Annotated in this window: 60 protein-coding genes, 1 other RNA gene, 1 pseudogene and 2 other annotated features (1 of these 64 cut by a window edge); of the genes and pseudogenes, 4 read left to right on the forward strand and 58 right to left on the reverse strand. The window is 36.8% G+C overall.

Annotated features, from left to right (window positions below; genetic code table 11):
- Window positions 1-133, reverse strand: the 5' portion of a protein-coding gene (locus MHB75_RS06810) for a hypothetical protein (RefSeq protein ID WP_340996689.1). The gene continues 182 nt to the left of window position 1, outside the view; only the first 133 of its 315 coding nucleotides appear in the window; it begins with the start codon at window positions 131-133; the stop codon falls past the left edge of the window.
- A 74-nt stretch (window positions 134-207) separates the two neighbouring features.
- Entirely contained in the window at window positions 208-2,043 is a 1,836-nt protein-coding gene (lepA, locus tag MHB75_RS06815) for a translation elongation factor 4 (protein WP_068452550.1), read from the reverse strand.
- Window positions 2,044-2,348: 305 nt separating this feature from the next.
- On the opposite strand from lepA, the gene rpsT reads away from it, so the two are divergent.
- Window positions 2,349-2,597, forward strand: a complete 249-nt coding sequence (rpsT, locus tag MHB75_RS06820; RefSeq protein WP_068452547.1) for a 30S ribosomal protein S20 — start codon at window positions 2,349-2,351, stop codon at window positions 2,595-2,597.
- Between the two features lie 57 nt (window positions 2,598-2,654).
- Here rpsT and MHB75_RS06825 read toward each other — a convergent pair whose 3' ends face one another.
- The 15 genes from MHB75_RS06825 to MHB75_RS06895 all read right to left on the reverse strand — a co-directional run bounded on the left by MHB75_RS06825 (window position 2,655) and on the right by MHB75_RS06895 (window position 13,975).
- Window positions 2,655-3,011, reverse strand: coding sequence for a hypothetical protein (locus MHB75_RS06825; protein WP_340996693.1), 357 nt, complete (start codon window positions 3,009-3,011; stop codon window positions 2,655-2,657).
- A gap of 39 nt (window positions 3,012-3,050) precedes the next feature.
- Complete coding sequence (locus MHB75_RS06830; protein ID WP_340998589.1) at window positions 3,051-3,362, reverse strand: YfjL-like protein; 312 nt, start codon at window positions 3,360-3,362, stop codon at window positions 3,051-3,053.
- Between the two features lie 12 nt (window positions 3,363-3,374).
- The gene (gene holA, locus MHB75_RS06835; protein ID WP_340996696.1) at window positions 3,375-4,391 is read right to left on the reverse strand and encodes a DNA polymerase III subunit delta; all 1,017 of its coding nucleotides are present in this window, start codon (window positions 4,389-4,391) and stop codon (window positions 3,375-3,377) included.
- Window positions 4,392-4,457: 66 nt separating this feature from the next.
- Window positions 4,458-6,560 (reverse strand): DNA internalization-related competence protein ComEC/Rec2, encoded by a 2,103-nt coding sequence (locus tag MHB75_RS06840; protein WP_340996698.1) that lies wholly within the window; start codon window positions 6,558-6,560, stop codon window positions 4,458-4,460.
- Window positions 6,561-6,715: 155 nt separating this feature from the next.
- Window positions 6,716-7,297: a ComE operon protein 2 gene (locus MHB75_RS06845; protein ID WP_340996700.1), complete on the reverse strand. Its 582-nt coding sequence runs from the start codon at window positions 7,295-7,297 to the stop codon at window positions 6,716-6,718.
- Between the two features lie 85 nt (window positions 7,298-7,382).
- Window positions 7,383-8,051 carry a helix-hairpin-helix domain-containing protein gene (locus tag MHB75_RS06850; RefSeq protein ID WP_340996702.1) on the reverse strand — a complete coding sequence of 223 codons (669 nt, stop codon included), beginning with the start codon at window positions 8,049-8,051 and terminating at the stop codon, window positions 7,383-7,385.
- Window positions 8,052-8,129: 78 nt separating this feature from the next.
- Window positions 8,130-8,867: a class I SAM-dependent DNA methyltransferase gene (locus MHB75_RS06855; protein ID WP_141273717.1), complete on the reverse strand. Its 738-nt coding sequence runs from the start codon at window positions 8,865-8,867 to the stop codon at window positions 8,130-8,132.
- Complete coding sequence (gene rsfS, locus MHB75_RS06860; protein ID WP_141273715.1) at window positions 8,860-9,213, reverse strand: ribosome silencing factor; 354 nt, start codon at window positions 9,211-9,213, stop codon at window positions 8,860-8,862. Before rsfS ends, MHB75_RS06855 begins: the two co-directional genes overlap by 8 nt.
- An 18-nt stretch (window positions 9,214-9,231) precedes the next feature.
- Window positions 9,232-9,789, reverse strand: a complete 558-nt coding sequence (gene yqeK, locus MHB75_RS06865) for a bis(5'-nucleosyl)-tetraphosphatase (symmetrical) YqeK (protein ID WP_141273713.1) — start codon at window positions 9,787-9,789, stop codon at window positions 9,232-9,234.
- Complete coding sequence (locus tag MHB75_RS06870) at window positions 9,758-10,348, reverse strand: nicotinate-nucleotide adenylyltransferase (RefSeq protein WP_340998591.1); 591 nt, start codon at window positions 10,346-10,348, stop codon at window positions 9,758-9,760. The genes yqeK and MHB75_RS06870 overlap by 32 nt, the downstream gene beginning before the upstream one ends.
- A 10-nt stretch (window positions 10,349-10,358) precedes the next feature.
- Window positions 10,359-10,664 (reverse strand): ribosome assembly RNA-binding protein YhbY, encoded by a 306-nt coding sequence (yhbY, locus tag MHB75_RS06875; RefSeq protein ID WP_068452524.1) that lies wholly within the window; start codon window positions 10,662-10,664, stop codon window positions 10,359-10,361.
- Between the two features lie 5 nt (window positions 10,665-10,669).
- Entirely contained in the window at window positions 10,670-11,503 is an 834-nt protein-coding gene (aroE, locus tag MHB75_RS06880) for a shikimate dehydrogenase (protein ID WP_340996707.1), read from the reverse strand.
- Between the two features lie 13 nt (window positions 11,504-11,516).
- Window positions 11,517-12,620 (reverse strand): ribosome biogenesis GTPase YqeH, encoded by a 1,104-nt coding sequence (gene yqeH, locus MHB75_RS06885; RefSeq protein WP_068452519.1) that lies wholly within the window; start codon window positions 12,618-12,620, stop codon window positions 11,517-11,519.
- Window positions 12,620-13,141: a YqeG family HAD IIIA-type phosphatase gene (locus MHB75_RS06890; RefSeq protein ID WP_141273708.1), complete on the reverse strand. Its 522-nt coding sequence runs from the start codon at window positions 13,139-13,141 to the stop codon at window positions 12,620-12,622. Before MHB75_RS06890 ends, yqeH begins: the two co-directional genes overlap by 1 nt.
- A 48-nt stretch (window positions 13,142-13,189) precedes the next feature.
- Window positions 13,190-13,975: a phosphatidylserine decarboxylase gene (locus MHB75_RS06895; RefSeq protein WP_141273706.1), complete on the reverse strand. Its 786-nt coding sequence runs from the start codon at window positions 13,973-13,975 to the stop codon at window positions 13,190-13,192.
- A 98-nt stretch (window positions 13,976-14,073) separates the two neighbouring features.
- Between MHB75_RS06895 and pssA the strand changes: the two genes are divergently transcribed.
- On the forward strand, window positions 14,074-14,598 hold the full coding sequence (gene pssA / locus MHB75_RS06900; RefSeq protein WP_255314737.1) for a CDP-diacylglycerol--serine O-phosphatidyltransferase: 525 nt from the start codon (window positions 14,074-14,076) through the stop codon (window positions 14,596-14,598).
- A 163-nt stretch (window positions 14,599-14,761) separates the two neighbouring features.
- Here the strand turns inward: pssA and mtnN are convergent, their stop codons facing one another.
- The 20 genes from mtnN to cymR all read right to left on the reverse strand — a co-directional run bounded on the left by mtnN (window position 14,762) and on the right by cymR (window position 33,612).
- A complete protein-coding gene (gene mtnN, locus MHB75_RS06905) occupies window positions 14,762-15,454 on the reverse strand; it encodes a 5'-methylthioadenosine/S-adenosylhomocysteine nucleosidase (protein WP_141273704.1) in 693 nt (230 codons plus the stop codon).
- Between the two features lie 75 nt (window positions 15,455-15,529).
- Window positions 15,530-16,174 carry a YrrS family protein gene (locus MHB75_RS06910; protein ID WP_141273702.1) on the reverse strand — a complete coding sequence of 215 codons (645 nt, stop codon included), beginning with the start codon at window positions 16,172-16,174 and terminating at the stop codon, window positions 15,530-15,532.
- A 213-nt stretch (window positions 16,175-16,387) separates the two neighbouring features.
- Complete coding sequence (greA, locus tag MHB75_RS06915; protein ID WP_068452507.1) at window positions 16,388-16,864, reverse strand: transcription elongation factor GreA; 477 nt, start codon at window positions 16,862-16,864, stop codon at window positions 16,388-16,390.
- A gap of 103 nt (window positions 16,865-16,967) precedes the next feature.
- Complete coding sequence (gene udk / locus MHB75_RS06920) at window positions 16,968-17,606, reverse strand: uridine kinase (protein WP_340996714.1); 639 nt, start codon at window positions 17,604-17,606, stop codon at window positions 16,968-16,970.
- A 1-nt stretch (window position 17,607) separates the two neighbouring features.
- Complete coding sequence (locus MHB75_RS06925) at window positions 17,608-18,882, reverse strand: peptidase U32 family protein (protein ID WP_141273701.1); 1,275 nt, start codon at window positions 18,880-18,882, stop codon at window positions 17,608-17,610.
- A gap of 13 nt (window positions 18,883-18,895) precedes the next feature.
- Window positions 18,896-19,825, reverse strand: a complete 930-nt coding sequence (locus MHB75_RS06930; protein WP_141273699.1) for a peptidase U32 family protein — start codon at window positions 19,823-19,825, stop codon at window positions 18,896-18,898.
- A 5-nt stretch (window positions 19,826-19,830) separates the two neighbouring features.
- Window positions 19,831-20,463: an O-methyltransferase gene (locus tag MHB75_RS06935; protein ID WP_068452494.1), complete on the reverse strand. Its 633-nt coding sequence runs from the start codon at window positions 20,461-20,463 to the stop codon at window positions 19,831-19,833.
- Window positions 20,464-20,670: 207 nt separating this feature from the next.
- The gene (gene mltG, locus MHB75_RS06940; RefSeq protein ID WP_340996717.1) at window positions 20,671-21,795 is read right to left on the reverse strand and encodes an endolytic transglycosylase MltG; all 1,125 of its coding nucleotides are present in this window, start codon (window positions 21,793-21,795) and stop codon (window positions 20,671-20,673) included.
- A gap of 170 nt (window positions 21,796-21,965) precedes the next feature.
- Window positions 21,966-22,235 (reverse strand): DUF1292 domain-containing protein, encoded by a 270-nt coding sequence (locus MHB75_RS06945; protein WP_068452485.1) that lies wholly within the window; start codon window positions 22,233-22,235, stop codon window positions 21,966-21,968.
- 25 nt (window positions 22,236-22,260) lie between these two features.
- A complete protein-coding gene (locus MHB75_RS06950; RefSeq protein ID WP_087680306.1) occupies window positions 22,261-22,542 on the reverse strand; it encodes a DUF1292 domain-containing protein in 282 nt (93 codons plus the stop codon).
- A gap of 36 nt (window positions 22,543-22,578) precedes the next feature.
- Window positions 22,579-22,857: a DUF1292 domain-containing protein gene (locus MHB75_RS06955; RefSeq protein WP_068452478.1), complete on the reverse strand. Its 279-nt coding sequence runs from the start codon at window positions 22,855-22,857 to the stop codon at window positions 22,579-22,581.
- Window positions 22,858-22,871: 14 nt separating this feature from the next.
- Window positions 22,872-23,291 (reverse strand): Holliday junction resolvase RuvX, encoded by a 420-nt coding sequence (ruvX, locus tag MHB75_RS06960; protein ID WP_068452475.1) that lies wholly within the window; start codon window positions 23,289-23,291, stop codon window positions 22,872-22,874.
- Window positions 23,291-23,560 (reverse strand): IreB family regulatory phosphoprotein, encoded by a 270-nt coding sequence (locus MHB75_RS06965; RefSeq protein WP_068452472.1) that lies wholly within the window; start codon window positions 23,558-23,560, stop codon window positions 23,291-23,293. The genes ruvX and MHB75_RS06965 overlap by 1 nt, the downstream gene beginning before the upstream one ends.
- Before the next feature lie 264 nt (window positions 23,561-23,824).
- Window positions 23,825-26,482, reverse strand: coding sequence for an alanine--tRNA ligase (gene alaS, locus MHB75_RS06970; RefSeq protein WP_340996727.1), 2,658 nt, complete (start codon window positions 26,480-26,482; stop codon window positions 23,825-23,827).
- Window positions 26,483-26,553: 71 nt separating this feature from the next.
- Window positions 26,554-26,775: a binding site (T-box leader), on the reverse strand.
- A 57-nt stretch (window positions 26,776-26,832) separates the two neighbouring features.
- Window positions 26,833-27,618 carry a GNAT family N-acetyltransferase gene (locus tag MHB75_RS06975; protein ID WP_340996729.1) on the reverse strand — a complete coding sequence of 262 codons (786 nt, stop codon included), beginning with the start codon at window positions 27,616-27,618 and terminating at the stop codon, window positions 26,833-26,835.
- 109 nt (window positions 27,619-27,727) lie between these two features.
- Complete coding sequence (recD2, locus tag MHB75_RS06980) at window positions 27,728-30,193, reverse strand: SF1B family DNA helicase RecD2 (RefSeq protein ID WP_340996731.1); 2,466 nt, start codon at window positions 30,191-30,193, stop codon at window positions 27,728-27,730.
- 17 nt (window positions 30,194-30,210) lie between these two features.
- Entirely contained in the window at window positions 30,211-30,876 is a 666-nt protein-coding gene (locus tag MHB75_RS06985) for a tetratricopeptide repeat protein (RefSeq protein ID WP_068452460.1), read from the reverse strand.
- A 16-nt stretch (window positions 30,877-30,892) separates the two neighbouring features.
- Entirely contained in the window at window positions 30,893-32,014 is a 1,122-nt protein-coding gene (gene mnmA / locus MHB75_RS06990) for a tRNA 2-thiouridine(34) synthase MnmA (RefSeq protein WP_141273691.1), read from the reverse strand.
- 18 nt (window positions 32,015-32,032) lie between these two features.
- Window positions 32,033-33,178, reverse strand: a complete 1,146-nt coding sequence (locus MHB75_RS06995) for a cysteine desulfurase family protein (RefSeq protein WP_340996733.1) — start codon at window positions 33,176-33,178, stop codon at window positions 32,033-32,035.
- Between the two features lie 14 nt (window positions 33,179-33,192).
- Window positions 33,193-33,612: a cysteine metabolism transcriptional regulator CymR gene (cymR, locus tag MHB75_RS07000; protein WP_068452451.1), complete on the reverse strand. Its 420-nt coding sequence runs from the start codon at window positions 33,610-33,612 to the stop codon at window positions 33,193-33,195.
- Between the two features lie 132 nt (window positions 33,613-33,744).
- On the opposite strand from cymR, the gene MHB75_RS07005 reads away from it, so the two are divergent.
- Complete coding sequence (locus MHB75_RS07005) at window positions 33,745-35,031, forward strand: replication-associated recombination protein A (protein ID WP_340996736.1); 1,287 nt, start codon at window positions 33,745-33,747, stop codon at window positions 35,029-35,031.
- Between the two features lie 30 nt (window positions 35,032-35,061).
- On the opposite strand, the gene MHB75_RS07010 is transcribed toward MHB75_RS07005, so the two are convergent.
- The 7 genes from MHB75_RS07010 to MHB75_RS07040 form a co-directional block, all read right to left on the reverse strand.
- Complete coding sequence (locus tag MHB75_RS07010) at window positions 35,062-36,300, reverse strand: ABC transporter permease (protein ID WP_340996738.1); 1,239 nt, start codon at window positions 36,298-36,300, stop codon at window positions 35,062-35,064.
- Entirely contained in the window at window positions 36,293-37,192 is a 900-nt protein-coding gene (locus MHB75_RS07015; RefSeq protein ID WP_340996740.1) for an ABC transporter ATP-binding protein, read from the reverse strand. Before MHB75_RS07015 ends, MHB75_RS07010 begins: the two co-directional genes overlap by 8 nt.
- A gap of 130 nt (window positions 37,193-37,322) precedes the next feature.
- Window positions 37,323-38,732 carry a phytoene desaturase family protein gene (locus MHB75_RS07020; protein WP_340996742.1) on the reverse strand — a complete coding sequence of 470 codons (1,410 nt, stop codon included), beginning with the start codon at window positions 38,730-38,732 and terminating at the stop codon, window positions 37,323-37,325.
- Window positions 38,729-39,814, reverse strand: a complete 1,086-nt coding sequence (locus tag MHB75_RS07025) for a glycosyltransferase (RefSeq protein WP_340996743.1) — start codon at window positions 39,812-39,814, stop codon at window positions 38,729-38,731. Before MHB75_RS07025 ends, MHB75_RS07020 begins: the two co-directional genes overlap by 4 nt.
- On the reverse strand, window positions 39,808-40,416 hold the full coding sequence (locus MHB75_RS07030) for a 1-acyl-sn-glycerol-3-phosphate acyltransferase (protein WP_340996745.1): 609 nt from the start codon (window positions 40,414-40,416) through the stop codon (window positions 39,808-39,810). Before MHB75_RS07030 ends, MHB75_RS07025 begins: the two co-directional genes overlap by 7 nt.
- Entirely contained in the window at window positions 40,397-41,128 is a 732-nt protein-coding gene (locus MHB75_RS07035; RefSeq protein ID WP_340996747.1) for a carotenoid biosynthesis protein, read from the reverse strand. Before MHB75_RS07035 ends, MHB75_RS07030 begins: the two co-directional genes overlap by 20 nt.
- Entirely contained in the window at window positions 41,115-42,665 is a 1,551-nt protein-coding gene (locus MHB75_RS07040; RefSeq protein ID WP_141273672.1) for a phytoene desaturase family protein, read from the reverse strand. The genes MHB75_RS07035 and MHB75_RS07040 overlap by 14 nt, the downstream gene beginning before the upstream one ends.
- Before the next feature lie 206 nt (window positions 42,666-42,871).
- On the opposite strand from MHB75_RS07040, the gene MHB75_RS07045 reads away from it, so the two are divergent.
- A complete protein-coding gene (locus MHB75_RS07045; protein WP_170214728.1) occupies window positions 42,872-43,762 on the forward strand; it encodes a MerR family transcriptional regulator in 891 nt (296 codons plus the stop codon).
- Window positions 43,763-44,245: 483 nt separating this feature from the next.
- Here MHB75_RS07045 and MHB75_RS07050 read toward each other — a convergent pair whose 3' ends face one another.
- From MHB75_RS07050 to hisS, 14 genes and pseudogenes are all read right to left on the reverse strand, one after another.
- Entirely contained in the window at window positions 44,246-45,010 is a 765-nt protein-coding gene (locus tag MHB75_RS07050; protein ID WP_141273668.1) for a tRNA threonylcarbamoyladenosine dehydratase, read from the reverse strand.
- Between the two features lie 133 nt (window positions 45,011-45,143).
- Window positions 45,144-45,839, reverse strand: a complete 696-nt coding sequence (locus MHB75_RS07055) for a glucosamine-6-phosphate deaminase (RefSeq protein WP_218026239.1) — start codon at window positions 45,837-45,839, stop codon at window positions 45,144-45,146.
- A 12-nt stretch (window positions 45,840-45,851) separates the two neighbouring features.
- Window positions 45,852-46,073: a hypothetical protein gene (locus tag MHB75_RS07060; RefSeq protein WP_141273666.1), complete on the reverse strand. Its 222-nt coding sequence runs from the start codon at window positions 46,071-46,073 to the stop codon at window positions 45,852-45,854.
- Window positions 46,074-46,708: 635 nt separating this feature from the next.
- Window positions 46,709-47,034, reverse strand: a pseudogene (locus MHB75_RS07065) (PTS sugar transporter subunit IIB).
- Window positions 47,035-47,200: 166 nt separating this feature from the next.
- Window positions 47,201-47,341 carry a hypothetical protein gene (locus MHB75_RS07070; protein ID WP_445666999.1) on the reverse strand — a complete coding sequence of 47 codons (141 nt, stop codon included), beginning with the start codon at window positions 47,339-47,341 and terminating at the stop codon, window positions 47,201-47,203.
- 447 nt (window positions 47,342-47,788) lie between these two features.
- On the reverse strand, window positions 47,789-49,498 hold the full coding sequence (gene ptsP / locus MHB75_RS07075) for a phosphoenolpyruvate--protein phosphotransferase (RefSeq protein WP_340996753.1): 1,710 nt from the start codon (window positions 49,496-49,498) through the stop codon (window positions 47,789-47,791).
- A gap of 1 nt (window position 49,499) precedes the next feature.
- Window positions 49,500-49,769, reverse strand: coding sequence for an HPr family phosphocarrier protein (locus MHB75_RS07080; protein WP_068452408.1), 270 nt, complete (start codon window positions 49,767-49,769; stop codon window positions 49,500-49,502).
- Window positions 49,770-49,922: 153 nt separating this feature from the next.
- The gene (locus tag MHB75_RS07085; protein ID WP_340998594.1) at window positions 49,923-50,273 is read right to left on the reverse strand and encodes an SIS domain-containing protein; all 351 of its coding nucleotides are present in this window, start codon (window positions 50,271-50,273) and stop codon (window positions 49,923-49,925) included.
- 88 nt (window positions 50,274-50,361) lie between these two features.
- Window positions 50,362-51,084: a GntR family transcriptional regulator gene (locus MHB75_RS07090; protein WP_340996756.1), complete on the reverse strand. Its 723-nt coding sequence runs from the start codon at window positions 51,082-51,084 to the stop codon at window positions 50,362-50,364.
- Between the two features lie 13 nt (window positions 51,085-51,097).
- Window positions 51,098-51,502 (reverse strand): amidohydrolase family protein, encoded by a 405-nt coding sequence (locus MHB75_RS07095; protein WP_340996758.1) that lies wholly within the window; start codon window positions 51,500-51,502, stop codon window positions 51,098-51,100.
- 221 nt (window positions 51,503-51,723) lie between these two features.
- Window positions 51,724-53,523 carry a hypothetical protein gene (locus MHB75_RS07100; protein WP_340996759.1) on the reverse strand — a complete coding sequence of 600 codons (1,800 nt, stop codon included), beginning with the start codon at window positions 53,521-53,523 and terminating at the stop codon, window positions 51,724-51,726.
- 89 nt (window positions 53,524-53,612) lie between these two features.
- Window positions 53,613-53,795, reverse strand: a non-coding RNA gene (gene ssrS / locus MHB75_RS07105) — 6S RNA.
- Window positions 53,796-54,073: 278 nt separating this feature from the next.
- The gene (aspS, locus tag MHB75_RS07110; protein WP_068452392.1) at window positions 54,074-55,861 is read right to left on the reverse strand and encodes an aspartate--tRNA ligase; all 1,788 of its coding nucleotides are present in this window, start codon (window positions 55,859-55,861) and stop codon (window positions 54,074-54,076) included.
- 15 nt (window positions 55,862-55,876) lie between these two features.
- Complete coding sequence (gene hisS, locus MHB75_RS07115; RefSeq protein WP_141273652.1) at window positions 55,877-57,148, reverse strand: histidine--tRNA ligase; 1,272 nt, start codon at window positions 57,146-57,148, stop codon at window positions 55,877-55,879.
- A 74-nt stretch (window positions 57,149-57,222) separates the two neighbouring features.
- Window positions 57,223-57,466, reverse strand: a binding site (T-box leader).
- Window positions 57,467-57,671 lie beyond the last annotated feature (205 nt).

The raw sequence follows: 57,671 nt of genomic DNA on the forward strand, positions 1-57,671 counted from the left end.
TCCCCTTCTCTAATGTTAGCGTAAGTGCATCTCTCAACTTTTCTAATCCTTGTCGGTTCCCTATAATATACGCTTCATCACGCCAACTATTTTGGGAATAAATATGGCATTTCGGATACTTATTTTTATTCATTAGCTCTTCACCTTCCTTCTTTTTTAAAAAATAGCGAACATCATTTCATATAAAATGATGTTCGCTATTTTAGTTTATTTCTTCGGTTGGTCGTCGTCCATTTTCAAGACAGCCATGAATGCTTCTTGTGGAACTTCTACCGATCCAACTTGTTTCATACGTTTTTTACCTTCTTTTTGTTTTTCAAGAAGTTTACGTTTACGTGAGATATCTCCACCGTAACATTTTGCTAATACGTTTTTACGCATTGCTTTAATTGTTGAACGTGCCACAATTTTTTGTCCTACTGCCGCTTGAACAGGTACTTCAAATTGTTGACGTGGAATTAATTCTTTTAATTTTTCTACGATGACTTTACCGCGATCGTAAGCAAAGTCTTTATGCACGATGAAACTTAGTGCATCGACTTGTTCTGAATTTAGTAAGATATCCATCTTCACTAGTTTTGATGGGTTGTAACCAATCAATTCATAGTCGAATGACGCATAACCTTTTGTTGATGACTTCAATTGATCGAAGAAGTCATAAACAATTTCAGATAATGGTAGTTCATACAGAATATTTACACGCGTTGTATCAATATAATCCATTGTTAAGAAGTTCCCACGTTTACGTTGGCAAATCTCCATTACTGCACCTACATAGTCATTCGGAACCATAATACTTGCTTTTACATACGGCTCTTCAATTGACATGATTTTTTGTGGATCTGGCATTTCAGATGGATTCGCTACTTGTACTTCGGTACCATCTGTCATCTTTACATGATAAATTACAGATGGTGCTGTTGTAATTAAGTCGATATTGAATTCACGTTCAATACGTTCTTGGATAATCTCCATGTGTAGTAATCCTAAGAAACCACAACGGAAACCAAAGCCAAGTGCTTGCGATGTTTCAGGCTCGTATTGTAGTGCTGAGTCATTTAGCTCTAATTTTTCAAGTGCTTCACGTAAATCAACATATTTCGCTGTATCAATTGGGTATAGACCACAATATACCATCGGGTTCAATTTACGATAACCTTCTAATGGTGCTGACGCAGGGTTTTTAACTGATGTAACCGTATCACCGACACGTGTATCTCCTACATTTTTAATAGAAGCTGTTAAATAGCCTACATCACCAACTGTTAAGAAATCACGCGGCGTCATATGTGGTGTATGAACACCTACTTCGATTACTTCGAATTCAGCATTTGTTGCCATCATACGAATTTTATCACCAGGTTTTACAGTACCTTCTGAAATACGAATCGAGATAATAACACCACGATACGAATCATATACAGAGTCAAAAATTAGCGCTTGTAGTGGTGCTTCTGGATCACCTTGTGGCGCTGGTACTTTCTCAACGATTTGTTCTAAAATTTCTTCAATTCCGATACCTGCTTTTGCAGAAGCTAAAACAGCCTCTGAAGCATCTAATCCAATTACATCTTCAATTTCACCACGTACACGTTCTGGATCGGCAGAAGGTAAATCAATCTTATTAATAACAGGTAAAATTTCTAAATCATTATCTAGCGCTAAATAAACATTAGCTAATGTTTGCGCCTCGATTCCCTGTGCTGCGTCCACGACTAAGATGGCGCCTTCACAAGCTGCTAGACTACGTGATACTTCGTATGTGAAGTCGACGTGTCCAGGTGTATCAATTAGATGGAATGTGTACTGTTCGCCATCTTTTGCTACATAATTTAATTGTACTGCATTCAATTTAATCGTAATACCGCGCTCACGTTCTAAATCCATTGAGTCCAATAACTGATTTTTCATTTCACGCGCAGTTAATGCTTGCGTCTGTTCTAAAATTCGGTCAGCTAATGTAGATTTACCGTGGTCAATATGCGCAATAATAGAGAAATTTCGAATATGTTCTTGTCTTTTTAATAATTCTTCTCGATTCATGCATTCCACTCCTATTTAAACTATTTGAATTATATCAGTCAAAAGGCTATATTGGCAATGGAAGTTCGTGAACTACTATGAAAATAAAGTTTTTTACTTCTAAGTTATTTCAAAATAATAGTTAGTTCGTCTTCTTTTTCTAAATTTATGTAGAAAATTCGTAAAAAAAAGCTTGTCAAGTAAATATTCTTTCCATTTCTCTCTTGATTTCAGGAGTATTTGTTTGCTATAATGATGCTTGTTGTATTAGATACAGACACAGTTGAGAATTTACTCATCTCGAATCTTTATAGGAGGTGAATTTCATGCCAAATATTAAATCTGCAATCAAACGTGTTAAAACGACTGAAAAAGCTAAAGCTCGTAACATCGCAATCAAATCTGCAATGCGTACAGCTGTGAGAAAAGCTGATGCTGCTTTAATCGCTAAAGAAGAAAACGCTGCTGAATTATTATCAGCTGCAGTTAAATCTCTAGACAAAGCTGCTTCTAAAGGCTTAATCCACAAAAACGCTGCTTCTCGTACGAAAGCTCGTTTAATGAAAAAAGCTTAATTCTACCTTGTGTAGAATTTAAAGGGCTGATGCTTATCGCATCAGCCCTTTTTTAATTTAAATTGTACGCGTAATTTCATTTTTTACAGGTGCTCGATTTTCAGAGAATTGAATACGATAAACATATTGCCATTGTTTTTGATTCGCTTCACCTTTCAATTCATATCCTACTACAGTAGCTTTTTGATAATGAACTTTCTCACGTGCTAGTTCATCATATACTTCACGTGCAATCTGATATAAATCTTCCCGAGACATCCCTGTCATATCAACATCAATTGCAATAATAACTGGTTCTTCTATGTCTTCTTTCGAACTCAATTGAATCGTTTCTTGTTTTGTACGAATAGTAGCTAAAACATGTTTGACATTCGGAAAATTGCTCGTAAGTACTTGTTGCAATTGATTACTCATTTGAACAGACACTTCTTTACTTTGTTGCGGATTATAACTCTATTCTTTTAATGTATCATTCAATACTTCATATCCACGTCCGTTTTGATTTTGAAATGTATAACTTTGTTCCATATCATCACGATTTTTTACAGTAAACGCATATACATCACGTTTTTGTTCATACTTTCCATTCTTTACATCGAATGTTTGGTTCGGATAATTTTCATTTAAGTATGTTTCTAACTCGATTGCTGCACGATGCTTTGCAAGCGGATTACTCATATAATAATTCGTAATCCATAAACCGACCACCACTACAACTAAAACAATCCATTTTATACAAAAAAAGAAATCACTAAGAATAGTAATTTCTCTTTTTGACTAATGAGATAATGGTTTCATTAAAAACAGTTCTAAGTAACGTTCGCGTCTACCACTCATTGATTTTAATTGAAGATCTACCTCACTTAGCCCATATAACGCTTTTAACAGATGTGTATCTTTCACACCACGACGATCTTCTATAATACGTTTTACGCGGTATGGATTCACTTTTAAGGTTTTTGCAATTTGCTGTGCATGGTAGCCTTTAGAAAGTAAATAATATACATTTGACATTATGCGTACTTGTGAAGCAAGTAATGCAACGAGCGCAATCGGCTCTTGTTTTTGGCGAATTAAATCATGATAAATAGAGACTGCAGTAGAAACATCACCTGCAATATAAGCATTTAACAATTTAAAAGCATCTTGTTCTAATGTTTTCGCAACGAGTTCCTCTACATCTTCTAATTGAATCATTCCTTCTTCGCCAATGTAGTGACATAATTTATCCACTTCCATTTGCAAATGCAACATATCTAGCCCTACGAGTTCAATTAGCTTCTGTATTGCTCGTTCGTCGATTTGTTTTTGACGTGAGGATACTTCATTTTGAATCCAAACAGCTAAATCGCGTTCTCTTGGTGCTTCCGCATGAACAACATGTGCTAATTCCTTCATCTGCTTTGTCACTTTTTTACGCTCATCTAACTTTTCATATGGCGCAATAAAGAGTGTAATAGAGAAATCAGATGGGTGACGTAGCCATAACTCCAGTGCTTTTAAATCATGTGCCATTTTTTCTTTTGAATTGTCTGTTGCTTTTAAAAAGGATGCATTTTTTGCGATAATTAACTTCTTTTCTGAGAAAAAAGGAATTGTATCGGCTTCCTCCATAACATGTTGGACAGGTACTTCTTCTAAATCAAAAATCGTCGTTTCGATTTCACCTGCTTGTTCAAGTGCCTGTTTCATACGACGAATCGTTTCATCAATAAAATATGTTTCGGTTCCTGAAAGTACATAAACAGGATCGATTTTCCCTTGATTCATTTCTTTCCATAGTTGTTGGAACATATATCCCGCCTACCTTTCACATCTTTCTCAGTATAGCATTTTTTCGTGAAAGGTTGTATGGCGTTTTCATGGTTGTACATCAATTGTTGTCTTCGTCATACGTACTTCAATCGTTCCTATCTCTGCTGTATTAAGCGCTTCAATATGTGCTTGTTGTACACGCTCCACCACTTCTTTTGCAGGATGGTTATAACGATTATTCCGTCCACTTGAATAGATGACGAGCTGCGGCTTCACAGCTTGCAAAAATAAATCAGATGTGGATGTTTTTGAACCATGATGACCTGCTTTTAAAATCGTCGTACCTTTCAAAACTTCTGGATTCTTCTCAACTAACTCTGCTTCTCCTTCTGCCTCTAAATCACCTGGGATGATAATCTTTTTACCTTCATACGTAAGTACGATGACAATCGAGTCATTATTTCCTTCATAAACTGTATCGTAGGGCATAACATAATCTATGCGAAAAGCACCTTGTTGCCACGCTGCTCCTGCCATTTGTTCCTGAATGGGAATATGTTGTTTTTCTGCTTCATGTAAGACATCTTGCATAATAGCTTTTTGAGCTGAATTCGGTGTGATATGAATTTCTTTCACCTTTACTTCTTGCATAACTTCCTCTGCGCCTTCCACATGATCCGCATCTGCATGTGTCAAAATAAGGCGGTCAATCTTCTGAATCCCCCGTCCTTTTAAATAAGGGACGATAATTTGCCTTCCAATTTCATATACTTTATCGGACTGTTTCCATGTTGTACCGCCAAATCGCAGCAATCCACCACTATCAATCATATAAACACCACGCCGATTTGGTAACTCAATAATGGTACAATCACCTTGATCTACACTTAAAAATGTAACACGTACATCTTCATGATGTTTTGGTTGTTCTGTTATATAAAAAGTAAATGAAAAAAAGATACCTATACTCACAAGAAGATAACGCTTTTGTTCCATCGTGTAAAAAAAGAAAAGAATTATAATCAATAATACACAAAGCATCCAAACTGCCGGTTTTCCGGGATTCCACATTTGATATGGAATATTCTGACAGAGGTAAATAAAATCTTGAACAAATACGCGAAATGGTTCATAGAGACTAAATAAAAGTTGTGAGACGAAAGGTGGTAAAAAACTACTACATAATAGCACCAAATTCGCTGGTAGAATAACAAATGAAAAAAGAGGTACGAAGATTAAATTCATAACAATACTAGCAGTCGATACTTCATAAAAGTGATAGAGAAGTAATGGTAGAACGAGTAACTGACAACTAATCGTAATCCACAGTGACTGTGTCAGCCAATTTTTGCAACGGGCTAAACATTCGGAAGATAAGACAATGGCGCTCGTCGCTAAAAAGGAAAGTTGAAAGCCTACTTGATAGATGATATTTGGTTCAATTAGAACGAAAAGAAGAAAACAAAGTCCGAGCGCACTTTCTACTTTTAGACGGTGATTAAAGAGAAGCGCGCCATATAAGATGAGTACCATGATGACTGAACGCCAAACAGAAGGTGCCCCACCTGCTAAAATAGCGTAGGCTGGGAGTGCAATCCATAATGTATAAAAGACCTGCTCTTTTCGCACCCCAGCTCTCAGTAATACTTGTTGAAATAATAGACTCATCAATGCGACATGCAAACCAGATATAGCGAAAAGATGCGTAATGCCAAGCTTCTGATAAGCTCTTGTATCGACAGCTTCCACATCATCTTGTTGCCCAATTAATAAGGCCTTTGCTTCTGCTTGAAGCGCTTGTGGGAAAGTTTTATCAATATGTTGTTCGAGTTTTGCACGTTGTTGCCATAAAAAAGCAGTGAATGATACATTTACTTTTAATGGTTGCCACTTCGTAACTTCATAAATACCGATAGCATGATGACTTTTTAAATAATCTTGAAAATCAAATGCATATGCGTGATGCGGCTTTGTTACAGGCTTTAATTCACCTTCTACACGAAACGTTTGTTTCGCTAATGTTTGCTGTTCGAGCATTTTCTTTTCTTCTTCATGTTGAATGGTATAAACAACATAAATTTTTTGTCCATTCACATCTTCCATTAATCCTCTCACGCGACCACCATTCACTTTCACAGTTGATGTCCATGTTAAAATCATCTGCTGTGGTAGTTCTTTCGGAACGTCTAGCTTTTCTGTTGTGTACACGAAGAAGAACAGACTCGCGATGATTGCAAGTACGATAGTCGACCAGGCTGTCTTTCTAAAAATTAACCATATAAAAAACGGAATATATAAAAATAAAAGCCCTGTCGTCTCATTTGCAGAAAGAATGGCAAGGAGGACTGACAAGGCAATATAGATTACTTCATTGAGGCTACGCTTAATCCAAATAATTGTTCCACCCTTTGTTCAAATGGAGCCAACTGTTCTAGTTCAACGCCACGAGCACGAAGCTCTGCTAACATCTCTAAATTGAGTTTTAATTTTTCATCACGTAAAAAATCAATTTTTTGTTCTTCAAACGGTACGTGGACAATATTAACGCCCGCCTGTTCAAAAAGTTCAATCGCATATGGATTATTTTTATAATCTGTTGCATAGTATAAATTTTTAATGCCCGCTTGAATAATTGACTTTGTACATGGTAAACATGGGAAATGCGTTACATATAAATCCGCATCTTTTGTTGGTGTACCATATTTCGCACATTGTAATAATGCATTCGTTTCAGCGTGTACTGTACGGACACAATGATTGTCAATAACATAACAACCTTTATCAATACAATGATCATCTCCTGAGATCGAGCCATTATAACCACCTGCGATAATTCGTTTATCACGAACAATTGTCGCACCTACAGATAGACGGGTACATGTACTTCTTAATGCTAGTAAATGGCTTTGTGCCATGAAAAATTGATTCCAAGTTATTCGCTCCATGTGAAATCCCTCGATTCTTTACTTTTACGCACAGCGTGTTTACTTTTATTCTACATGATGTATCAGTTGTTGCCCATAGTAAATATTATTGTACAGTAATCGATGATTTTAACTTTTCGAATGTTTTTTCACCAAAACCCGTTACTTTTTTTAAGTCATCAATGGTTTGAAATAGACCGCTTTCTGTGCGGTATGCAATAATGGCTTTTGCTTTCGCTGGACCAATACCTGTTAAAGTTTGTAGTTGTGTTTCATCTGCTGTATTTAAATTTACAAGTGCTGTTTGTTCTGTCGAGCTACTCGTATTTCCTTGTGCAGTTGATGTAGAGGACGGTGTGCTCACAGAATTATGGTCCGTCTTTTCACCTTTTTTCGGTACATAGACAACCATTTCGTCTTTCAACTTCTCTGCAAGATTAATTGCTTTCGGATTTGCAGACTGATTATAGCCTCCTGCTTCACGAATCGCGTCCATAACGCGTGCTTCCGCATCTAACTGATAAATACCTGGTTTTTTAACAGCACCTTTTACATCGACAATAATCGCTGTTGACGTAAGTTGTGTACTATTTGTTTGCTTGTTGGGGGTTTCAGTAGAAGTTGGGGGTGCTTCCACAGGTTGAATAAGTGAGGTTGGCTCTTGTGTCGCTTGTAGTGATGGTTCTTTTTTCGTCCAAAGATAAAGACTGATTGCACCAATCACCAGAAGGAGTATGCCAAGATGTTTTTTATATTGTATAAAAAAAGATGGCATTACTTGACTTCCTTTCATTCGAGGAAGTTCACATGAGCTAATGCCATCTTATCTTATTTATCCCAAAATAGGAAGTCTTTATTTTACTGCATGGAAAAAAATACGTTCTGATTCTGCTGTTGGCGCTTGTTCATTAAAATCAGCAGTTACATGAATGTTTGTAAAACCAATCTCTCGCAACAGTTGAACATAATCATCTACCGCAAACGAACGTTGAATATGTTGTTCATCAAAGCGCTCAAAAAGATCTTCTTCTACTTCAACAAAGAATGTCATATCATGTTCGACAGTGTGCGGTGTATCAAGAGCTTCCGTATGCCAAATATATGTGACTTCTCCATCATCATATGTAAAAGGTCCATCCATAAAAATCGTATCCATTTTATAAAGTGAATGCACATCGAAAAAGAGTTGACCACCCTTACGAAGTGATTCGTAAATGCGTTTTAGCGTCTCTTTTACTTGCGACCATTGTTGTAAATAGTTGATGGAATCAATCGGAATACAGACAACATCTAAATCCACAAAGCCATCTAACTCGTCCATCGATTGGCAGACGAGTAATGCTTGTTGACCTTGTGTTTGTAGACGTGTATTAGCCATCATTAACATCTCTTCTGATAAATCAAGACCAGCTGCCTCATATCCTGATTTTAAAAGCATGGATAACATGACACCCGTTCCACATCCTACATCTAATAATTTAGAATGCGTTGTTGCAGGTGCATGTTTTGTAATCCATTCAACATATTGATCGTATGGAATATCTTCCATTAATTGATCATAAACTTCTGCAAAACGTCCGTAACTATTCATGTGTGTCATCTTCTACATATAGCTCTGGTGCATCACCCCATAGACGTTCTAAGTTATAATAACTACGCTCATCGCGGTGGAATACGTGTGCAACTACATCGCCTAGGTCAATTAATATCCAACGTGCTGCGTCAAAGCCCTCTACACGTTTTACTGTGTAGTTTGCCTCATGGGCTTTTTCTTGAATTTCACGTGCGATTGCTTGTACTTGACGGTCTGAATTTGCATGGCAAATTACAAAATAATCTGCTAGTAATGAGATTCCTTGCATATTTAATACGACCAAATCTTCTGCTCGTTTATCATCTGCTGCTTTAAAAACAAGATTTAATAATTCATGTTCCATTAACTCGTAACCTCTTTCCTATAACAATAAGTCATTATAAAATTTAAAAGAATCTGGGAATACTGCTTGTTGTTGCTTCATTAAAAAGGCGATAGAGTGGCGAACAGAGCGCAGTGATAAATCATGTAGATTCTCTACTTCTGCTGCTTCACGCAGTTCATCAACTCCAGGGAATTTACGATTCGGCTCAATTAAATCCGCAATATAAATAATGCGCTCCAAGTTACTTGAACCTGCTCGTCCTGTCGTATGATAGCGAATCGCATGCAACACATCTTCATCTTCAATATGAAATTCTGTTTTTGCCACGTAGGCTCCAACAGGTCCATGCCATAATTCATGATGATACGCTAACAATGTAGGATCCATTTGCTGTTCTTCAATCACCTGTTTCATCCAATCGCGATCGGCATACTTACATACATCATGTAGAATACCCGCAATCTCTGCCTTCTTTACATCTTCACCAAAACGTGCTGCGAGTTTCATCGCCGTATCAGCCACACCAATCGTATGAATATAACGTTTTTCAGGCATACGGTCTTTAATGGCTGCGAGTAGCTGTTGTCGTTCCATATAACCCTTCCTCTCGTATATAGTGTTCGACTTTCTGTGGTAACAGATAACGAACGGACTGATTATTTTTTAGACGTTTACGTAAAAGAGTAGACGATACATCGATAATTGGCGCTGCTACATGTATGACTGGTAATTCACTTTTACCCTCTGTTCCTGGGCGATCAACACCTACAAAATGAACGAGTTTAAGTAAATCCTCAATGCGATACCATGTATGAAGCGAATCGACCATATCGCCTCCGATGATAAAATAGAAATCACAATCTGGCTCGCGTTCTTTTAAAACTTGCAACGTCTCAAAGCTATACGACGTACCGCCTTGTTGAATTTCATACGGTTCAAGTTTAAACTTGGCATGATCTTCAATGGCAAGGGCTGTCATGTGTAAACGTTGTTCGCCTGTCGCACCATTCGGTTCTTCTTTATGCGGCGGAATCGCATTTGGCATAAAACGTACTTCGTCTAAGTCAAGTGCTTGCAATACCTCATTTGCCATCAATAAATGTCCAACATGTGGTGGATTAAACGTGCCTCCCATAATTCCTATTTTCTTCATCATCTTCACCCTACTTTGCTTTTGGTAATTCAATACGACGGTTTTCGCGCTTTGGTGCCTCTTTATAAAGCACGACCGTTAAACCGATTAATTGAACTAATTCTGCATCTGTTCCTTCTGCTAATTCAGCCGCTACATCGCGCTTATCGAATTCACAGTTATCTAAAATACGCACTTTAATTAACTCACGTACGCGTAAAGCTTGTGTAATTTGCACGAGCATTGCTTCATTTACGCCACCTTTACCTACTTGGAAAATCGGGTCTAAATGATGTGCCTCTGCACGTAAAAAACGTTTTTGTTTACCTGTTAACATAATAATTAATTTCCTCCTAAATGTATCAACAACTGCTCTTTCACAGCTGTTGGGTCGGGACTTTGTTTCGTCCAATATTCAAAGGCAAGGGCACCTTGATGAATGAACATACCTAAGCCCGATACAATCGTTGCACCCTTGTCTTGTGCTGCCTGTAATAAAGGCGTCATTAATGGATTATACACAATATCTGCAACAATTGCTGATGATTTTAATTTTTCAAGTGAGAAAGGTATCGTCACCTGACTATTTTTCATACCAGCAGGTGTTGTTTGAATCAGAATCGCATACTCATCCAATTGTTCACTTGCTGTATTTAACGAAATCGCTTGTGCTGGAATTGTTAATTCAGCGCAAATTTGCTGTGCTTTTTCAACTGTACGATTACAAATCGTTACATCTGTATAGCCTATTGACTCAAGTGCAAACGCAATTCCTCTCGCTGCACCACCAGCACCAATCAACAATACCTTTTCATGTCTTTTCGCATCGCCAATGACTTCTTCTAACGAACGAACAAATCCTAAACCATCTGTGTTGTAGCCCTTTAAACGTCCATCTTCTAAGCGAACAACCGTATTGACTGCGCCCATTTTTTCAGCTGTTTCATCTAAAGCATCTAAAAATGGTCGGATTTTTTCTTTATGTGGAATGGTCACATTAAAACCGCTAATTCCAAGTAATTTCATCGAAGCAACAGCCGCTTCTAAATCTTCTTCTTTCACATGAATCGGCAAATAAGTCGCGTCGATTCCGAGTTGTTGAAACCATTCATTATGCATCATTGGCGATAAAGAATGTCCAATTGGATCTCCAATGACTGCGTACCACTTTTTCATGTCAAAATACCCCCTAAATGAGTGACGGACGAACTTGTACTTCTACGCCTTCTGGTGCATAGGCTGCAATCACGACATTGGGATCTTGTACAGTAATCCAACCTAAACCTGAAAAGACGATATCTGTTTTACCTTCTTTAATCGAAAATTCATGACGTACTAAACGTGGAAGTTGGTCGATGAATTCAGCAGTTGGCGGTGCTAATAATTCACCTTTGTGATTCTCATACAATTCATCTGCCTTTTCTAATTTTGTACGGTGAATTGTTAAATCATTCGCTACATAAACTGTGAAGGCTGAACGTTCTCCTTTGATAAAGTCAAAGCGTGCTAATGCACCTACAAACAATGTTTGCTCTGCATTCAACTGGAATGTTTTTGGCTTGATTTCTTTTTTTGGCATAATATATTTTAACTCAGATGAATCTAAATGATGTGCCATTTGATGATGATTAATAATTCCCGGCGTGTCATAGATTCCTTTTTCGTCATCTAGTGGAATTTCAATCATATCAAGCGTCGTTCCAGGGAAATGTGATGTTGTAATCACATCGCCATGTCCTGTAGCGGTTTTAATAATGCGATTAATGAATGTTGACTTCCCTACATTCGTACAACCTACCACATATACATCTTCTCCACGTCGGTATGTGTCGATTGCTTCCATCGCTTCATCCATACCAAGACCTTTATGTGCACTCACAAGTAATACATCGACTGGTTTTAAGCCTAACTTCTTCGCTTCTTGCTTAATCCAATGTACCACTTTTTTCTTATTCACAGACTTCGGCAATAAATCCACTTTATTCGCGATTAATAATACTGGATTCGAACCAACGAATCGGTGTAAACCTGGTAACCAACTACCATTAAAATCGAAAATATCAACGATTTTTACGATTAGACCATTCTGTGTACCTAAGCCATTTAAAATGCGTAAAAAATCATCATCTGTTAAAGAAACAGGTTGAATTTCGTTGTAATTCTTCAAACGGAAACAACGTTTACAAATCACGTCTTCCTTTTCTAATGAAGATGCAGGTGCATAGCCCGGTGCTTTTGGATCCTCTGTTTGTATTTCTGTACCGCAACCAATGCAGTGTAACTTTTCTTCCATTATGATTGTTCCTCCCAAGTTGGTATTCCTTTTTTGTCTAGATACTTATAGACTCTTTTTTCAATCGCACGATTAAACTTCGTCACAAAACCATCTGAGTTCGCGACTGGTTTGACAAGCATCGTATAAATTCTCATACGATTTGCGCCCATCATATCTGTTAACATTTGATCTCCTAGCATTAATACTTGATTTACGGGTAAATGTAAAGTAGATAATGCTTCTTTAAAAGCGCCTGTCAACGGCTTACGCGCACGGTAAATATAAGGCAACTCAAGCGGTTCTGCAAATTTTTTCACGCGCTCTTCTGCATTATTTGAAGCAATGATGACACGAATTCCTGCTTCTTTCATTGTTTTCAGCCACTGTTCGACTTCAGGCGTCGCTAAAGCACGATCCCATTCAATTAAGGTATTGTCCAAATCTGTAATGATTCCTTTAATACCCAAAGCTTGTAACTTTTCAGGTGTTAGATCTAAAACAGAACCGACAAATTCCTTTGGCATAATTAATTTATACAAATGATGTTCTCTCCATTTTCAATTGATTTTTCATTTTACCTCATAAGATTATAACATATTACAAAAGGCTTCTCCCACCTGTATATGTGCACCTTGTTGAACATTCGGTAAAAATTCAACGGATTTTTCTTCAAATAACATTACAACAGTTGAGCCAAATGCAAAATAACCAATCTCTTCGCCTTTTGCCCATCTAGTAGATGTATTGGTTAATTGAATGGTATTAACGAACATGGCACCCACTTTTATGACCGCTACTGTATCATCATATTTTGTTTTTAGTTCTGTGATCATACGGTAGTTTCCTGAAATCGGCTTTCTACCATATTTTAAACCGGCTTGATTTACAGGATAGCTATTGTTCCCTAAAATGTATTGGCGCTCAATTTGACCATCTACAGGACTGTGTACGCGGTGATAATCTGCTGGGCTTAAATAGAATACAATATATTGCCCATTTTTATAGCGCTGTGCATTGTCATGTTTGCCGAGAAGTTCATCTAATTGATAAACCTGCCCTTTTACAGTAATGGATGTATTTTGTGTAATGACACCGAATGATTCAATTTTAGAATCTGCTGGACTTGTCATCACATCTAGACGACCGTCAACTGGACGAGCACTCGATTTTAACTCTCTCGTAAAAAACTGTTGTAAAGTTGGGAAACAATCGACTTTTTTTGAAACCTCCTGGGTATTAATATCGTATATATGGATATATGACTGGATGAATCGTTTGCTAATTTTGGAGTTCATCATTGTTTTTAAAAGATACGATGACCACTTCTTATTCGTGAGTTCAATCGCGGTTTGGTACAGTTTCTTTTTGAGCATAATTGTGCCTCCGATTTTTTAATGATTTACAGTTGATATCTTAAAGACTTATAATAGTCTAATATTGAATAAAATTAAAGGAGTGTTGTCCATTGAATATGGTGGATATCACAGTAAAGAAGATGAAAGCAAACCTAGCGAATCTCATCACCCTTGGAAACATCTCATTTGGTGGTGCAGCGCTAATGGCTACAATCAATGAATCATACGGTTACGCGGTCTTATTTATTCTTATTGCTGCTTTGCTGGATCGATACGATGGTAAAGTCGCACGAAAATATAATCTAGAATCAGAGCTTGGTAAACAACTCGATTCGATGAGCGACATTATTTCGTTTGGTGTAGCACCTGCAGTATTAATGTATGAAGTTGAATTGACCGCTTATGGTAACTTAGGTATGGTCATCGCGGTATTATATATCGCTTGTGGTGCATTCCGACTTGCTCGATTCAATGTTACTGAATCAAATGGTTATTTCACTGGACTACCAATTACGGCTGCCGGAGCAATCTTAACCATCTCGTTTTTCTTCTCGCCATGGTTATCATCGGCTTTCTATGTCGTATTGTTCCCATTACTTGCGATTTTAATGATTAGTAATTTCTCATTGAAGAAAGTGTAAATAAAGCGAAAGTTATGCCTCTTAGGTGTGACTTTCGTTTTTTTTGTTATACTATTCCCCTTTTATCTTCTTTCCATTATTTATACGAAAGAAAACTGAATTTGTTTCACGAAAGTTCACATAAAAAATGAGCCACGCCTTTTCAGCACGTGACCCCATTATTTTATAAACTTTTAATTGTTTCTAATACAACTTGTGTCGAATGCTTTGCAGCAACTGGTAAAAATTCATCAAAGCTAATATTCGATTCTTTACCTGCGATATCAGATAATGCACGAATCACAACAAATGGTGTACCAAATTGATAACATACCTGTGCAACTGCTGCTGCTTCCATTTCAACAGCTTTCATTGTTGGAAACTGCTTACGAACGACCTCCACACGTACAGGATCATTCATGAATGCATCACCTGTTGTAATTAAGCCCGTCGCTGCTTGATGTTCACCAATCTTTTGAACTGCTTGTTCTGCTGCTTGCATTAAATTTGCATCTGATTTGAATGCAGGTGGCATTTGAGGTACTTGACCAATCTCATAACCAAAGATTGTTGCATCTACGTCGTGATGGCGTACTTCATCTGAAATAACGATTGCACCTACTTCTAAATTCTCATCATATCCACCAGCTGAACCTGTGTTAATGACAACATCTGGTTTGAACTCATGTAAAAGAATTGTTGTAGACATGGCTGCATTGACTTTACCAATACCACTCTTTAAAAGGACTACATCTTTACCTTCGTATGTACCTTCTGTATATTCTGAGTTTGCAATGACTGCTGTTTTTGGATTTGAAATGGCTGCACGTAGTAACTCCACTTCTTCTTCCATTGCACCGATTACGGCAATTTTCATCGTTTGTTCCGCCTTCCATAGAAAAAATACGTTCTATCTTACATTACAGACTATTTGAAAATCCGTCAATGCCAATTAATAAGCACCTTGTAGTTGATTTAGCACTTCTACTTTTTCTGGTTTCCATCCTTTTTTTGCTACCCATTTTAAAGATACACGATATTTTTTCGTTTGGTCTTTTGAAGATACTGTAATAATTGATGCATCTGCTGATCCATTACCTTTCGCATACCAAAGAATCCAGTCTTCTTCTTTAAGACCTGTAATATTTTGAACAGCTTGTAATTTTTCATTCCAGTCAACTGTACCTGCGCTATAACTTGATACGTGCATTGTTGTACCATCATCTTGTTGCGCTGTTTTATACGGCTTCCATTCCTTATCTTCAATTACTTCATCAACAATCGTCTCATCTGATTTTGATACTTTAACCGTATCACTTTTTTTCAGTTCTTCCACATCTTTTACGACAGTTGGTTTAACTGTTTTTTTCTTTTTAACAGGTTCTTCCTCTTTAGGCGTCTCTTTTTGAGGTTGAGCTGTTACAGCTTCTTTTTCTGACTCTTTCGCCTTTTGTTGCTCTTCACCGCCCGAAAAAATAATACTAGCTACTAGAATAATTAAACTGACAACAAGTGCGATTAAATAATTTAAAATACGGTCGCCTTTTTGTTTACTCGTCATATGTTTTTTTGAACGATATCTTCTTTGTTCTTCCATACTTTCACCTCTTAGTTACCGTCATAATAGCATATTTAATGAAAATATGCTTTCTGTTTGAATACGTTGTTAGCAAATTGAAATATTTTAAAGATTGCATAACATATTTTACATTCATAAGACGTTTTTTTAGATAAAGAGTTCTTTATTAAAAAAGACTGAGACCTATGTGTTATAAAACACAATTTGTCTCAGTCTTTTTTTAATTACTTCTTATTTAATCGATACGATACGAACGTCCATATCGCCACCAGGTGTATTGATTTTTACTACATCATCAACCTTACGACCTAGTAAAGCTTTAGCGATTGGTGAATCGTTTGAAATACGTCCTTCGAATGGGTCTGCTTCTGCTGAACCAACGATTGTATATTCTTCTTCATCTTCGTCTGGAAGTTCTACGAATTTTACTGTGCAACCAATTGTTACTGTATCACGTGCATCTGAACCTTCTTCGATAATCATTGCATTACGAATCATTGTTTGTAATAAAGAGATACGTCCTTCTACAAAACCTTGCTCGTCTTTTGCTGCATCGTATTCCGAATTCTCAGAAAGGTCACCGAAACCACGTGCGATTTTAATACGTTCTACAACCTCTTTACGTTTTGTCGTAATTAGGTATTCTAATTCTTCTTCTAATTTTTGCTTACCCGCTGCTGTCATTGGGTATTGTTTTTCGTTAGACAATACAATCCACTCCTTAAGTACGATATAAAAATACTATGTCGCCATTCGTAACGAACGCGACATAGTGATTTCTCATTAACTTCTGTTAATCATTACCATGATATTACACAATGGTGTCAGATTCAACAATTGTTTTTATTTTTGTAACCATTAAATCGATTGCGACTTCATTTTGACCACCTTCTGGGATAATAATATCCGCATAACGCTTCGTCGGTTCGATGAATTGATTATGCATTGGACGAACAACTGATAGATATTGTTCAACAACTGAATCAATTGAACGACCACGCTCATTAATGTCACGTAAAATACGACGAATGATACGTAAATCTGAATCGGTATCAACGAATAATTTAATATCCATTAAATCACGTAAACGTTCATCTGCTAATACAAGAATACCTTCTAAAATAATTACGTCTTGTGGTTCAATATGCTCTGTTTCTTTTGAGCGTGTATGCAAAGCATAATCATAGATTGGCTTTGCGATCGGCTCACGATTCAATAGCTTTTCAATATCTGCAATTAATAAATCGGTATCGAATGCATTTGGATGGTCATAGTTTGTTTCAAGACGTTGTTCAAACTCCAAATGACTTTGATCTTTATAATAATAATCTTGTTCAATCACGACAAGGTTATGGTTTTTAAATACTTCATGAATTGCGTGTGTCACACTCGTTTTACCAGAGCCTGAACCTCCTGCAATTCCAATGACAACCGGTCTCTTTTTTGTCATCTTAGCGCATCTCCTTACGAATCATATCATGTGCATTCACTTTATGCTCACATTTGAAGCGAACAATTTGTAGTGGATGTCTTGCTGCATCCAATGATTCTCCTTGTTCATCAAAGATTTCTTCTACAACGATTGTAAAGTTCTCAATCGCTGGACCGAAGAATTCGATTTCATCGCCTGGTTTGAAGTAATTACGTTGTTGCAATGTAACCATTTGTGTTTCTTCATCGTAATCAAGTACCATACCACAGAAGTCGTAATTTGTTTGTTTACCATGAACGCCAAACATTTGCTGTTCATAACTTGGTTCGCCTTCGAAGAATGAAGAAGCTGTTTCACGATTCGCACATTTATCTAATTCTTCTAACCATTCACGTTTGATGACAAAGTTTTCTGGGTCTGCACAATAAGCATCAATTACTTTACGGTAGACTGTTACAACCGTCGCAATATAGTGAATTGATTTCATACGCCCTTCTACTTTTAATGAATCAATGCCTAGTTCGATAATTTTTGGAATCGATTCAATTAATTTTAAGTCTTTTGGACTCATCGCAAATGCTTCTTGTCCTTCTTCAAATAACGGCTTTTCTTTGCCATCTTCTACCGCATATAAATCATAATCCCAACGACATGATTGACAACAACCGCCGCGGTTTGAGTCACGCGCTGTCATATGGTTTGATAGTACACAACGTCCTGAATAAGCGATACACATCGCACCATGTACGAATGATTCGATTTCGATATCTACTTTTTCTTTCATTAATTGAATTTCTTCAGCACCTGTTTCACGTGCTAATACAACACGTTCTAAACCTTGTTCTTTCCAATATTGAACTGCTTTCCAGTTCGATAGAGATTGTTGTGTACTTAAATGGATTTCAAGCTTTGGTGCGACTTCTTTACACGTTTCAATAATTAATGGGTCAGCTACAATAATTCCTGTAATGCCAACGCCTTCTAATGCTTGTAAATAATCTTCTAAACCGTCCATATTTTCATTATGCGCAAAAATATTTGTTGTTACATAGATTTTCGCACCGTAACGGTTAGCAAATTCAACACCTTCTGCCATCTCTTCGATTGAGAAGTTCCCTGCATTTGAACGTAGACCAAACTCTTGTCCACCGATAAATACCGCATCTGCTCCATAATGTACAGCAATTTTTAATTTTTCCAGATTTCCAGCAGGTGCTAACAGTTCTGGTTTCTTCGTAATGACACGCTTGCCATCAATGATTTCTGAAATACGATCATTTATAATAGTCGTCATGTTACGTCTCCTCCTAATAAACTGTTTCTTTGAAGTAGAATCCAGTATCTAACGGACGTAATTCTGGTTGAATCTCTTCAATTTTTTCAAGTAAGTCTTGCTTCATATCTTCGTATGCATCTTCTGACTCCATGTACGCATCAATTGCTTGACGGTAGCAAGCTGTTACTTCAACTGCATAGTCATCTGAGCATAGAACCGAATCAAATTTAAATGAATCAACACCTGCTTCAAATAATTCATTTAGTTCATCAATAATACATACATCATTCGGACTGTAAATGTGTGTACCATTTAAATCTTCATAAATTGGGTATTTATTTTCACGTTCTTTATCATGTAAGAACATATTTTTCGCTTCTTTACGATTTTCAACTTCCATCGCTTTATCTTGGAATAAGAAGTAGTTGCCTAAAAGCGGACGTTTTGATTGGAACATACATGTCATACCATGTACAAGCACTTCAATCTCAACTTCTGCATTTTCTTTAATCTCTACAACTTCTTCCATGCTCAATTCACGAGCTAAATACGCGCGTGTTGCACCACGTTTACCCCAGTAATTTGCTTGGAACCAGTTTGTAGAAATCGTTTCTGCATCCCAGTGAAGTGGAATTTCACAATTTGCTTCTCGGCGCGCAATAATAACAGCTGGATCACCGAATACAATACCATCTACATCTAGTTCAGTTAGTTTTTCCATATAAGGAGCTAAATCATCGACACGATCATTATGATAAATTGCATTCATCGCAACATAGACTTTTTTGCCTGCTGCATGAATCATTTTTGTTGCTTCTGCTACTTCTTCAACTGAAAATTCGCCTGCTAAACGCAAACCAAATTTTTGTTCACCAATTAAAAAAGCATCTGCACCAGCTTCAATCAAACGTGCTACGTGTTCAACTGAATGGGGTGTTACAAGTAATTCTGGTTTTTTCATGTTGGTCACCTCTTAATACAAATCAATAAACCATCGCCTACTGGGAAGAAAGTTGATTGATATTGCTCATTTTGAATAATCCATTCCGCAAATTGATGAAGGTTTCGAATCATCGTTCTTTTACGTTTTGGTACATCTTTCATGTCTAAATCTGATAGACCGTGCATATACATATTATCAATGTATAAAATGCCCCCTTGTTTGACAAGTGGACTATATTGATCAAAGAATTTTTGATATTGGCCTTTTGCCGCATCAATAAAAACAGCATCAAAAGATGGATATTTGCTTGCAATGTCCACTTCTAACGCATCACCCTCGATTAATGTGATATTTTCTTTTACATCGGAACGTCCGATAAATGCTTTTGCATATTCAATGCGTGCTTCATCTCTTTCAATCGTTACAATATCAACATTTGGTACAGCTTGTGCCATACGAATTGCTGAGTAACCAATCGCGCTACCTACTTCTAAAATTGATTTTGGTTGTTGAATTCTTAGTAACTGTAATAAGTTTTCAATCGCTGAAAGCTGCATAATCGGTATGTAATTTTCAGCCGCAAACTGTTCCATTTCAATTAAAAGTTCATCTCGTTTAGGTATGAAGGATTGAATATAGGCATCTGAAATTTCCATCTGCTATTCCTCCTTAATTATATACAAAACACACTTTATCCTAACATAAAAGTATTTTAAAATCTAGATTTCAACCTTGCAAATCCATAATTTCATGCTTTTTCGACGAAGTTTTGAAAAGAAAACAACATTAAAAAAACCTAGACGATGTTCATTCATCATCTAGGTTTTCATATTAACGCTACCTATGAGGCTAAAATAGCATCATTATTTTTGCGATTTGATGTACTTGGCTACATTATTTTGATGCTCTACATACGTTTCAGCAAAGTGATTATTACCATCTTTATCTGCAACAAAGTATAGATATTTTGTTTTCGCAGGGTCAACCGTTGCGTCAAGTGATGCACGTCCTGCATTCGCAATTGGGCCTGGTGGTAGACCTTTATTCAAGTACGTATTATACGGATTTTTCACTTCTAAATCTTTATACAGCACGCGATCTTTATGCTCACCAAGTGCATATAGAACAGTTGGGTCTGTTTGAAGTGGCATACCTTGTTCAATACGATTATTGAATACACTTGCAATTGTTTCACGGTCTGTTTGTGCTGTCGCTTCACGTTCAAGAAGTGATGCAAATGTTAAGAACTCGTGCGGTGTCATGCCTAATTCTTTTAATTGCGGTTCATATGAACGAACAATCGCATCTGTTTGTGCAATCATCTTTTCAACAATTTCTTCTAAAGTTGGTTTCTTCGTGAAGAAATCATACGTAGATGGATATAAGTAGCCTTCCAATTTGTAGCGAATATCTTTTCCATTGATATCTTTCGTTACTGTTTCTGGATACTTCGCTTTCATCTCTTTAATGAATTTTTCATTCGTTACGAGTTTCATAAACTCTTTTGATGTATAGTCTGTATTTTTCGCGATAATATTACCCATTTGATCGAGCGTTAATCCTTCTGGTATCGTAATTTGTAAATCTGCTTTACGATATACTTTACCTGTTTTTAACGATTTGATAATATCATCAATCGACATAGATGGTGGAATTTGATACGTTCCAGCTTGGAAACCAGAAGCATTTTTAAACTTTGTATAATATTTGAATATTTTCGCATTACGAATAACGCCTTTATCTTCTAAAGTTTGTGATATCGTATCAATATTCGAACCGATTGGCAATTCGATTTTTACGGCTTTTTTATTATCTGGATCTACTGGTTTTAAAGCATTTGAAATATAAAAATAACTACTAATACTCCCAATTAATGCAATAGCAATAATAGCGATTCCCACGTACATCACAATTTTTCGGACTATTCTTTTTTCATGGCGTTGCTCTTGTAATCTCTTTAATTGATCATCGGGCAATTTTGGATCCACACATAATCCTCCTTCATCTCACTCTCATCCTGACTCTTATGTAAAGTCACAACATGTTCATATTACTTGATTCTCTCTTTTTTTTCAAAAATATTTTATACGATTCAAAAAATCCGCCCCTATTATCTGCACTTTTCATAAGCACAAAACAATATTGGACGGACTTTCTTTTACAGACTCATAATTGTATTGACTACTTCTTCAATCATTGCCCATTCTTCTTCAGTTTCGATTTCGTATAATTGCTCGCCGCTACCATCTTCATTTTCGATGACTTCTGCTGCTTCAATTTGAATATCGTCTTCTTCTGTATCTTCATAAAACACGATATACGTTGAATCTGAATCGTCTGGTTCAATGCGCGTTAGAATCGTATAGACAACCTCATTGCCATCTTCATCTAATTCCGTAAAGAATTGACCACTATAATCTTGAGACATGAACATTCACCTCGTTTTGTAAGGACTATTCTTCTTCTTCGTCAGCTAGCTCAGATAAAACGCTCTCGATGAATTCCCATTCTGCATCTGAATCGCTCTCGATTCCAACTAAACGGTCGCCTTCTTCGTCTTCTACAACGATTGCTGCTTGTACTTCTACAGGCTCGTCTGAATCGCTATGTTCTGCAAAAAGAACGTATTCTTTTTCGAATTCTTCTGAGTATACGCGTGTGATGACAGCATATACGATTTCGTTTCCGTTTTCATCAATTGCTACAATATGTTCATGGTTGTGTTCTTCTGACATATTAAAAGCCTCCCTTATGGTTGTTGAAATAGTGAATTATTCTTCGTCGTCTAATTGCTCAAGAATGTCTTCTAAGTAAGCCCATTCTTCTTCTGATTCGATTGGTTGTAATTCGCCATCTTCACCATTTTCTGCTGGTGTGAATGATGAAGCCATGATTTGTACATAACCTTCTTCATCCTCTGAACCGATTTCACTGTATAATACGAAGTTTTTACCAAATTCTTCTGATTCTACGATTGTAAGAATCTCACAAAGAATTTCGTTCCCTTCCTCGTCTACTACTGTAATTGTGTTTTGTTTTTCATTTGTCATACTCTCATTCTCCTCTAAAAAGATTTGCGGTCTAAATATCCTTGTAAAATCATACTTGCAGCCATCTTATCAATGACCTTTTTACGATCTTTACGGCGAACATCCGCTTCAATTAGCACGCGTTCTGCGGCCATCGTTGTCAGTCTTTCATCCCATAGTGTAACGGGAAATCCAAATTCCTGCTCTAACAGTGTAGCATAACGTTGTGATGCTTCTCCACGTGGACCCACTGTATTGTTCATGTTTTTTGGAAAACCAACGACGAATTCCTTCACATCGTATTGTTTTACGAGTTCACGAATTCGTTCCATACCAAACTTTTCATTCTCTTCGTCGATTTTAATCGTTTCAATCCCTTGAGCAGTCCAGCCAAGTGCATCGCTTACAGCTACTCCGATTGTTTTAGAACCGACATCTAAACCCATTACTCTCATTATTTTGCCTCGTTATTCTTTTTAATATAAAATTTCACAAGCTCTTCTAAAATTTCATCTCGTTCAAGCTTGCGAATCTTTGTACGAGCATCTTGATGACGTGGAATATATGCCGGATCGCCCGAAAGCAAATAACCCACCATTTGATTGATTGAGTTATACCCTTTTTCTTCTAGTGCTGCATGAACATGAAGCATCGTTTCGCGAACTTCTTGTTCCATAGGTTCTTCGGGAAAATTAAATTTCATCGTTTGATCAAACTTACTCATGCTAAGCACCTCACAGTAAAGTTAAGTAGTGTACTACTCTTTCAACTAGTATAACTTATTCCCTGTTCGTTTGAAACTCATTTTGCCCATTCGCTATGAAATAATTACTAGTGGCAAGAAAATAAGGTTTAAAAAGCATTGTTTTCCTGTTTGTTCCACCATTTTTGGCTACTTATTTTTATAACGTCATCTGTTTTTACTACATCATAGAAAAAAGCCAGTTCTCAAACAGTTGCCTAAGAACTGACTTCTTCTATTCATTAATTATTTTGCTAATGTTTCATAAACCGATGCAAGTGCTGCATCTAGTTGATTCGCATCTTTCGCACCAGCCATCGCCATATCTGGGCGACCGCCACCTTTACCACCACATTGTTCTGCTACTGCTTTGACAATGTTTCCTGCATGGTATTCTTTTCCTGCGATTTCTTTTGTTACTCCTGCACATAGCATTACTTTATCGTCTGCTACTGCACCTAAAACGATCACCGCATTTGACATTTTTGCTTTTAAATCATCCATTAGTTGACGTAATTGGTTATTATCTTTCGCTTCTACACGTGTTGATAATACCGTTACACCATTGATATCTTTTGCATTCGCTAAAATATCACCTGCTTGTGCTGCTGCCATCTTCGCTGATAACGATTCATTTTCACGTTGTGCATCTTTTAAATCATGTTGTAATGATTCAATACGTGCGGGTACGTCTTTTGGATTTACTTTTAAAGCGTGTGCTGCTGCTTCTAATGTGTGTTGTTCTTCCTTCACTGCAAAGTATGCTGCACGACCTGTTACAGCTTCAATACGACGTGTTCCAGCGCCAATACCACCTTCTGAAACGATTTTGAATAAGCCAATTTCAGATGAACGTTTTACGTGAATACCACCACATAATTCGATTGAGTAATCTGATACTTGAACGACGCGTACAACGTCACCGTATTTTTCACCGAATAATGCCATAGCGCCCATTGCTTTTGCTTCGTCGATTGGCATTTCTTCGATGATTACTTCGATATCATCCCAAATTTTTTCGTTTACTGCACGTTCAATTGCTTCAATTTCTTCTTTTGTTGTTGCACCGAAGTGTGAGAAGTCAAAACGTAGACGATCTGGGCCTACATAGGAACCTGCTTGGTTAACGTGGTCACCTAAAATGTCTTTTAATGCACGTTGTAATAGGTGTGTTGCTGTATGATTTTTCACGATCAAGTTACGTTCTTCGCGATTTACGCTTGCAATCACTTCATCTTCTACGTTCATTTCACCCGATTCAACTACAACTGTGTGTAATGATTGACCGTTTGGTGCTTTTTGTACGTCTTTTACAAACGCTGTGAATGCATCATTTGAAATCGTACCGTGGTCCGCTACTTGTCCACCCATTTCTGCATAGAAAGGTGTTTCAGTTAAAATCACAAGTGCTTCTTCACCTTCAGAAACTGTTTTTACTTCTTCGCCGTTTGCAACGATTGCTGTAATAACTGTTTCTGTTTGTAATGTATCGCCACCTACGAATGTAGAAGCTTGTTTTAAGTTTGCTAACACTTCTGATTGTACTTTCATTGAGTCAACATCTTGACGTGCTTCACGTGCGCGTGTACGTTGTTTTTCCATCTCAACTTCAAAGCCAGCTTCGTCCACTGTCATCCCAACTTCAGCAGCGTACTCTTCTGTTAATTCTACTGGGAAACCGTATGTGTCATATAGACGGAATGCATCTGCACCTGGAATAACCATTTCGCCTTTTTCTTTTTGCGTTGCAACGACTTCATTAAAGATGGCTAAACCATCATTTAATGTTTCATGGAAGCGTTGTTCTTCATTTTTAATTACACGTTGAATGAATGCTTCTTTTTCCTTTACTTGTGGATAGAAATCTTGCATGATTTCACCAACAGTTGGTACTAATTCAAACATGAACGGTTTTTCGATACCGATTTGTTTTGCATAACGTACTGCACGACGTAATAAACGACGTAATACATAACCGCGACCTTCATTTGATGGAAGTGCGCCGTCACCAATTGCGAAAGCAACCGTACGAATATGGTCAGCGATGACTTTGAATGGTGTATTTACATCTTCTTCTGTACCAAAAATTTCACTTAGTTCAATTTCACCAGGGCGCATGTAGCGACGGTTTGCGAATTTTTCAATTGTTTCAATGATTGGCATGAATAAATCTGTGTCATAGTTTGTTGGAACATCTTGCATAACAGATGCCACACGCTCTAACCCCATACCTGTATCAATGTTTTGCTTTGGTAATGGTGTATATGTGTGATCTGGGTTATGGTTGAATTGAGAGAATACCAAGTTCCAGATTTCTAAGTAACGCTCGTTTTCGCCACCTGGATATAATTCTGGATCTTTTGGATCGTTCCCGTACATTTCGCCACGGTCATAGAAGATTTCTGAGTTTGGACCCGATGGACCTTCACCGATATCCCAGAAGTTTCCTTCTAAACGAATCAGACGTTCTTCTGGAATGCCAATTTCATCTTTCCAAATGTTGTATGCTTCTGTATCTTCAGGGTGAATCGTAATAGACAATTTTTCACCGTCGAATCCTAACCAATCTTTTGATGTTAAGAATTCCCATGCATAATGAATAGCTTCTTTTTTGAAATAGTCGCCAATTGAGAAATTTCCTAACATTTCAAAGAATGTATGGTGACGTGCTGTTTTACCAACGTTTTCAATATCGTTTGTACGAATAGCTTTTTGTGCATTTACGATACGTGGGTTATCTGGAATAACCGAGCCATCAAAATATTTTTTTAATGTAGCTACACCTGAGTTAATCCATAATAATGAGGCATCATTAATTGGAACAAGTGGCATACTTGGTTCTTGTTTGTGCTGTTTTTCAACGAAGAATTCGATATACTTACGACGAATATCTGAAGCTTTCATGTGTGTTTCCTCCTAAAATTTAAATGCGATGAAGTGCTTATCAAACAAAATAAAAAGTCCCCATCCCTATGGAAAGGGACGAGAACTGTCAATTCGTTTTCGTGGTACCACCCTAATTTATAAAAAGTATCAAGCAACACTTTTTATCTCTTAGCACTATAACGTAGTGAACGGCAGGGATTAACTGCACTCTGGAATAGCTTTCCGTTATCAATCGTGAAGGTTTTTTCAGCCATGAAACCTCTCTCTTAACACAATCAGTATAACGTACTCTTTTCCGTCATCGTGTTCAATTATTCTACTGCTGATTATAAAATAAAGTCGCTTAACCTGTCAATGCTCGCATCCTATTAAAAGTTATGCATTCCCCAGTAACCAATTGGTTCAAATCCAATGCGCTCGTAAATCTTTCCTGCTTTCGGGTTATCGTAGAACAAACAAACCACCTTATCTTCTGCTAGTAATTCCTCACACATTCTATAAAGAAGTGCTGTCGCATATCCTCTTTTTACATAATCAGGATGCGTCGCTACACCGACAATCATTGCTGACTGTAAATTTTCCGCTGTCGTTGAGACAACCGAAACAATTTGATTATTTTCCCAAAGCGCATACGTACGACCTGTTTGATTTTCAATCGTTCGAATCATTTGTTCCTCTGTTGTCGTACTATTCGCAAACTCTGGTATTTGTTGTAATAATGCACGGTGCTGTGGAATATCTTCTACAGTTGTTTTACGAATTGTAAAACGGTGTGGTGGCGCTTCTCCGATTAGTGCTGTACATTTTGCATAGTGCATCTTACCTGAACGTTTAGGTGTTTTTTTGATTAAAGGGTATAAAGACGTTAAAATACCGTACATACCTGATAAACCTAACAGTTGTTCATCTGTATTCACAATACGAGCGAACCCTTCTACATCATATGTTCCTTCTGCATACATCACATACATATGGTCGTAGTTTAACAGCAGTGCAATTAACTGCTCATCTTGAAATTCTCCGTAAAGTTGTTGTATGTCAGAGATGTATCCATACGCCTCCAAGTCACCAATAATGAATAAATTCTCTGCTGGCTTTTTTCCAATCAACTGAAGTACTTGTTGATGGTCTTCTTCTGTTAATTGTCGAATCATTTCATCATCCCCTTTTAAAGTTCCAACGATTATATCATCACATGGATCAAAAAGGAAACAAAAACCACCTAAGTTAATTTATAACAAATCAACTTAGGTGGTCTTCAATCTATTCATTTTCTAGTAGCTCTTGTTGTACTTCAATTAAAAAATCACTCGGTTTACAACCATCCATACCAATCATGGGTGAGATGTCCATAAAATTGTCCATCGTTAAAACAAACGTATTGCGTTGAATCATCTCACCATTTGTTTCTTCTACTTCTACTTTTTGTTCAGTAGCTTCTTTTTCAGCAATCTGTTCAGATGTTTCACCAAGACGCATCGCAAGTGTCGTCTGTCTTAAAATATCCGCATCATTTTGAATACCACGTAAAAATGTATCGGGTTCTCCGCACAAAATCAAAAAGTTTTTAGCACGTGTCAGACCTGTATAGAGCAAATTCTTTCTTAACATCTTTGCATAACTTCTTACAACCGGCATGATGACCATTGGGAACTCACTACCTTGTGATTTATGAATCGAACAACAATAGGCAAGTGTAATTTGATTTAGATCGGAGCGTTCATATGTTACTTCAATACCATCAAATGACACGATAACGACGTCTTGTTTTTCCGTCGTCTCTTTCGCTTTTAAAATGGAAATGATTTCGCCCATATCCCCATTAAAGACATTACTATTCGGCTGATTGACAAGTTGCAACACTTTATCACCAATACGATACGTTGTATCACCAAAGACAATCTCTTTCGTTTTCGCATTTTTTTTCGGATTGACAAACTCTTGAATCATTTTGTTTAACGCATCAATTCCTGCATCGCCTCGGTACATTGGCGCAAGCACTTGGACATCATGAATTGAGAATCCTTTTTTAAGCGCGGAACCAATCACTTGTTGAACGACGCTCGCAACTTGATTCGCATAGGCAGGGATAAAGGAGCGATCTTTCGTTTTCTCTGTTAAATTCGTCGGCTGCTCTCCCATTTTCATCTGATGAGCCAACTCAATAATGGATGAGCCATCCGCTTGACGATAGACGTCGGTTAATTCGACTGTCGGAATCGCTTTTGAAGCGAGTAAATCCTTTAGAACTTGCCCAGGACCTACAGGCGGTAACTGATCTTGGTCACCAACAAATACAATTTGACAGTGGTCATTTAATGCACGTAGTAATTGATGTGCGAGCCACGTATCAACCATCGACATCTCATCGACAATAATTAATTTACCACCGATTTCTCGTTCTGTTTCTTCGTCTTTATCTTGTCCATTAAAACCGAGTAGACGGTGAATCGTCTGTGCAGGTAAGCCTGTCGATTCACTTAGACGCTTCGCTGCACGACCTGTTGGTGCAACAAGAATAATTGGAAATTCTTCGTCTTTTTTACTATATTCTTTCGGATCAAGCGATAATCCATGTAACTCTGCAAACACATCAACAATCCCACGTACAACGGTTGTTTTCCCAGTACCTGGTCCACCTGTTAAAATCATGACCGCACTGTTAATAGCTGTCTCAATCGCATGAATTTGTGTCGTCGCATAGGTCACACCAAAGCGCTCCTCTGCATCACCAATCCATGTGCGAATTTCAGAAAGCGGAAAGGCCGATTGTTGTTCATTTTTCTCTTTTAATTGCAAAATTTTTGACGCAATCCCCACCTCTGAATAATAAAGAGACGGTAAATAGAGACGTGTTTCCTCACCACATAACTGTCCATTTTCACCAAGTCGAATAATCGCTTGTGAAATCTCTTCGTAAGTGAGTTGGATAGGCTGACTTTGTTCCAAAAGAGCTTTTGCTTGTGGAATAACCTGTTCAGCAGAAACATAAGTATGTCCTTCTGAAATCGATGCTTGGTTAATAATATGTAGCACTGCTGCTTCAATACGGTCTGGATGCTTTCCTTCAATTCCTAAAATAGCCCCTAAATCATCTGCACGCTGAAAACCGACACCATCTACATCTTGAATGAGTCGGTACGGATTTTCTTGTAAGAGTTGAAGTGTATCATCTAAATAGAGCTGATAGATTTTGATTGCTAATTGTGCGCCAAAACCCCATTCGCCTAATTTAATCATAATACGGTCCATCCCTAGATTTTGTTGGAGTACAAGTCGCAATGTCTCTTTCTTTTCTTCATTTAAACGCGGAATACCATCCAAAGATGAAGGATCTTGAATGATGACTTTAATTGCATCCGCCCCCAATTGATCAACAATGATTTTAGCTGTTCGCTGTCCGATTCCTGGGAATAAATCACTTGATAAATACGAGATGACACCTGCTTCAGTTGCAGGAATCTCTTTTTCAAATGTTTCTGCTTTGAATTGTGTGCCGTATTTCGGATGGGTTGTCATACGCCCTGTAAAACGATAAAGCGCATCCTCTACTACCTTTGGAAAATATCCAGCGACAATCACTTCTTTTTCTTGATAATCTGTATTCGTCTCTTGAATCTTCACTTTCACAATTGAAAATAAATTTTCTGTATTATGAAAAATAGAGACGACAGGTCGACCTACTACGAAAAATGGTTCATTCGCAAATAGTGAAAGATTTTCAGTCAACACTGTCCCCTCCTTTTTTATTGGTTATTCTTCTTTTGCTCAAGCATATCGTAAATATAGCGCGCTTGATCAAATTCAGGTTGTAATGTGTAAGCCTGTTTTAAATGATACTGCGCATCTTTAATATTATCTGTAGAAACTGCAAATAATACACCTAAATTGTAATGTGCATCTGCATTATTCCAATCCTCATCAATAATATGACGCAGTTCTTTTTCTGCTTCTTCAAACATTTCTAATGAACACATTAAAATCGCAAATGATAAACGAATTTGTAAATCCTCTGGTGCTAATTCTGCTGCACGTTGTAAATAAGGAAGTGCTAATTTCGTATTCCCACTTGCTTCAAGTGATTTTCCAAGCATGAAGTAAGCATCTGCCCCTTCAATGCCTTTACGAATTGAACGCTCATAAATTTTTGCCGCTTCTTCAAAACGCTCATTATTGTAATAAAGATTCGCTAAACCATAATAAGCAGTCGCTGCATCTTCATCCAATGTAATAGCTTTTTGGAAAAAGCGCTCTGCACGTTCTGTATCATCCATTGAAGCGAGTAGATTACCGAAGTTAATGTAGCCAATCGCTTCTTCAGGATTTGCTTCGATTGCTTCAGTAAATGCTTTTGCTGCATCTTCAAAACGCTTTTCTTGCATCGCTTTGATGCCTTCTTCATTATGATTCACAAAAATCCAACTCCTATTACCCTACATATGTTAATTTTTCACCGTTTTTAAATACTTCATCAATTGTACCGCCACCGATACACTCATCACCATCATATAATACAACCGATTGTCCTGGAGTAATCGCACGTGTTGGTTCTGAGAATGTCACAGACCAATCGCCATTATCTAGTAATGTTACATCTACAGGTACATCTGTTTGACGGTAACGGAACTTCGCTGTGCAGCTAAAGTTCTTGTCGAATGTACGATTCGTCGTAAAGCTTGTTTTCACAGCAGTTAAGCTTGTCGAATATAACAAGTCATTATGGAAACTTTGTCCAACTAATAAAACATTACGCTCTAAATCTTTTCCCACTACAAACCAAGGTTCACCGTCTCCGCCGATTCCTAAACCATGACGTTGACCTAATGTGTAATACATTAAACCGTCGTGTTTACCCATCACTTTACCATCAAATGTTTCCATGTTCCCTGGTTGTGCTGGTAGGTATTGGCTTAAGAATTCTTTGAAGTTACGTTCACCGATGAAACAAATCCCTGTTGAGTCTTTTTTCTTCGCTGTCGCAAGTCCTGCTTCTTCTGCAATTTCACGTACACGCGGTTTTTCTAAATCACCGATTGGGAACATAACATGTGATAATTGTTCCTGTGATAATTGATTTAAGAAGTATGTTTGATCTTTATTATGGTCCACACCACGTAACATTTTCACGCCATCTTCTGTTTGTTCAACGCGTGCATAGTGACCTGTTGCAAGATAGTCGGCACCTAATTTTAATGCATGTTCTAAAAAGGCTTTAAATTTAATCTCTTTATTACACATTACATCCGGGTTTGGTGTACGTCCTGCTTTATATTCTTCTAGGAAATATGAGAATACTTTATCCCAGTATTGTTTTTCAAAATTGACAGCATAATAGGGAATCCCAATTTGATTACATACTTTAATGACATCTTCGTAGTCTTCCGTTGCTGTACATACGCCATTCTCATCTGTATCATCCCAGTTTTTCATGAAGATACCGATCACATCATAGCCCTGTTTTTTTAATAGGTACGCTGCTACAGACGAGTCAACGCCACCCGACATCCCTACGACAACACGTGTTTTTGAGGGGTCTTTTACTTCATTCATTTTCTTCTCACCTGATTTCTATACATTCGCTAATCTTTGTACAATATCTACTGTACGTTTTGCAGCTTCTGCTACTGTATCATCTGTTAGCCCATATCCGAAACTAAAACGAATCGAATTACGCAATTCTGCAGAATCTTTTCCAAACATCGCAACTAAAACATGTGATGGATCAATTGAACCTGCTGTACATGCTGAACCACTTGATACCGCAACACCAGCCATATCTAAATTGACAAGGAATGACTCTACATCCATTCCTGCAAAGCTTATATTCAATACATGCGGTAGACCATTTTCGACTTGCCCATTAACTTTAAAATGAATCCCACTCGCTGTAAAGGTGTCTACTATGATTTGTTGATATTTTTTCAACTGTATTCGTTTTTCATCCATTGTTGCCTGTGCAATTTCGACTGCCTTAGCAAGCCCAACAATCCCTGGAATATTTTCTGTACCCGCACGACGTTTACGTTCTTGTTCCCCACCTAAAATAAGAGGTTGCAAAGGTGTTTGTTCACGCTGGTATAAAAATCCGACACCTTTTGGACCATTCAACTTATGCGCTGAAGCAGATAATAAATCAACTTTTAACTCGTCTACATTGATTTTTTCAAGTCCAAATGCTTGCACTGCATCCGTATGGAATGTCGCTTGATGTTCAGTTAATAATGCACCAATTTCTGAAATCGGCTGTAATGAACCTACTTCGTTATTTCCAGCCATAATCGTAACGAGAATCGTATCTTCTCGAAGTGCTTGTTCTACATCTACAACTGATACAACTCCCTGTTCATTAACAGGTAAATAGGTCACTTCAAAACCTTCTGTTTCAAGTTGTTCACATGGATGTAATACCGCATGATGTTCAATTGCTGTTGTAATAATATGACGACCTTGCGCTTTTTTCGCATAGGCTGTTCCGCGAATCGCTAAATTATCTGCCTCCGAGCCACCACCTGTAAAGATGATTTCATTGTCTTTTGCTTGAATAGACGTTGCAATCACATGACGTGCATCATCTAAATATTTTCGTGCATGGCGACCAAGCTGATGGATACTTGATGGATTACCAAATACTTCTGACATCACTTCTGTCATCACTTGAATTACTTGTGGATGCATCGGTGATGTTGCCGCATGGTCTAAATAGATTTCGTTCATGAAAAAAATCTCCTTTAAATATAGAACATAAAGTTTTCATCTGTGTTTTCGTCTGTATATTTCGCTAAATCTTCCAGACTAGTCGTATCTAATACTGTTTTTACAGCATCTCGAATACGCATCCATAACTCGCGTTGTGGTGGCGCCTCATTCTCGATTCCTTCTACAGGTTGAATCGGGCCTTCTAATACTTTAATCACATCTGCTGTTGAAATCAAATGTGGTGGCTTCGATAACATATAACCACCGTAAGCACCACGTACACTCTTGACTAAACCCGAGTTACGAAGTGGTGATACTAATTGCTCTAAATAAGCTTCTGATAAATGATTGTCTGCGGCGATTTGACGCAGTGGAATTGGTCCTTGTCCGTACTGTTTTGCTAACTCAATCATAATTGTAAGCCCATAACGGCCTTTCGTTGAGATCTTCACTCGTATGCACCTCATCTAAATTATAAATTCTTTATCGTTAAATTATAACATATTACCACCCATCGTACTTGGTTTTGCTATACTATTATTTATTATGTAACATTCTTATTTTAAAAAAAGGAGCCGATGATTATGACAAATGAGCCGCTCGCCTACCGTATGCGCCCACAAAATATAGAAGAAATTGTTGGACATGAAGACGTGATTGGACCTAACACGCATCTCTATAAAATGATTCAAAAAGGTCATGTACCGTCTATGCTCCTCTATGGAAATCCAGGTATTGGAAAAACATCAATTGCTTATGCCATTGCAGGAAGTGTATCTATTCCTTTCTTTGCATTAAACGCCACACGCGCTGGAAAAAAAGATGTCGAAGGAATTGTAGCGGAAGCTCATTTTTCAGGTCAAGTTATTTTATTTTTAGATGAAATTCATCGTTTTAATAAATTGCAACAAGATACGTTATTGCCACATGTTGAAAATGGTTCGATTATTTTAATTGGTGCAACAACTGAAAATCCATTCCACGATGTGAATCCCGCCATTCGTTCTCGTTGTGGTGAAATTAAACAATTAAAACGACTGACAACTGAAAATTTAGAACAATTAATACGACAAGCATTACAAGATGAAAAGCGTGGTCTTGGTCGTTATAACATTCAAATCACAGAAGAGCAAATTCACCAAATAGCTAAAGCAGGTAATGGCGATGCGAGAAAAGCATTAAATTTATTAGAATCTGTTTACTACGCTGCTGATGAAGATAATGATGTAGCAATTGTTACAGACAAATTAGTCGCGCAACTAGCTGAAAAGATTGGTTTATATGGAGATGCGAAAGGTGATCAATTTTATAATTTATTATCCGCTTTACAAAAATCCATTCGCGGTAGTGATGTCAATGCAGCGCTTTATTATTTAGCGCACTGTTTAGAAAATGGCGACTTAATCGCAGTGAACCGAAGACTACTCGTTATTAGTTATGAAGATGTCGGCTTAGCTGACCCACAAGTCGGACCACATGTGTTAGCAGCTGTTCAATCGGCTGAACGCCTTGGTATGCCAGAAGCGCGCATTCCACTTGCGCAAGCTGTCATCGAAATGTGCCTCGCTGAAAAATCAAACTCTGCGATAAGCGCCATTGACGCCGCAATCCATGATATTCATGCAGGTAAAACAGGTGAAATTCCTATGCATTTGCGTGATACACATTATAGCGGTGCAGCAGCACTTGGAAATGTCGGCTATCAATATCCGCATAACACACCAATTGGTACATTCGGTGGTTGGGTGAATCAACAATACTTACCTGACGAACTCGTAACACGCGAATACTATACACCTGTTATCGCAGGTAAAGAACAACGCATGGCTACCATTTACGATAAATTAAAATCATTCAAAAAGAAAAAATGAGAAACAGCCATGCGCTGCTTCTCATTTTTCTTATGTCGTTACTTTTAAGACGGTTTTAATTTTTTGCATAATCCCACCAGAGCTATATGTGAGGACACTTCGTTTATAAAATGTCACACTAATTGTGAAGAGTAGTGCAACTGTAGCGAATAAAATAGCGAGTGAAATCCATACCGATACAGTTGAAATATCCGTCGCACCTAAACGTAATGTCATAAGCATACCTGATGTAAATGGAATATACGAGAATACCTTAATAAGTAAAGAATCTGGATTCGAAATACCTGAAAGCATCACGTAAAAACCGATTAACATAATGAATACGCCTGGCATCATTACTTGCGAAGCTTCTTCTACCTTTGATACGAGTGAACCTGCAAGCGCACCAATTAATAAGAACAAGATAATTGATAGTAAGAAGAAGAGAATAACATAGATAAAGTAAGTAGCTGGTAGTTGGCCGAGCATCTCTTGTAAACTATCTGTCACGGATTTCTTCGCTGTGAATTGAATGAGAATATACGCACCAACTGCTAAAATCACAATTTGCGTTAAGCCTGTTAAAAATACACCAATTAATTTAGAGAATAGATGTGTAGATGGCTTAACACTCGCCATTAATACTTCTAATACACGAGAACCTTTTTCAGAAGCAATATCGGTTGTAATCATTGATAAATAACTTGTGACGAATAAATAGATTAAAAAGCCCATAATATATGCAATTAGAATACCTGCTGACTTTTCTTCAGCTGTTTTATTCGATGTTTTCTCTTGTAAATCGACTTGTTTTACAACTGTATTCGTCTGTAAAATTTTCGCTGCTTGTTCAGCTGATAAATTTAATTGTTGTACACTATATACTTTTCCTGCATTTTCAGCAAGTGCATCAATTTTAGATTGAACTTGTAAATCAAGTGATTTCGCTGTTGCAAGTTCAACAGCTAATTGTTGATCTTTTGATGTTAAATAGACTGCTGCATCGTATTTTTCCTTTTTGACAAGTGCATCTACTTCTTTTTTCGATTCTTTGACAACTTTGAACTTCACTTCTTTATCCGAAGGAAATTGCTTTGCTAAATCGAGTTTTGTATCATCTACCAGTGCGATTGTTACATACTTATTGTCATCTGTAAAAATCCCTTTAATACTTGACCAGTTCACTGCTACTGCAATAATAGCTAAATATAAAAGCGTTAATAATATAAAGGACTTCGACTTAATCTTTTGAAGATAAAGTTGCTTAATAAGTAGTCCAAGTTTATTCATTTGGCGCACCTACTTTCAATTTAAAGATTTCATCGAGCGATAAATAGTCCATACTGAATTTGTCCATATAAGAACCTTCACTAATCGCTTCGTATAATGCTTCACCATAACTTTCGTCTTGTAGATATAACGTGTAACCATCTCTCGTCTGCTCCACACGTTCGACACCTTCCAATACTTCAAGCTCTGGTTTTGTTTTCGCCGTACGAATGCTCAGTTTGATTTTTCCGTATAGTGCCTTTAACTCTTGTAACCCACCTGTATAGAGTGAAACACCTCGTTTTAAAATACATAAGTGGTCGCATAGTTCTTCGACATTATCCATTTGATGACTTGAAAATAAAATTGTCGTTCCTTGCTTTTTCAAGTCTAAAATCGCATCCATTAATAACTGACGATTCACAGGATCTAGCCCACTAAACGGCTCATCCAAAATTAAAAATTCTGGTTTATGAATAAAACTCGCAATCAGTTGTACTTTTTGTTGATTCCCTTTTGAAAGTGTCTCTGCTTTATCATTTCGCTTATCTGTCAGCTCAAATCGTTCTAACCAGTACTGAATTTCCGTCGTTAATTCTTTTTTGGATTTCCCTTTTAACATACCGAAAAAGTAAAGCTGTTCTTCTATTTTCATTTGTGGGTAAATGCCACGTTCTTCAGGTAAATAACCTAAAAAATCACGCTCTAGCTTATGTACCGATTTTCCTTTCCATAAAATTGTTCCTTCTGTCGTATCTTGAAGATTTAAAATCATACGGAAAGTCGTTGTTTTACCTGCACCATTTTGACCAATTAATCCGAAGACTTCTCCTTCATTAATCGTAAAATCTAGTGCATTGACAGCAACAAAATCTTTATACTTTTTTGTTACCTGTCTCACTTCTAGTGTCATGGAACACACTCCTTTTCATGTTATCTATTTATTATACAGAATAAATAAGTAAAAAGTTTCATTTATTTCCAACGTGGTTGTAAAAAATAAAAAGTAGGACACCGTTTACTACGATATCCCACTTTATACATCATACTTCTTGTCGCTCCTGTATAATACGCTTCGCTACTTCATAGCCACCTTTTACAACAATCGGTGAACCACCACCTGGATGAACGGTTCCACCTACATAGTAAAGGTTATCTAGTTTCAAATCGTGGTTCGATGGTCTAAAGAAACTTCCCTTCCATGTATTCGAAGCTTGTCCATAAATTGCTCCTTGTCTAACAGCAAATGTGTCCGCAATATAATGCGGTGGCAAAGCTTTTCGTTCAACAATTTGTTCTTCTTTAATCCCCCATTTCTGAAGGGCATCATCCACTTGTTCGGCTAATCCATCTTGTGAGGCATACAGATTTGCGGGTGCGTTAATCAAAACAAAAAGTGTCGGTAATCGACTCGGATCAGACGCATATGGATAACAACCATAGACACTCGACTTACGCGCATAATTTCCTTCACGTAATGTCTTAAATTCTGCTACATAGTCATTACTGAATAATACATTATGGTGATGTAAATCAACAGGCTCTTTTAAAGCGATGAGTTCCACATAAGCAGAAGTTGAAAGTTCTCGCTTCGGTATTTTTCGACCTAGTAAAGATTGCATGACATCATAATCCATATCACTCACAAAAATATCTGCTTCATAACGTCCTTTTTCTGTTTCGCAAAAGCGAATTGTATCGCCGTCCATCGCGAATTTTAAAACTGGTTCATTTAGATGAAGTTTAACACCTTGTTCGCGTAATACACGTTCAAATGTCGCCGCAATATTCGGTGGTCCACCCTCTAAAAAATAGGTTCCTTCAACCAATTCAAAATAAGCAATCATCGCAAATGTCGCAGGCGTTTCATATGGAGAAGAACCGATATATGTCGCAAAGCGATTGAATAACTGTCGAATTTTTTCATTTGGAAAATAGTGACCTAAAAATGCATCTAATGTTTGAAATGGACGAGCTACCATTAAATTTTTCATTAATGAAGCCTTTGTATAATCTTTTATATTAAAGAATGTTTTATTTAAAAAAGCTTTTTCACTTAGATGAAATAGACGTGTAATCTCTAAAATAAAAGCTGGATAATTTTCTGCACTCACTGAATCAATAAGCGCAATTTGACGCTGCATTTCCGCTACGTCTGTTGTAAATGTGATGGTGGCATCTTTAAAGCGATGTGCAGTCGGTTGTTCTACTCGCTGAAATGGTAGCTCCTCTTTTGGCTGTACAAAAGGCGCTAGCACATCCCAAAAGTAACGTGGCATTGTAAGCGTGTTAGGACCAAAATCAAATGTATGCTCCCCCAGTTGAATCGATTGCATCTTGCCACCTAACCAACTATTTTTTTCGAAAATTTTCACATCATAATGCGTACTTAATGTGAGCGCAGTCGCTAAACCACCTAAACCGCCACCCACAACAATCGCTGTCGGCTTCATAATATACGTCCTTTCCAATAAGTATTTTTTTGTCTAGCTGTTCGAATCATTGTTGTAATGAGTAATACACAATAAACAATTGCACTAACAGGCATGAGCAACGTATAAATATTCAATTTTTCCGCAAGTAGATCACTAATTAAACGCATGAGTATAATACAAACGAGTGGCACGAAGAATACATATTCCGTCATAACTAGTCCGTAAATTGCCAAACCTACTGGACTGACAAAGTAAAGAAAATAGAATACGACTAAAAAAATGCCTGTTAGATAAGAATGATTAATTCCTCTAAAACAGTTTTTTTGGAGTCCTTGCCATGTTTCTTGGCGATTCGCATACATCGCGCAAAATACAAAGTCGGTAATATTATAGAGCATGGCTTTTTTATCATGATGCTTTAAAATGCGAAATAATGCCACATCCTCCACTACCGCATCTTTTACAGAAGCATGTCCACCAATTTCTTCATACACTTCTTTTCGAATCGCAATAAATGCACCACTTGCAGCTGTTGCAGCTACCATACGTTGATGATTTGCAAGTGCGATGGGTAGATGAAAATAAACAAAAAAATGAAGCAATGGCGTTAACAGACTTTCCAACACATTGCTCGCTTTAAAACGCGGAAAACCCGTTAATGCATCAATCGGTTGTGTAAACATCGTTGCCACTGCTTCTAATGTTTTCTTTTGAAGTGTTACATCTGCATCAATCCAAAGGAGTACATCACCACTTGCTTCATCTGCTAATATTTGGCATGCACGTGGTTTACCACGCCATCCCTCTGGTAAAGCTTTTCCTCGAATCATGCGAAAGCGTGTATCTTCATGTAATCTCTCTTCGATTAACTGCGCTGTACGATCCGTTGAATCATCATCATATAAGATAAATTCTGCATTTTTATACGTTACATTTTTCAAACTCATCATTAATTTATGTACATGTGTTTCTTCGTTTCGAAGTGGCACTAACACACTTATTTTTGAATCATTATGTTGCGCTACTCGTAACTTCTTCAAAAATTGAATATTGAAAATCAGCCAAATAAGTCCGATTAAAAAAGGTATGGTTATTACCATAAGCGTACAAACCTTTCTTCTTCTTTTGCAATTACTTGTGCTTTTAAACAATCTAAATAATATGTCATACCTTCCTGAATCGATGTTCGCTTACTTGCCGGTTGATAATCCATCCGACAAGCTACTTCACCTTTTAAACCATCTGTATATGAATAGTAAATTGAAATATATAAAATGCCATGTTGAGGGAATTTACTTATTATTTTGTCCATACCTGATTGAATCGTCAAGGGTCGCTTTTCCTGATGTTCTTCTACACCTTGAGGAAAAAGTGTAATCGTATTCGTTTTAGCTAGTGCATACATCTGTTTGATTTCAGATACTTTAATCGGCTTTGAGATAGGAAATGTTCCAATCCCCTTAAACAAAGGAAACTTTTTCAAGCCCTCTGCACTCATACCTGCGACAATGTTTGAAGGCAAATAGCCTCGCTTGAATAATTCAAAAAGAACGAGGCTATCATAAAAACTACTATGATTGACAACGACCATACACGGTTCTTGAATCGTTGTCAGATTGACTTTCATCGTTTGAAACATTCTTCGCATCATGAAGCGCTGACCAATTTGAAAGAATAATAAATTAGATTTTTTGCGAATCATTTGCAGCACCCCTTATAAATTGGAGTAGTAAAAAACCAATCACTCCAACGAAAAATGCTAAGTATAGTTTGGATAAAATAGCAATCCATAAAAATAAAATAACGATTGTCCAAAAGACGACACGCATTTGTTTAATCATGTTGATGCTCGGCTCATTTTCACGCGTACGTGGTAACAATAATTGTAAAATAAAAGCAACGACGAACCAGCCAATAAAGTTACTCGCTGGTATTCCATAATACGCGCTATTGTCCTCCCAAATCCAATACTGCTTTGCAACGAAAGCAACAGGATCAAGAATTAAGTCTAAAAGAACGACATAGAGAGCTGCAAAGAAAGCGCGAGAAAAACGATGTTTTAGACGAATCGTTAAAGCATGACCTGCCATAACCATAACAATCCATGCAAACCCTATGCCGATTGGAACACCGAATAATAATGGTGGAAAACGATCTGTATAATCATAATTACCAAAAAAGACATTAAAATAGGCACTTAATCCTTCCACACTGAACGTGACAATCCAAATAAAGATGGACATGAGTAAACCTTTTACATTCCCAAAAGCATGCATTGCATAGCGAACTGCAATTAAGCCAGCAAGAATTAAGAATACACTATTTGCCCACTCCAACCATGGTGGAATGAGGCTGAATCCAACGAGGATACAGCCAATTGTAAACCAAACTAGATATAGCCTATAAACTAGCATGACTCAATTCCGTAATACGATAATCTAATTCTTGTGGTAGCGGCTTGATTGGGAATGTTTTTTGTCCATCTCGCTCTAACATTAAGTTCGCTGTAATACGTGCGGATTCAATAATGATCGGTAGACCACTGCCTGGGTGCGTTCCGCCACCTACTAACCAGCAATTCTCGTATGGTGCAAAGTGATTGTGAGGTCGGAATGTCATCATTTGATTTAATTGGTGTCCAAGGTTAAATGTTGCACCTTTATACACATTCATTTTTTCTTCCCAATCGATTGGCGAATAGATTAATTCCTCTTCGATGTGTGAAGCTAAATCTGTTAGACCAAGACGTTCTTCAAGTGTTGCAATTAATAAATCACGGTATTGTTGCTTCACTTCATTCCATTCAATCTCACTGAAGTTATTTGGAACAGGTGCTAATACATACAATGTCGATTTACCAGCTGGTGCTAGCGTATCGTCTGTTACCACTGGATTTTGAACGTAGATTGACATATCTTTTGAAATCACTTTTGTACCAGAGATTTCTTCCATGTTTTTGCGATAATCTTCTGCAAATAGGATTGTATGATGTTGTAAATCATATTGTGTATCAATTCCTAGATACAACATGAATGTTGAACAAGAATATTGTTTTTTCTCGATTTTTTGTGGTGACCACTGACGTTTTTTCGGTACATTTAATAGCTTTGTTAAAGCATAACCGAAGTCCGCATTGATCACTACATCGTCACAATGAAGGAGTTGTCCATCCTCTAAACGGATACCTTCAATGCGCTTTTTATACTGTACAATTTCTTTAATTGGCGTATTTAAATGAATTTTCACACCTTGTTCTTCCAATACTTTCGCCATCGCTTTTGTTAACTGGTTTAAACCACCTTTTAAGTGATAAATTCCATAAGCTTGCTCGATATACGAAAGGATTGAGAATGCACCAGGGCAATTCCATGGTGACATACCTAAATATTTCGATTGGAATGTGAATGCTAATTGTAATTGCTCATCATCAAAGTATTTACCTAGCTTATCCATTAAAGATTTACCAAACTCTAACTCTGGTAATGCTTTTAATGTTTCTGGGGCTAGAAGATCTGTCACACTGTCCATCTTACGTTGTAATAATGGCGCAAGAGCTTCCAATTTTTTATGTGTCTCTTGTAAATAGCGTGTATAACCTTCTTCATTACCTGGGAAGGTTTTTGAGATTGTTTCAATCATTTGATCGTAATCCGAACTTACAGTAAAACGCTTGTCAGCATAAACTAACTCATAAAGAGGTGATAATGCGACTGGTTCTACATAATCTTCTAATGTACGACCTGTTAATTCAAAAATTTCACGTACTAAGTACATCATATTTAAAAAGGTTGGACCACGATCAAATGTGTATTCACCTAGCTGGATTGAACTTGTACGTCCACCCACAAAGTTTTCTTTTTCAAATACTTCTACATCATATCCTGCATGCGCTAATAACATGGCTGATGTTAGGCCTCCTGGACCTGCACCGACTACATAAATTTTTTTCATTTATATTTCCCCCTGTAAAGGATTAGTTAAGTGTAATTGTAACGTTTCTACATATCATTACTACTACATTAAATATACTAGTAAGTATAATTAAATCTATACCGTTAATTCATTTTTGTCAAACCTTATTTAACAAAAGGTTGGACAAAGTGATAAAAGCGTCTATAATGACTAGTACATACTTCATTGTGAGAGGAGTTGATTCTATGGATGATTTTTCTCAAAATTACTCTATATCTAGCGTTGAAGCGATTACTGGGATTAAAAAAGAAACATTGCGTAAATGGGAACAACGCTATGACTTTTTACATCCGACACGACTAGAGAATGGTTATCGTCAGTATTCACAGCAACAAGTAGAGTTTTTGTGTTTATTACAAAGTCAATTGCAACAAGGAATTTCATTAAAAAAGTCTGTTCAGTATGCAACTGAGCAAACTGAAAAAAGACCATCTACCCCTTCTCTTGTCGAACCTTTTCTTTACCAATTACTCGCCTACGGAGAAGAATGTGATGAAGAAGCTTTTTCCATCACATTACATCAAGCTCATCAAACACTTGGTTTGACCGTTTACTTGCAACAACTTATTCGACCTTTTTTACAAGAGGTCGGAAGGCGTTGGATGACGAAACAATGGTCCGAATATCAAGAAAAATTCGTATCTACAATTATTCAAAATCATCTTGTTGAAGTGAAACAACAAATCCCTGTTTCTAAAAATGCACCACTTGTGATTGGCGCTTGCTTACCATACGAAAACCACGAACTGCCTTTGCATATTCTACTATTACAAATTCTATTAAAAGGTTATCGCGTATTTTTAATTGGACGTTCACCAGCAGCAGGTACAATCGAGGACTTTGTAGATAAATTACACCCAACTGTTGTACTATTATCAGCTACAACTCATATACCGTTGGATCAGCCAAACTATTTATATGAATTGGATGAGTTCGCCAACAAGCGTCCAAAAATCACTTTTTTCTTAGGCGGTACAGGGGCTAATCAACTGATTGAAAGAAAACCTTTGACAACCATTACGATTACACATACGCTTGAACCGATTTGGATTGCATTAAAAAAGACTACTTCTTAAAAATCGAATCTTCTTAGAGGGTTCGATTTTTATTTACATTTTTTCTGCTTCGTATGTAGTGATGTAAAACTATTTTGTCCAACCTTTGCTCAAATAAGTGGTGTCATACAAAATAACGTATTATTCAATTATCTATTCGACTAACTTTCGCTCCACACGCACATTATCTCATTATTCTTACTCTTTAAAACGTACCACTTTTTAAATTCCTCTAGTCCTTCATTCAGTTATAAATAAAAAACAAAAGATATGTACATATTTTATATATACTTCTTAATTATACAAAAAAGATTGTTTTTTCATGTAATCATATTTCCAAAAACAATTCTTTTAATTAATTATGAATTTTTTTTACAAATATTAAAGACTCATATCGTTCAATTGTACCACTTATTTCCTTAAAAAGAATTTATTTCGTCTTATTTACAGTAAATCAAAAAAGTTTCCGACGATTTGAATTATTCGTCGAAAACTTTTTATAATTTATTGATTTTTTACTGTTGCAATATGAATCGGTGATAAAATGTCACGTACTACCCAACTTGCTGCAATCAAACCTACAGATGATGGAACGAATGCATTAGATGATGGTGGCATTTTCGCTTTACGAATAGCTGCATCTGGATTCCCAACTTCTCCTACAACATCTTGACGAATCACAATCGGGCTTTCATCTGAGAAAATAACAGGCACGCCCTTTTTAATTCCCTCTTTACGAAGTTTTGTACGAATGACTTTCGCCAGTGGATCCGTATGCGTTTTTGAAATATCAGCGATTTGGAATCGTGTTGGGTCCATCTTATTCGCTGCGCCCATGCTTGAGATGATTGGAATATCGCGCTTTAAGCACTCTTTCATAATATGAATCTTATACATTACTGTATCTGATGCATCAATAACATAATCTGGCTTGTAGCTGAAAAATTCTTCATATGTTTCTTCTGTATAAAACATGTGTAAATCATGTACTTCACAATCTGGGTTGATATCTGCGATACGTTCTTTCATGACTGCTGATTTTGAGCGTCCGATTGTTGACATATATGCGACTAACTGACGGTTAATATTTGTAATATCCACATCATCTTTATCCACTAAAATAATACGACCAATTCCAGAACGTGCGATGGCTTCTGCTGCGAATGAACCTACGCCACCTACACCTAGAATAGCGACTGTCTTATTTTTTAATAACTCAATACCTTCTGTACCCACTGCTAACTCATTACGAGAAAATTGATGTAACAAAATAACCCACTCCGATATGTTTTTTGTAAGTATTCCTACTTAATTACTCTGAAAAAAATATACAATGTAACGCACGTAATTGCAAGTAAAAATCCAAACAACTCGAACGTATAACGAATTGTTTGGATTCTTTTTAAATCGTTAAATCAGTTAAGACAATCACATTTGCATGATCTTGTAATGCTGTAACTGGAACATCGATTGTTTTTTCACCGTGAATAAATGCTTCAAGTGCAGCGCGTTTTTTTTCACCTACTGCAATCAGTACAATTTGTTTCGCACGAAGAATAGATGAAATCCCCATCGTAATCGCTTCTGTTGGTACTTCATCAACCGAATGGAAAAAGCGTGCATTTGCTTCACGTGTCGACTCTGTCAATGTTACAACATGTGTAGGCGCATTGAATGGCGTCCCCGGTTCATTAAAACCAATATGCCCATTCACTCCGATTCCCAATAGTTGAAAATCAAGTGTTGTTGCTTGCAATTTTTGTTCATACGCTTTAGCTTCTGCTTTTGCATCTTTAGCTTCACCATTTGGTAACATAGATTTTGCAAATGGCTTTTGATTAAATAAATGCTTTTTCATAAACGATACATAACTCTCAGGATGTGTTGCAGGTAAACCTACATACTCATCTAAATTAAAGCTTTCATATGTAGAAAAGTCTAAATCACTCGCACAAATTTTCTCATATAAAGGGATCATCGTTCCTCCAGTTGCCAAACCAAATGTTTTTGCGCCATTTTCTTTTGCTTCTTTAAAAAGCTCCATACCTCTTGTGTATAATTCATCTAAATTCGAAATTACTTCTAATTTGATTGACATAGTTTACTCCTTTTAATGTGTTTTTAACTCTTGCGAAAACTGTTGAAGGAATGTATAAGCGAGTGTATGTTCAATTCTTTGCAAAGCACCAATGACCGCACCTCCAACGGGCGAGACTTTTGGTGCAATAAAAATATAGGGTAATTGTTTTTTCGCAATAACAATTGACAATAACTCCTCATATAATTCAAAATTTGTAAAAATGCCACCCATTAGTACAACGGGAATAAACATTCCTTTTTGCCATTCTGTTTGTTTTTGACACCCTTGGACTGCCTCAATAAATTGAGCACAAGATGTCTCAATAATTTCTCTAACTATTGGACCTTTTTGAAGTGCAGCTTCTTCTACATATCGACTTAAGAAACAGTATATGTGCGTGGATGCTCTTGTGAATAAACACAATGCACTAATTCGGGCACATTTACAACACCACAATGTTTTAAAACTTTTGTTGTCAATATCGTTTCAGGTCCTCATCCGTCATATAATTTGACAATCGCTTTTAACGCTCGGACTCCTATGTCATAACCAACTACCCTCATCGTCAAACAAATAACCCCAACCGCTTGTACAAGTCGTTTGTTGATTGACACCTAAACCATATGTAGTTGTCCTCGTTCTTGCAATATGTACAATGCCTAGTTTTCGAAGTGTATCTGCATATAAAGCGATACACGCGTCACTCTCTATTATAATCGAAACTTCATCACCCTAAAACCTTTTGAAAATAGAATAGACACTTTTTCTAATCCCATTTCCATTACTCCAGCATGCCTAGCAAAATAACTTTTAACTAAATGAAAAACAACAGGATTTCTCTCTTGTAAAAAGTGGAAATTTAACTGTCAACTCTAACATGTGACGATTTAATTTTCACAAATTTTCTTCATTAGATGAAGTGCTTGATTTAATACATTTTCACCGTTCATCATACCGTAGTCAGACATGCTAATAACATCTAGCGGAATACCTGTACCTGCTAACTTTTTATCGAAAGATGATTTTAAGTAACGTACTTGTGGTCCAAGTAACAGGACATCAATTGATTTGTTCTCCATTGTTTTTTCTCCTTCATTTTCTGCAATGGCAAAAATATCTGCCTCCATATTTTGTCTCTGTGTTGCTTTTTACACTTCGTTACGAGTAAATTTGTACTCATCCCTACCACGCATACCAACATAATCGTTTTCACTGTGCAAATCCCCTTTGAAATGTACACGTTTTCTTGATTTGAACATAGCATTTATTGCTATATACCACAACTTTTTTCACATTTTAACTATTAATTGCATTGGTACATTTAGATAAAATCATACTATCAAAGCTTTGAATTTAAGTGGTATAGTCCAATTTTCTCCTTATTTAAAATACTCATTGAAAAGGCAATTACTTTTCGGAAAGAGTTGATTTATTTCTGAAATAATCTCACCATCTACTTGTACACATTGGCGATAAAGAAGTTGTTCAATTGTGTCATAACCAGCAACTAAAGAAGCCAAATGTTGGATTGAAATCGTCCATAAGCGTGTAGTAGGTTTTATTATTATTTCTCAACAGATCCTTTATGGATAGGAAAAACACCTTCATTCCAAAGTGCAAATGTACCCAGAACTTGTATATAAAAAGAAATATTTTTTTGGTAATGTCAGTTGTGTAAAAAAACATATACATCTACAATACGTAGCATCGTTTCTCGTTTTCGTTGTTGTTTAATTTGTGGTTTAGTAAATGACAACATAAATTTCTGTTCTATTGATACAACATCTCTTACTTTATCAATACTAGAGGCATGCGAAAAAACATAACGCTAAATTGCTTCTTCTACTGAATAGTAATCATGGACTGTAAAGTGTAAATTTCTATAAAAACCCCCCTCGATGTTTTAAAAAAAGCCATCCGAAAATAGCGATACAATTACCCTATTTTCAAGATAGCTTTTATTTAATTTATAATAAATTTTCAATTACATAATTTTCGATGCTAGCTGATGTCGTTAACGTTAAAATATGATCAATATGTTTTTTCATTTCAGCTTTTGATAATTTTGAAATTTGAGCACGTGCATGTAAGATAGATGAAGCACTCATCGAGAATTCATCTAAACCAAAACCAAGTAAGATTGGGATGGCAATCTCGTCTCCTGCCATTTCACCACACATGCCAACCCATTTACCATTTGCATGTGCAGCATCTATTACATTTTTAACTAAACGCAAGATTGCTGGATGGTAAGGTTGATATAAATACGATACTTTTTCGTTCATACGATCAGCAGCTAATGTATATTGAATTAAATCGTTCGTACCAATCGATAAGAAGTCAGCCTCTTTTGCAAATAAATCTGCAATGACTGCAGCAGAAGGAATTTCTACCATCATACCCACTTCAATATCATCTGATACTTCGAACCCTTCCTCAATTAATTCAGCTTTTACTTCCATTAAAAAGTTTTTAGCTGTACGGAATTCATCGAGCGTCGCAATCATTGGAAACATAATCTTTAAATCCCCATGAATACTTGCGCGTAATAATGCACGTAATTGCACACGGAATAATGAGCGTTCTTCTAAGCATAGACGAATTGCGCGGTATCCTAAGAATGGATTCATTTCCTCTGGAAGCGTTAAGTAACTCAGTTCCTTATCCCCACCTATATCAAGTGTACGAACTACTGTCTTACGCCCTTCCATTTTCTCAAGAACTGTTTTATATGCTATATACTGCTCTTCCTCGGACGGAAAATCATTACGGTCCATGTATAGAAATTCGGTTCTAAATAGACCTACACCATCTCCACCATTTGCTTTCACAACTTCCGCATCATCTGGTCGACCAATATTCCCTGCAATTTCGACATGATGACCATCTCGATCTACACTCGGTTGATCAATATAAGCACGAAGCGCCGCTTGTTCTGCTTCAAAGGCTTCTTTCTTTTGCTCATATTCATTTACAACTTCTTGTGTCGGGTTGATGATTGCAATACCTGTTGAACCATCTAATACAACCATTTCATTATGTTCAACAGATGTAGTCGCAATTTTTGTACCAACAATCGCAGGTATTTCAAGCGTACGTGCCAAAATAGCGGAGTGCGATGTACGTCCACCATTATCTGTTATAAAACCTTTTACAAATTGTTTGTTCAATTGTGCTGTCATAGACGGTGTTAAATCATTCGCAATAATAATGACGTCCTCTGCAATGGTGGTTAAATCTGGTAAATCAACTTCAAGTAGCTTAGCGAGAATACGTTGTGAGACATCACGAATGTCGGCAGCACGCTCTTTCATATATTCATTATCCATTGATTCGAAAGTAGCTATAAATGTGGAAGCCACTTCATCTAGTGCAGCTTCAGCATTCATACCTTTATCAATTTTACTTTCTATTGCCATACGCATTTCTGGATCTTGTAAAACAAGTAGATGTGCAGAGAAAATTTCAGCATTTTCTTTTCCAAACTTTTTAATAGCGTGATTACGAATCAACTCTAACTCGATTTTTGCAAGATCGATTGCGCGCTGTAATCGTGCTTTTTCCTCTGAAAAATCTTTTATTTCGTACTTATCAAAAGTTAAGTTTGGTTCTACAAGGCAGTAGGCTTTAGCAACAGCAATACCATTTGAAACGCCAATTCCTTTAATCTCCAACATACTATACCTCTACTCCAATACCTTCTTCTAGAATTACTGCACCTGCTTTTTCTACCGCGGCTTCTTCATCACTACCATTTGCTGAAATCGTAATAATTCCATCTGCTGGAATTCCTAATGCCATAACACCCATAATTGATTTTAAATTTACTGAACGACCATCATATGTTAATTGAACATCAGATGAGAATGGTGTGACCGCTGATACTAATAGTGTACATGGACGCGCATGTAAGCCTTCTGAGCTTGTAATTTTATATTGTTTTTCCATTCTAAAAACCTCCATTTAATTAAAAGTTAATACGGTGTTCATATTGCTTCATATAAAATACATTTGTATTTCCTTGTTGTTCAACATTATTACTTATAAAAATAAAAAACCTCTTCTTCATCATGAAGTCATTGCACAACGCGTACAATGACTTCATTTAACGAGGTAATACCTACAAGAGTTGATACTGGACCATAACGCAAACCGTTTTGCTCCTAAATCTATCTCAATCGGTACAGCATTTTTCCCACGCTTTGAAATAACAATAAGTACATCATGGGATTGAAATTCAAAATGCGGCCAATATTCTTCGATGCGCGAAAGGTCCTTTTCATTTTCTGAAGATATTGCTGCACCTTTATGCAACATGAGTGGTTCGATGTATACAGCTTTAGCTGGTACTAAACCACCTGCTCGGTAATAAGCCCCTTGAGCAATTAATTGCGAATGACCACAACCGAACAATTGTAAAATGCCACCTTGTTCAATAGACTGATAAATTATATTTGCAGCTTATTCGATTGCTTGTTGCTCTTGTTCTTCTAGTCCTTGAAGAAGATTCGCTACTTTTTGCAAATAGATGTTCATTCTTTCATCTCTGAATTTCACTAATAAATTTATAGCGATCTGCTCGATAAGAAGAACGCACTAATTCAACCGGTCTTCCATCCGTTAAATAACTAATACGCTTAATCATTAGTACAACTGCAGATGGATCAATTTGAAGATACTTACTGTCCTCTTTTGCTACAATAGAAGCTTCCATTTGTTGAATAGCGTTCCCAATTTTCAAACCATATGTATCTTCTACTAAGCGATAGAGTGAACCATTAAATGATTCTTCTGTTAAATTAGGTAAAGCTCTAACTGGGATATAGGTGCGTTCAATCGCCATTGGCTGCTCATCCGCATTACGAATTCGCACGATGAAATACACTTCTTCACCTTCTTCTAATAGTAAGCCTCTTGCTATATCAAATGGTGGTGGTTGTTTTTCAAACTTAATTAATTTATTACTTGGCACTAAACCTCTTGCACGCATATCTTCTGTAAAACTAGTCAAAGCATTTAAAGGCTGTTCTAATTTCGGCTTTGATACAAAAGTGCCTCGCCCTTTTTCACGATAGAATAAGCCATTTAATACGAGGTTTGTAATAGCTTGTCGTACTGTCATACGACTTACACCAAAAATCACAGATAATTCTCTTTCTGAAGGAATTGGCTCTCCTACTATATATCCCCCCCAATCGATACGTCTTTTTAGCTCTTCTTCAATTTGGATATAGATTGGAATATGTGAACTTTTATTTACCAAAATACATCATCCTTTACATTTTGTGCGCTTCAAAGACAACTTTACTTTTTTTAATAGTCTTTTGTACAATCAAGTCTTTGTCTAGCAAGACAAAATCTGCATCCGCACCTACACGAATTTCTCCTTTATTCGTTTCATTCAATTGTTGTACTGCATTCGCTGAAGACATCGCTACAAGTTCTTCCATTGTACAATTTGTTAATTGCTTCATATATTTAAGAGCTGCATCTATGGTGAGCACACTACCTGCTAAAGTCGCGGCGCCTGCACCGTCAACAGCTAATCCCGTCGCATTACCTGCAGCTAACATAATAACAGCTACATACTGTACCCATGCAATGTCGATATCTCCTAACATATCATCCGAGTCGAATCGTACTAGTATTACAACAGCTGGTAATGTCGCATTCAGAAACATTAAAGACTTACCAATTTTTTATAAAAAGCTAACATGTTTATCCCGCTCCTTTGTTAAAACTTTCTTTTGGGTAGAGTTGTCTATACCACTTATAAAGTGTTTTCACAAGCTTGAAAACTCATTTATATAATTCTTCTTTCCCCTTTTATAATTGGTATGAAACAAAAAAACAGATTATCGTTGCTAAAATAGCTTTTTTTGATAACCTGTCTAGTTAAAAATTATTTTTGAATTTTTTGTAAAAGCGGGTGAATAATGAAGTGAATCATCTTCGCTTCATTCGGATCACCTTTTGCACAAAATTGATGTGTTGGGAAGGAGTAGGGTTCCATCTGCATCTCAATATACTTTTGAACAAATGGATTTGCTTGAATTGCTTGCATTGCGTAATCTCCCTCATCTAATTGGTACGCTAGCATGAAAACCCATGTTAACCATCTAAACAAAGCCGTGTCTTCAATGACTGTTTGTAATAAATCTTCTAAAATTTTTGGTTGATCAATTAAAAAGTGTAAGCACGCATAAAAATAATACAACATCGTATGCTGTCTTAACTCATTGAATGGAATGTCTGACAAAATGGCTAATGCTTCTTCAAAACGTCCTTGTTGATATAATAATGTAGTTTTGAGTAAATAAATTCGATTGCGGTTCAACAATGTAATGGGATAGTCTTGCAAAATAGCTAAACGTTCATCAGCTGTCTCGTATTCCGATAAAATAATTTGAGCATCATGATTAGTTGGATCACAATTTAATGCTAAACGTGCTAGTTCATATCTCTTACGTTCGCCATCTTCTAAAAAAGCTTCATATGCATATTTTTGTGCTTTTTCATGTTTTTTAATTGGTTTATATGGAATATGTTCAAGCTTTTTTTCCATACGTTTTTCATCTAAATCATTTGTAAAAATCATTTTTTCTAAATGTTTATCCATTTGCCATTGTTTAAATTCATCCATTGTTGCGTCTGTACCAACAAAATAAATAGCTTGTCGAATTTTATCAAACATAAAAACATCAAAATCTTGTTCAAAATACATCGAAATTTTCTTACTATAACGTGCAATTGTACTTGGTGATACATCAAAAATCGTACCGAGTCTTTTTTGCGTGATGACACGTGGAATAAAGTCGTAACGCATACCAAAATCAAGAACTGCTGCAATTAATGCCTGTTTTTTTCGCACATGTTCAATACGCTTTTCTTCCATGAGATAGTTGAAAAATAGACATGTCAAACGATCACTCTTTACATCTAAATCAAGAAATAACATGTCTAAATTAACAATAAGCTGAAGTGCTTCAACATTCATTTCTTTTTCATCTGGTTGCAATACTGGGTTTTCTGTAATCAAGTCTAATAGACAATCCAATAAACTTTCTTTAAAAAAAGCTTCTAATTCTTCATGTTTTGATTGTTCGAAGCGATGGAACCAACTATCTAACAAAATCTCTTGAGAAGCTTCTAAAATAATAGCACTACTTAGTAGTCCATAAAAACGCTCATTTACACCTGGTACGATATGCCCTAAAATCAAATTACCTTCTACTTGATCTTCCAAATCAACATCGGCTAAATAGATACATTCACCTGTCCAAATATGTTCGGCAATCACATAGTCTTCATAGAAAGACTTCATTCGACCAACAAAATAATAAGGTGTTTGCCAACTAGATAAAATGACATGTGTTTTTGGTTGGACAATCGCTTTCATCTGCTCGATTAGATGATACCCCCACTCCAAACGATTCTCAGTAAAGAAATAAAGATCCGTCAATAAATGTTGGAGTGTGGCAGAAACCATTTGCTCTTTAAAACATTGAAGACGCTCTATACCAACCCACTGTTGAAGCGCCATCAGTTCTTCTGCAGTTGGATGTTCAGATAGAAAAGTTTGAACAACTCGGCCTTTAATCGCTGTCCAATGTTTTTCAAGTGTATTATTTTTTTTAACGAAACAACACATACTCGCTTTCTTGCCACTCTGACAAGGACATAGTAATTCTTCGTATGCCACGTAAGTCACATCCTCCCATTTATTCAATATAAATAAAAAAACTCTGATTCAATATGGAATCAGAGTTTTGAAATGTGTCAACATTAGATACAAATCCCGATTGTGCCGTCCATTAATGCATCGTTTGAACCCGCTCTCCGCAGGTGGGTGTTCGCACTCTAGAAAAATCATGTTCTCCGAAAAGACATACCTTTTCCTAAAGAATATAAAACTCCCTTATCATTAGTGTTCGGTTAAAACTGATGTATGTGTGACGAACACATCAGGATTTGTATTACAGATAATATAACATAAGCAATCTGTATATTTCAAATCATAAGCATCTTCAATCTGTTCCATTTTATTCCTTTATTATATCACTATAAGTACTAAAGGGAAATAATTCCTTTTAAAAACTCAAAATAAATTCATACTTCAACTGTAGTTATTTATTTCTCTGTTTTATGTCTTCAAAACAATATTGTATATACTTTAGTAAGTGGTTAACAGTCTAACATTTTAAAAAAGAACTTTGGCATGAATTCATACCAAAGTTCTTTATATATATTAATTAATCTTCGTCTGCTAATGTTTTAACACGAATGTGTAATTCATCTAATTGTGCAGTCGATACATCAGAAGGTGCATCTGTTAATAAGCAGCTTGCTGATGCAGTTTTAGGGAATGCAATTGTGTCACGTAAGTTATCGCGACCTGCAAGTAGCATGATGAAACGGTCAAGACCGAATGCTACACCACCATGTGGCGGTACGCCGAATTCAAAGGCATCCATTAAGAAACCGAATTGTTCTTGTGCTTGTTCTTCTGTGAAGCCAAGTAATTTGAACATTTTTTCTTGTAATTCTTTTTCGTAAATACGTAATGAACCCCCGCCAAGCTCGTAACCATTTAATACGATATCGTATGCTTGTGCGCGAACTTTACTTGGATCTGTATCCATTAATTCTAAATCTTCATCGAATGGACGAGTGAATGGGTGATGTGCTGCTGTGTAGCGGCCTGCTTCTTCATCATACTCAAGTAATGGCCAATCTGTAATCCATAGGAATGCAAATTTAGACTCATCGATTAACTCTAAATCTTTACCTAATTTTTTACGAAGTGCGCCTAGAGCATCAGCTACGATTGCTGGCTTATCTGCTACGAATACTAATGTATCGCCAGGTTCTGCACCCATACGTTCCATTAATTTTACGCCGTAATCATCTTGGAAGAACTTACCTATTGGACCTGTTAATCCTTCAACACCTGTTTCTGTTACTTTAATCCATGCAAGACCTTTTGCACCGTAACGACCAACGAATTTTGTTAATTCATCTAAATCTTTACGAGAGTATTTGTCGTTTGCACCTTTGATGTTTAAACCTTTTACTTGTTTACCATCTGCTACAGTTTGTGCGAATACTTTAAAACCGCAACCATCTACAACATCTGATAACTCGATTAATTCTAAACCGAAACGAACATCTGGCTTATCTGAACCGTAACGTGCCATTGCTTCATCGTATTTCATACGTTGGAATGGACGTGGGATGTCGATGCCTTTTACTTCTTTCATTACTTTTTGAATTAAACGCTCATTGATTTCTAAGATTTGCTCTTGATCTAAGAAGCTCATCTCCATATCGATTTGCGTGAATTCTGGTTGACGGTCTGCACGTAAGTCTTCATCACGGAAGCAGCGTGCGATTTGGAAGTAACGCTCGAAACCTGACACCATTAATAATTGTTTAAATAATTGTGGTGATTGTGGTAAAGCATAGAATTCACCATCATGTACACGTGAAGGTACAAGATAGTCACGCGCGCCTTCTGGTGTTGATTTTGTTAAGATTGGTGTTTCAACTTCTAGGAAACCTTCGTCTTGTAAGAAGTTACGTACCACTTTTGTTACGTCTGAACGTAGTTTGAATGTGTTATACATCACTGGACGACGTAAATCTAAGTAACGGTATTTTAAACGTAAATCTTCATTTACTTGAATACGATCTTCGATTTGGAATGGTGGTGTTTTTGCTTTGTTGATTAATGTTACACGGTCAACATATACTTCAATCGCACCAGTGTCTAAGTTCGGGTTCACCATTTCTGGTGTACGTGCGCGCACTTCACCTTCTACTTCGATAACATATTCACTACGGAATGAATCAGCAAGATCTAGTGCTTCTTGTGAGTTTTCTGGTGTGAATACAACCTGTGTTAAACCTGTACGGTCACGTAAGTCGATGAAGATTAATCCACCGAAGTCACGACGGTATTGTACCCAACCTTTTAATACAACGCGTTCGCCTACGTTTTCTGCACGTAGTACGCCACATTCATGTGTTCTTGTAGCCATTATTTTATCCCCCAATTATTGTTTATGTGTTAATAAGTAATTGACAACATCATGAAATGGTACTTTTTCTTGGTCACCTGTTTCCATGTTTTTAATGTTGACAGCTTGTTCTTCTAATTCAGAACTTCCTAAAACCATCACATATTTTGCTTCAAGACGATTCGCTGCTTTCATTTGTGCTTTCATCTTACGACCTGCATAGTCGATATCTGCTGAAATACCACGCGCGCGGAATGAACTTGCAAATTCAACTGCTTTTAGTTTCGCTGCATCGTCCATTGTTACAATATATAAATCAAGTGCGTCTTCTATATCAAGCGTTACGTTCTCGGCTTCTAAAGCAAGTAATAAACGTTCAATACTCATCGCAAAACCGATACCTGGTGATTCAGGTCCACCAATTTCCTCAACTAAACCGTTGTAACGACCACCACCACAAAGTGTTGTAATCGCACCGAAGCCTTCTGCTGTACTCATAATTTCAAATGTTGTGTGATTATAATAATCTAATCCGCGCACTAAATTTGGATCAACAACATAGTCAATACCAAGTGCATCTAAGTACATTTTCACTTGTTCAAAATATGTGGCAGATTCTTCATTTAAATAATCTGTTAGTTTAGGAGCTGAAGCAGTTAGTGGATTCCCTGCATCTACTTTACAGTCTAAAATGCGTAGTGGATTTTGCTCTAAACGTTTTTGACAATCTGAACAGAATTCTCCAATATGTGGTGCAAAGTGATCAATTAATGCTTGGCGATGCGCTTGACGTACTTCTTGATCTCCAAGTGAATTAATGACTAATTTTAAATGCTTTAATCCCGATTCTTGATAGACACGCATCGCTAATTCGATAACTTCCGCATCAATTGCCGGGTCTTTTGAGCCAATCGCCTCTACACCAAATTGAACGAACTGACGATAACGACCCTTTTGTGAACGTTCATAACGGAACATTGGTCCTAAATAAGATACTTTAACAGGTTGGTCAGGATTACCAAACATCTTGTGTTCCACATATGCACGTGAAATCGATGCAGTTCCTTCAGGACGTAATGTCATTGAACGACCACCACGATCTTCGAATGTGTACATTTCTTTTTGCACGATATCTGTTGAATCACCCACACCACGTTGGAATAATTCTGTTGATTCAAACATCGGTGTACGAATTTCTGGATAACGATAGACATTTGTTAGATGGCGCATAACACCTTCTACTTTTTGCCATTTTTCCACTTCACCTGGAAGTATATCTTGTGTTCCTCTTGGTACTTTAAAACTCATACGATTAACTCCTTTCACTTCATTTTGCCTGAATGATTGTGCGCAATATAAAAAGCTCTCGCCTCTTGCATTACGCAAGGGACGAGAGCTGTATAAGCTTCCGCGGTTCCACCCTAGTTGATTTATACAAACTCATATAAATCCTCTCAAATTCGGATAACGGCCGACTCCGTTCTCCCCTACTATGATTGCTCATTTCGAAAAGAAACCTCTCGAGTGTTATTCATCTACTCGTACTATTGAAAAAGATTTCAGCCACGTCTTTTTCTCTCTAAAACAGTCTATAGAGTTGACTACTTGCTCGGTCATAGGTGATATATAATTCATTTCAGATTAACTAATATGATAGAGTTTTCCCTACCTTCTGTCAACATCTATTTACGTAAATATAAACTGACTTATCTGACGAATCTCCAATTTCCTAAATAAAAAGAGCAATAAAGTGAAGCTATTTACCTAATTTTGAATATATACATAAAAAATATTATTAAAAATACATTTTTTTAAAGTTATTATAGCTTTT

It is taken from the genome of Kurthia sp. FSL E2-0154 (assembly GCF_038003625.1).
Classification (GTDB): Bacteria; Bacillota; Bacilli; order Bacillales_A; family Planococcaceae; genus Kurthia; species Kurthia gibsonii.

Bases quoted from the DNA above. Each gene is read 5' to 3' on its own strand.
- MHB75_RS07020 (WP_340996742.1), bottom strand. From the start codon at position 38,732: ATGAAGCCGACAGCGATTGTTGTGGGTGGCGGTTTAGGTGGTTTAGCG.
- MHB75_RS07080 (WP_068452408.1), bottom strand. From the start codon at position 49,769: ATGGAAAAACAATATAAAATTACAAGCTCAGAAGGCTTACATGCGCGT.
- lepA (WP_068452550.1), bottom strand. From the start codon at position 2,043: ATGAATCGAGAAGAATTATTAAAAAGACAAGAACATATTCGAAATTTC.
- MHB75_RS06995 (WP_340996733.1), bottom strand. From the start codon at position 33,178: ATGAACGAAATCTATTTAGACCATGCGGCAACATCACCGATGCATCCA.
- MHB75_RS07035 (WP_340996747.1), bottom strand. From the start codon at position 41,128: ATGCTAGTTTATAGGCTATATCTAGTTTGGTTTACAATTGGCTGTATC.
- MHB75_RS06910 (WP_141273702.1), bottom strand. From the start codon at position 16,174: ATGGAAGAACAAAGAAGATATCGTTCAAAAAAACATATGACGAGTAAA.
- MHB75_RS06975 (WP_340996729.1), bottom strand. From the start codon at position 27,618: ATGATTCGACAATTAACAGAAGAAGACCATCAACAAGTACTTCAGTTG.
- MHB75_RS06895 (WP_141273706.1), bottom strand. From the start codon at position 13,975: ATGCTCAAAAAGAAACTGTACCAAACCGCGATTGAACTCACGAATAAG.
- MHB75_RS06845 (WP_340996700.1), bottom strand. From the start codon at position 7,297: ATGGAGCGAATAACTTGGAATCAATTTTTCATGGCACAAAGCCATTTA.
- rsfS (WP_141273715.1), bottom strand. From the start codon at position 9,213: ATGGAACATGAATTATTAAATCTTGTTTTTAAAGCAGCAGATGATAAA.
- ruvX (WP_068452475.1), bottom strand. From the start codon at position 23,291: ATGAGAGTAATGGGTTTAGATGTCGGTTCTAAAACAATCGGAGTAGCT.
- MHB75_RS06930 (WP_141273699.1), bottom strand. From the start codon at position 19,825: ATGAAAAAACCAGAATTACTTGTAACACCCCATTCAGTTGAACACGTA.
- MHB75_RS07060 (WP_141273666.1), bottom strand. From the start codon at position 46,073: ATGTTTATTCCCGTTGTACTAATGGGTGGCATTTTTACAAATTTTGAA.
- aroE (WP_340996707.1), bottom strand. From the start codon at position 11,503: ATGAAAAAGTGGTACGCAGTCATTGGAGATCCAATTGGACATTCTTTA.
- MHB75_RS07030 (WP_340996745.1), bottom strand. From the start codon at position 40,416: ATGATTCGCAAAAAATCTAATTTATTATTCTTTCAAATTGGTCAGCGC.
- pssA (WP_255314737.1), top strand. From the start codon at position 14,074: ATGGTGGATATCACAGTAAAGAAGATGAAAGCAAACCTAGCGAATCTC.
- MHB75_RS06855 (WP_141273717.1), bottom strand. From the start codon at position 8,867: ATGAATAGTTACGGACGTTTTGCAGAAGTTTATGATCAATTAATGGAA.
- yqeK (WP_141273713.1), bottom strand. From the start codon at position 9,789: ATGGAACGACAACAGCTACTCGCAGCCATTAAAGACCGTATGCCTGAA.
- MHB75_RS06945 (WP_068452485.1), bottom strand. From the start codon at position 22,235: ATGTCTCAAGATTATAGTGGTCAATTCTTTACGGAATTAGATGAAGAT.
- hisS (WP_141273652.1), bottom strand. From the start codon at position 57,148: ATGAGTTTTAAAGTACCAAGAGGAACACAAGATATACTTCCAGGTGAA.
- MHB75_RS07040 (WP_141273672.1), bottom strand. From the start codon at position 42,665: ATGAAAAAAATTTATGTAGTCGGTGCAGGTCCAGGAGGCCTAACATCA.
- mtnN (WP_141273704.1), bottom strand. From the start codon at position 15,454: ATGAAAATTGCCGTAATCGGTGCAATGGAAGAAGAAGTGGAGTTACTA.
- mnmA (WP_141273691.1), bottom strand. From the start codon at position 32,014: ATGAATGAAGTAAAAGACCCCTCAAAAACACGTGTTGTCGTAGGGATG.
- yqeH (WP_068452519.1), bottom strand. From the start codon at position 12,620: ATGGAAGAAAAGTTACACTGCATTGGTTGCGGTACAGAAATACAAACA.
- MHB75_RS06935 (WP_068452494.1), bottom strand. From the start codon at position 20,463: ATGGAAATTTCAGATGCCTATATTCAATCCTTCATACCTAAACGAGAT.
- ptsP (WP_340996753.1), bottom strand. From the start codon at position 49,498: ATGTTGGAGATTAAAGGAATTGGCGTTTCAAATGGTATTGCTGTTGCT.
- MHB75_RS06925 (WP_141273701.1), bottom strand. From the start codon at position 18,882: ATGACGACTATTATAAATGATCGTATTTCAGAAATCATTGATGGCAAG.
- MHB75_RS07055 (WP_218026239.1), bottom strand. From the start codon at position 45,839: ATGTCAATCAAATTAGAAGTAATTTCGAATTTAGATGAATTATACACA.
- aspS (WP_068452392.1), bottom strand. From the start codon at position 55,861: ATGGCTACAAGAACACATGAATGTGGCGTACTACGTGCAGAAAACGTA.
- alaS (WP_340996727.1), bottom strand. From the start codon at position 26,482: ATGAAAGCTTCAGATATTCGTCGTAAGTATATCGAATTCTTCGTTGAA.
- yhbY (WP_068452524.1), bottom strand. From the start codon at position 10,664: ATGTTAACAGGTAAACAAAAACGTTTTTTACGTGCAGAGGCACATCAT.
- MHB75_RS06870 (WP_340998591.1), bottom strand. From the start codon at position 10,348: ATGAAGAAAATAGGAATTATGGGAGGCACGTTTAATCCACCACATGTT.
- MHB75_RS07015 (WP_340996740.1), bottom strand. From the start codon at position 37,192: ATGACACTAGAAGTGAGACAGGTAACAAAAAAGTATAAAGATTTTGTT.
- MHB75_RS07005 (WP_340996736.1), top strand. From the start codon at position 33,745: ATGACAAATGAGCCGCTCGCCTACCGTATGCGCCCACAAAATATAGAA.
- MHB75_RS07095 (WP_340996758.1), bottom strand. From the start codon at position 51,502: ATGTTTCTGAATGCGACATTACCAGCTGTTGTAATACTAGTACGATTC.
- MHB75_RS06950 (WP_087680306.1), bottom strand. From the start codon at position 22,542: ATGTCAGAAGAACACAACCATGAACATATTGTAGCAATTGATGAAAAC.
- MHB75_RS07010 (WP_340996738.1), bottom strand. From the start codon at position 36,300: ATGAATAAACTTGGACTACTTATTAAGCAACTTTATCTTCAAAAGATT.
- MHB75_RS07045 (WP_170214728.1), top strand. From the start codon at position 42,872: ATGGATGATTTTTCTCAAAATTACTCTATATCTAGCGTTGAAGCGATT.
- MHB75_RS06955 (WP_068452478.1), bottom strand. From the start codon at position 22,857: ATGACAAATGAAAAACAAAACACAATTACAGTAGTAGACGAGGAAGGG.
- MHB75_RS06850 (WP_340996702.1), bottom strand. From the start codon at position 8,051: ATGCCATCTTTTTTTATACAATATAAAAAACATCTTGGCATACTCCTT.
- MHB75_RS06825 (WP_340996693.1), bottom strand. From the start codon at position 3,011: ATGAGTAATCAATTGCAACAAGTACTTACGAGCAATTTTCCGAATGTC.
- rpsT (WP_068452547.1), top strand. From the start codon at position 2,349: ATGCCAAATATTAAATCTGCAATCAAACGTGTTAAAACGACTGAAAAA.
- udk (WP_340996714.1), bottom strand. From the start codon at position 17,606: ATGACAAAAAAGAGACCGGTTGTCATTGGAATTGCAGGAGGTTCAGGC.
- MHB75_RS07025 (WP_340996743.1), bottom strand. From the start codon at position 39,814: ATGGTAATAACCATACCTTTTTTAATCGGACTTATTTGGCTGATTTTC.
- holA (WP_340996696.1), bottom strand. From the start codon at position 4,391: ATGTTCCAACAACTATGGAAAGAAATGAATCAAGGGAAAATCGATCCT.
- MHB75_RS06965 (WP_068452472.1), bottom strand. From the start codon at position 23,560: ATGAGTAAGTTTGATCAAACGATGAAATTTAATTTTCCCGAAGAACCT.